This is a genomic window from Brevibacillus massiliensis (genome assembly GCF_000311785.1).
GTDB lineage: Bacteria > Bacillota > Bacilli > Brevibacillales > Brevibacillaceae > Brevibacillus_C > Brevibacillus_C massiliensis.
Genome location: NZ_HE978538.1, coordinates 18,474 through 64,427, shown reverse-complemented (window position 1 = coordinate 64,427; position 45,954 = coordinate 18,474). Strand labels below are relative to the sequence as shown.

Here is a 45,954-nt window from a genome sequence, read left to right as displayed (position 1 = left end):
CCCCCTTTCGCCTAGCTCTGGCTGAATTACTATCATAAGTTGTAAAATCTGCGGCTCTACTCATGACAGCTGCAATAAACGTGTTAGCTGCAGCGGAAATAATGTCGGATGCCTCACTGAAACGTCCTTCTTCTGCTAATTCATTATCTTGTTTCCTTACGGTAACAGCTTCATTGAAAACCTCTTCGGAATAATCCTGTCTGTATAGTTTTTTAATTAGGTCTTTGGTTAAAAACTCGTTGGTCAGAACTTGGAAAAGACAACACAGCGGTAAGTCTGCGTCACAATATACTCGATGCTTAAATAATTTCGGGTCAATATTGAGAAGACATCTTCCTCCTCCACCAGTTACCTCATAATAGGCTTTAAGGTCATACTGTTTCGCAGTCCATTCAATAAGCGGAACTAGTGAGGAAACAAGCCCTGCTTTACCTCCGGTATAAGGAATGATAGATAATGTCTTCCTGCTCATTTCATCCCATGAAGTTGGTTTAATCAGTTTTTCTATCGGGGATAAGGAGAGTAGATGCCTCTCCTTGTTCCCCCTCAAAAGGAAGGGGCTATACATCGTCAGCACCCCCAACACCATTAATAAGGGCATCATACACTTTAGGACACTCTATAATGTAGAAACGTTCAGATTTGAATTCCTTCTGAATGCCTTTAATTTTTTGACCCTTATGCGTTTCTCTCGTAAACTTCTTTAAATATCCGCAATCTTCCCAACCTTGAAGAATTTCATCCAACTTCATACATCTTGCGTTACTCTTGTATTTCCCACGTTTCGGTTTGTCCTCTACTTCGTCCCAAACGAACAATTCCATTAAAGTATATCTTGTGACAGCAATTAAACACTTTCCTGTGTATTCAATTGAGTCTAAGATAATACCCTTATGCATCAACGGGTTATAGTTGTTTTCAGAGAGTACAGCAAGATCATCAAAGTCAAACATTAGATCTTCTTGGAGCAAATCAAGATTTCGAACTGCATCAGATTGGCTTAAGACTCCACCACCAATCAAAGAATTCAGCTTGTCTGTGCTAACTTCTTCGGCAATATCTTGTTTTCTAAGCTCAATAGCGAAAATAATCATCTTTTCTAACAATGGTTTGTCAATGTAAAGTCCAAATGAGGCTAAATCGGCTAGAACCGAGGAAAAGAACTTGTTTTCATCCATCAACTCATGATGCAAATAGGATTTGCTCGTACGCTTTCTCCCTTTAGATGTAAACTCCACAACATATGTTCCATGAGGGAATTTTTGGTTTATACCCCAATAGAGTTTAACTTCCCAATATGGACTGAACGATGATTTTAATTCTTCTAGACACACTTGACCTTCGCTTTTGTCCTTCAGATTCTTTTGATTCTTGTAGTCTTTCATGTCTTGTCGTGTACTAACTGTTTTTTTGTTACCCATTATTACCACTCCAGGTATTCGAGCTAAAGGTCACAAACAATTAACCTTCGCAAGATTATCTGGAATCTCTTGAAAAAACTCTGGAAAAACAAAAAACTATTGAAATACTTTTCTCAGTACTCCCTAAGAAATGAAAACTGTTATCCATACCATGTAGTGTCCTGATGAAAAAAGAAGCCATTCAATATCTGTATCACTATAAAGTTTCCATTATCACAACGTATTCCTTAACCTCTTCTATTCGATTAATGAAACTCAAAAGCAGTAACCAATAGGCAAATAAATATATTAATCGATGCACTTGAACGGAATTGATATTGAACTAAGGGGAAACTGTGGAGTTGTGGAGGTTGTGGGATCTGTGGGTATAGTGGGTAGCCAAATCTTAAATGACGATCATTTCCCCTGAGCAGACTATTTTGGTGGAATGCTCATCTTGGAAACACCCTCTCCCATATGGAATCTGTGAGAGAACTTCTGATTTATTCCTTGCATGCATACCCAATTGCTCGATTGAGGTGATGTAACCGAAATCATTTATCACTTTGTGCTTATCCGATTTTGCTCATTTTTCTCCTACTAACTATGTTTATTATCTTAGTGCCACTCCATAAATATTTTGATTTCTTGTAGATTGGTTTATAATCACCCAAAATATCGAGACAATAGAAAAGGGGTAAGACTTTTTCAGCTCTATGTAGAGCTTTAGAAGTTTCTACCCCTCAAAGATATTTTCAGGACTCTCCGTCAAAACAAACGGTCACAGTAGCATGGCTCACATAATACCATTGGACCGCCCTTCATCATTCTAAGAATGCCTAAATCTCCACATTCAGAACACGTAACCTCACTTAATTTTTCATACCTCTCTTTGATAGCGTAAATATTTTGGTTCTCACTGAGTAATTCCACTCTCAAAAAACCACCTACATCCTTTACCTCATATACTGTTACGTCTGGATTTTTGTTGATAGACTTAAAATAATTGGACATATCCTGAAACATGTCATTTATTAGCTTCATTCTCCCATTACCAAACTGCCATTTTAGTAAGTCGTAGAAGTATCCTTCTTCATTATTCATTTCTTCTGCTAAATTTAGCTCTGCTGCCCAAGGGAATTTCTCAATAATTTCTTCTTGAGTGATACGAGTCAATTTGTTCATTTGCTCTTCCTCCCTTACTCGTTAATTCGTTGAGAATATAACTTGGAAGAGCAAAAAGATCAAAGATATTTTATCATTTACTGTCCTTGATTATTCCTTTAAATAAAGGTCCCCGAACTACGATCTGACCATTACCGACACTTAAATTACCCTGGTTATCGAAATAGTTAAATGTTAAAGCCGTTGGATAAAACTAACCATCATCTCGAAGCAAATTACCATTTGCATCAAAATACCTGAAAGTAGGTTTTCTCTCACTTTCGGTCTTGAAGCACGAGTCACAATACACAGTGAGCCATCCAAACATATCTCGAATGCTTCCTGAATCGCCGCACGATTCACAAACCTCTTCAGATAGCCTTTCATACTTTTCCGTAATAGCATGTATTTCTGGAATACCCCTACAAATAACAGTTTGCATGGACGCATACTTCTCTTTGATTTCCCAAATCACTACGTTAACAGGTATGTCCTTGGCTTTGTAAACATTCTCGATCTCTTCAAACATATTCCAGATCAATTGAAACCAACCATCTCCACACCAACACGGAGCTAAGTAACCTAAACCTTCGCCTGAATTCGGATCTTTTGCTTCCGCCCAAGGGAACCGTTCAAACAGCCTGTCTTGTAAGTCTGGATTCATCATTAGATGACACCTGCCTATTAAATTTTTCTCATCATGTACCTATAAACTAGGTGAGAAAACAGGTCTTAAATATTTCAAAATTTCTACACCTATATATTTTTCGTTAAGGAAATGTAGATAATAAAGAGAAAAAGTGTCCGAATATAATCTTTCATCTGGTTTACCCTAATCAATGATCACCCTAACACACCTTGTAATATAACTTTGAAGAACGTACTCTAATATAAGCTGTACAAAAAATAACACTTAGCTGAGGTTTGTAATCATGAACTTTAAAATTTACGTTATTGGTGACAAAATAGAAAAATTTTATCTAGAAGGTATCAAAGAATATGAGAAGCGTTTAAGTAGAAGCTGCAAAATACAACTACACCATTTTAAAAACCTAGAATCACTTTCAAAGAAGTTATCTGATAAGACATATAAGATAGTTATCTCCTCAAAAGGTAATACAATTAGTTCCGAAGAACTCGCAGATAAAATAAACCTTTTGGGTGTAACAGGGAAATCAGACGTATCTCTTCTAATAGGTGCTGATTCCATACCCCATGACGAGGTATTATCCATTAGCCCAATGGAGATGGACTTAGGATTAAAAACGACTATAATTTTTGAACAAATTTACCGAGCATACCGCATACTCAATAATGAACCATACCATAAATAATAGGTGACCATAACTGGTCACCTTCATTGTTTAAACTACCCGCTTTACTTGAATGATTTCACCTTTGAACATAAATAAAATAAATTCAATCGTATCTCTGAAATTGAAACTATACGGTTTAGGGTTTGGTGTGGTAAGCATCCCCCCTCCCAATCCGAAACCCCCGATACACCTGCTCCACCAACACCAACCTCATCAACTGATGCGGAAACGTCATCTTCGAAAACGACAGCCTCACATCCGCCCGCTTCAACACTTCCGCCGACAGCCCCAGCGAACCCCCGATGACAAAAGCCAGCTGGCTTTTCCCATGCAAAGCCAACCGGCCCATCTCAGCAGCCAGCTTTTCCGACGACCACATCTCCCCGTCGATGGCCAGAGCAATCACATACAGATCCGGCTTGAGCTGAGCGAGGATCCGCTCGCCCTCTTTTCGCTTTACCTGCTCCATCTCGGTGGGACTCAACTCTTCCGGAGCCTTCTCGTCACTTACCTCGATAAACTGCAGCTTGCAGTAGGCAGACAGGCGCTTGCTGTACTCCTGGATGCCATCCTTCAGATACTTTTCCTTCAACTTGCCGACAGCTACGATTGTAATTTGCACCTGCTACATTCCTTTCACGCGCAAAAGCACCGCTTGTCCCCCGGCCCCGCAGACCATGCATGTATCCGCAGCAGCAGGATCATCTACATCTCCGCGTCTAAATACATCAGGTGCCGTCTCATATTGGTTCACGTAGTCGTCAATCTCCCGCTCCAGGTGCTCCAGGCAGCTCACTCGAACCGGGAAATCGGCGTATATCTCGGTCTTCTCGCCTTTGATATGTATCGTTCGCACTTGTGCGTCATCATTTGCATCTTTCATGTTTTTGGTCATGTACATTCCGTCCCTTCCTTGCTGCTGCGCTTCCCTTATTTTATCCAATCCCGTCCACAAAAAGAAGGTGCGGATCTTTCACGTTTCACGTTTTAATACCGCTATCCAGCGGGAAAAGGTAATCAATCCTACCCGCTGCCCAACCATCCACAGTAGAAAGAGGGATTGCACCTTGGTTCAATACAAAAGTTCAAAAGGATCCATATTTCTATATGTCAAGCCGGACAAGAACGCCATGCTGGGACTGGGCTCGATCGTCGTCACCAGAAACAAAGCGGAGATTTTACTGTTTCCCGGCATATTCCTCAGACTGCACGCCGCTTATATCGGCTTTCGCCGCGGGCAAATCCCGCCGAATGACAAATTCAAAATTACCGAGGACGACATTCATCCCTCTACGATCTATGTAACCTTTTCCAACAGCAAAATTACCCTTCAACAAATCCCTAAAAACGGAAAATCAGCAACCGTTTCGTTGGAACTGATCGAGTTCTTTGAACTGCTGAAATTTGCCCTGGTGCTTGGTTACAAAAAACACCTGACAGGATTTCCGGAGACACATGTCGAGCTTCAGCGAATTCAGATTGTATTTCACAAGAAGACGATCTGGGACAAGTACCTGATTTTTTGGGTGGCCGTTTTCCTCTTGTCCTCAGCGGCATTTGTCTTCTTGCTGGCACAGCAAGCGGGCATGTTATAGACCAGAAAGACTTCATCCCACTATACATAAGCAAACGAGGGGCGCCGCATTTGGCACCCCTCTGCTTACCTGCTGATTTAGTTGGTAGGCGAATTGCCTAGCGTAAGTTGGACTGTCTTCTCTAAACCGTTCCGGTAGAACGTTACTTTCACCGTGTCCCCCGGCTTTTTGTTGATGGTCAGGTACTTGCGCAAATCGGCTGTCGAGTTGATCTCTTTGTCATCAAGCTTGACGATGACATCGTATTGTTTTAAACCTGCTTTTGCTGCCGGCGAGAAATCGGGGACGCCTCTGATGACGACACCTGCTTTTACATCTTGCGGCAGGTTCAGATCTTCTTTCCACGCAGAGCGCGGCACATTGGTCAGATCAAGCGGATTTTGAATGCCGATATAGGCCCGCTTCAATTTGCCATCCTGCATCAATTGCGACACGATATTCTTCACGTCGTTGATCGGGATGGCGAAGCCGAGTCCCTCTACGCCTTCCTTGGCGATCTTCATGCTGTTGATCCCGATTACCTGTCCGTAGATGTTGCACAGAGCGCCGCCGCTGTTGCCGGGGTTGATCGCCGCATCTGTTTGCAGGACATCCATGTCCCAGTCGGTCTGCCCGTCGTTGTCCACGTCGATCGGCATCGAGCGGTTAAGGGAACTGATAATGCCGGCCGTCACCGTCTGCGAGAATTGCAGGCCGAGCGGGTTCCCGATTGCGATCGCCGGTTCACCCACTTTTAGCGTGTCGGAATTCCCCAGCTCTGCCACGGTGGTTACCTTCGAACCGTCAATTTCCAGGACAGCCAGGTCGGTCAAGGCATCAGCCCCGAGAATGGTCGCCTCGACGCGATCCCCTTTGGGCAGGGACACCTCCACCTTTTGCGCCCCGTCAATGACGTGATAGTTGGTGATGATATGAGCTTTTCCGCCCTTTTTTTCAAAGATGACGCCGGAACCCTCGCCGCTTTCGACCGTACCGCTCTGCCGCGTCCAGGGATTGGTGACTTTTTGGATGTTAATAACCCCGACTACGGCATTTTCCACCTTTTGCACCGCCTGGACGATGCCGGTATTCACATCCAGCGACACAGGCTGTGACACCGATACAGGCGTCGCCCCTACGCTCTTGTCCATCGCCAGAGCGGTATTCGGTTGATTCAACGATACATACCCTGATTTAGTAAGTGCTGGCATCATTAATAAAACGACAAGTCCGCCGATTACTGCAGATGTAACAGAGGTAACGATAAAGCGGCCAACGCCCTGGTCACGCCGTTTTTTGCGCTCCGGTTCGTAGAAATCGTCGTAATACCCCATTTCCTATCTCTCCTTTCTTCTACTAGTAAGCTTAGCAGCCTTTCATAGAAGTTATACCATCCTTCACTCTCAGTATACGAATCCGTTACGGGAAAGTGGCGTGAGAAATATGGAAAGGTTGTGGAATCATACCTCTTCCAGTCTGGTGGGACGATGCGGATACGTCTCACGCAGATGGGTGTCATCGCCAACCTTTAACCCTTTTTCTTCGAGAATATTTTTCACGGTCAGACGGGCCAACTCTGCCATGTTGTTCTCCTTGCTCAGATGTGCCAGGTAGACCCGCTCCGCCCGTCCCTGCAGAATGTCGGTCAGCGCCTCTCCGGCGGTTTCATTGGACAGATGGCCGACATCGCTTAATATGCGCCGCTTGATGTTCCACGGATAATGCGACATCCGCAGCATCTCGACATCGTGATTGGCCTCAAAGATGTACGCGTCCGCCCCGCGAATCGTCTGCTTGATCCGCTCGCTGACATAGCCCAGGTCTGTGGCCAGACTCAACTTTTTCTTTCCGTGATAAAAGCAGAAGCCCATCGGTTCGGCAGCGTCATGCGAGATCCCGAATGATTCGACAGCCAGGTCTTCAAACTCTTTCGTTTCCCCAATCTCAAAAAAACGGCGCTGATCCTCTGTAATCGTGCCGATTTGCCCCTCCAGCTCTCCCCAGGTCTTCTGGTTGGTGTAGATCGGTATGTTGTACCGCCTGGCCAAGACACCCACGCCTTTTATGTGGTCGACGTGTTCATGGCTCACCAAAATAGCCTTTAGCTCCGCCGGATTTACTCCGATCTCCTGCAGGGCCGCATCGGCTTGTTTGCCTGTGATCCCCACGTCGATCAACAGTGAGGTTCGGTCTGTTTCGACATAGATGGCGTTTCCTGTACTGCCGCTTGCCAACACGCTAAATCTCAACCCTGTTCCCTTCTTCCTGCATCCTCGCTGTTTCTTGTACCTGTCTGCGCTTCCAGCGGTCTTTCCACGGCCCCCGTGAAGGCATTCACATAATGGATTTTCCCGTTGTGGATGATTCTCCATACGGGTGCCAAAACCTGCACGACGGCATCGTACTCGTGGCCGTAGTACCCCAGCGTGACATCCTCCACCTGTTCGTTCGCTGTGATAATCTCTTTTTCGACCAGCGAGCGAAGTGCCGTATAGGCGGAGATCACCTGCCGGTTGTCTCCCTGATTGTGGACGTGAAGATACGTCTGCTTGTATCCTGTCGCCATGCCTTTTTCCACTTTCACTTCCAATGGGGCAATGTAGATGGGCACACCGTCATGCGACTGCCAAAACATAATCTCCCCCTTCCCGAGCAAATAGTGATCAAGCCGGTACTGTTCGGCGTGAACGACTTTTTGGCTCATCTGCCTTAAAAAATCGTCGGGGTTCTTGGACAGATTAAGCTGGATGGGTTGGGCCAAGTGAGCCGTGATCGGATCCGCGTCCAAATACTCCACGTTTACGTAGTTCATCTCTGGCGTCTCCTGGGGGATGTCCACTTTCAGCGAGATATGATGCTGCGCCAGAAAAGCGGTGCTCTCCACCCCGTTTTTGACTGTATCCGAGTCTACCCACTGCTCCGTCCGCGACACGTAGACCTGATACCCCAAAAAAAGATCGAGGAAGAGAAAGGCGCAGATCAGGATGCTTTTGGCTCGGCTCCAGTCCACTGGCTCTCCTCCTCTTCCGGGTTTTTCGCACGAGCGTCTTGAATCAAGGTCGTCCCATCCTGCATTTCTACCGCCCAGACCGGAGTCAATTCCACGTACTCTGGAAATACCCGGCTTTGATATCCCAAATATACATTTTGAATCTGATCGGTATCCACCTTCTGCGCCCGCAAACGCTCGTACAAGGTTGGCCCCGAGATGATCGTCGACTCCTTGTAGTCAACGTAGTTTTCCAAATCGATGAGCGAGCGTTTCATCGTGACGATTTGCCCTTCTTCTGTCGTGACTGAGATCGTTTCCCTGCCGTCATTGCTAACGAGCGGATACGACCCGACGTACCGTCTGAAAGAGATCACGTCTCCCTCTCCCAATCGCTGTTCCAGCCGGTCAAAGTAATAGGTTCCCGTCCAGCCGAGGTGCTGATTGATGAACGAGATCGCTCCCAGCAATTTGTCCTCATCCGACAGCCCTTCTGTTTTTTGCGGCAGGGCAGGGTCGGTAAACGTCATCAACTGCTGCTCTTTGCGAAGCTGCAGCGACCTGCTTCCATCGGTGTATATCACGGTATTGTCCCGCTCGACGATCTTGCGGATTAGCGACGGGTCCAGGAAGAACGCGTCGATGATCGCCTTTTCATTGAGCAGCGAGTAGTGGAAGCGGAACTGACGGATTTTCTGCTGCTCTTTCGGAACGTAGTAAATCTGCCAGAATACCGTGTTCCTGGCCGGTTCCTCCGGCATGTACTTCAGGATTTGCTCCGGCATGAAACGGCCCATCGGCAGGTAGGATTCCGTCAAATCCTTGGGGCTCACGACTGTGCGGGCACGAACCACCTGTTTGTCGTCTTTTGAGATGAACAAGGCGTAAACCATATCCTCGCTCTCTTCGTAATACAGCCAGATCCGGTCGATGCCTTTCATCCGGTTGGACATTTCTCCGCGAAAGGCGAACATTTGCGAGATGATCGAGACCGGTATCCCGGAACGAAAATCAATTTCCAGGCCGGGCTTCACCTGCGCCAAGCTTTCCCACTTCTGCTTGGTCAAGGGGTAGGTGAGAAAGTCATAGAAGTACCATTTGCCAAGCTGTGATTGGATCGATGCATACGGCGCATCAGTCGGTCCTGCCTTGGTATGCCGGTTTTCTCCGTAGTGAAACACCACTGCGCTCGGAGTCACCAGATCCTCCATGTCCTTCGACTCGCCGATCAGCCCTGACTCCAGGTAGGTGGTAGGCGCGATAAATTCAAATTGCGGTTGTTTGTTCCACAATTGAAAAGTCAACAGGAAGCTGACAGCTACCAGGATGCACAGGATTACCGTCTTGCCAGATTCGGTCACCTGTCTCATGCAGTCTCACCCCCCTCAGCGAAGGGCACCCAGAAAGTGACTGTCGTTCCTTCATTCCATTCACTAGCGATTTCGATCTCCGCGCCATGCGCTTGAACCAGTTCCCTGGCGATGGAGAGTCCCAGCCCCGTCCCTCCCTGTCTGCGGGAGCGGGCTTTGTCCACCCGATAAAACCGTTCAAAGATGCGCCGGATATCTCGCCGCGGAATGCCGATGCCTGTATCCGTGATGGAGATGATGACCCTGCGCAGTTGTTTGTCGGAGCTGACGTGCAGCGTAACCGCTCCCCCTTCAGGGGTGAATTTGATTGCGTTGGACAACAGATTGTCCAGCACTTGATTAATCGCATCCGGATCGGCATAGACCTGCGGCAGCTCTCCCTGGATTTCAGGCACAAAGCGGATGCCCTGCTGCTCGCTCTGCAGGGAAAAGCGGTCCGCCGCATATTTGACTAACTGCGTAAAGTCGATCGCTCTGGGGTGAAGGATCACTCCCTGCGAGTCAAATCTCGACAACTGCAGCAGGTCGTTGACCAGCCGAATCATCCTCTCCGTCTCGGTCATCGTCACCCCTAAAAAGCGATTGGACAGCTCCGGCTCGTCCTTCGCGCCATCCAGCAGCGCCTCGACGTAGCTTTTGATTGTCGTCAGCGGTGTCCGCAGCTCATGCGAAACATTGGCGACGAATTCGCGGCGCTGTTGTTCCAGACGGGCCTGTTCGGTGACGTCCTGCAGAACGGCAAACATCCCGCCTTTTTTCCCGCTATCCTGCTGAAGTGCCGTAAAGGTCACCCGCAGCGTCAAGATTTCCTGCGGGGCCAGCTGCATCTCCAGGATGAGCGGCCCCGAATCGGAAGAAAGCGGCATCTCTTCTTCTGAAGGCAGCCGCAGCACATCGTGCAGCGTCATCCTCTTTGCCAGCACTTCCGTCTCTTTTGCTTGCAGCATCTCTTCCGCCGAACGATTCATCAAGATAATTCGTCCGTCCCGATCCGTCGCGATAACGCCGTCGCTCATGTTGGAGAGGATCTGCGACAGCTTTTCCCTCTCCTCTTCCTGCTGCTGGATCGCTTCCCGCAATCGGGCCGTCATGTAATTGAAGGCCATGCCAAGATGGCCGATCTCGTCGTCGCCGTAAATCCGAACATTGCGGTTGAAATTCCCGTCTGCCACGGCCTTCGCCTGATGTGTCATCTCCTTGACCGGTTTCGTGATCGTGCGGGCCAGCACGACGCCGAGTCCGACCGTCAAGAGCAGGGCGATCCCCGTTCCCGTAGCGAGAATGCTGGTAATGTTCCGGATAGTCGTGTACATCTTTTCCATCGAGGCCACCATGTAAACCGCGCCGTAAACCACGTTACCCCGCTTTACCGGCACAGCCAGCACCTTTACCCGGTTGCCTGTCCTCGGGTCGATCCGGATCGCTTCATTTCGCGTGCCCATCAAGGCGATGGCGATTTCCTTCTGGGCCGTACGCTGTCCGATGATTCCCTTATCATCCTCTGTGGTCGACACCACGGTACCCGTTTGGTCTACCACCTGAACTCTAGCGTCATTCACCGCTACGAGATTGTACACGAGGTTGTCGATGTCTCTCGTATCCACATCAGGGGCAGAATCCTTCTTGTTGTTGGCCGGTGAACTCAGATACCGCTCCGAATTGGCGGCCAACAGCGTCGCCTGGGCATTCAGGTTTTCCTCGAAGGAATTGGTGTAGTAACTCTCTACTTCCCTTGCGAAATAAGCCCCGATAAACTGCATCGCGATCAAAATCAACAACATGTAAATAACGACAATCTTCCATTGGACCGTTTTAAACAAACGAAGCCGCCACATCTACATGGGGCCTCCCAGGCCGGGATTGCGCAGGGCGTACCCCAGACCGCGCCGGGTAATGATGTATTTGGGCTGGCTTGGATCGTCCTCAATTTTTTCCCGCAGCCGCCTGATCGTCACGTCAACCGTACGAACATCGCCAAAGTAGTCAAAACCCCATACTTCCTGCAGCAAATGTTCCCGGGTGAGGACCTGCCCCTGGTGCCGCCCCAGGTATACGAGCAGCTCGAATTCCCGATGAGTCAAATCGAGTACTTCCCCTAGCTTTGTTACGGTATAGGAATACAAGTCAATGTCCAGGTCATGAATACGCAAAAAGTGCCCATCCTGCTCTTCCGCTTTTGGCCTCGACCGGCGAAGATGAGCTTTTACACGAGCTACCAGCTCACGCGCACTAAACGGCTTGGTAACGTAGTCGTCGGCTCCCAGCTCCAGTCCCAAAACCTTGTCCAGTTCCGAGTCCCGCGCCGTCAGCATGATGATCGGCATGTCAAAGGATTGCCGTACAGTGCGGCATACTTCCATGCCGTCTCTTCCGGGCAGCATCACGTCTAACAGGATCAGATCGGGCTTCTCCATTTGAACCGCCTGAAGCGCTTCCTCCCCGTCATATGCGCATACCACCTGGTACCCTTCTTTTTCCAAGGTAAATTTAAGTATGTCGGCAATCGGTCTTTCATCATCCACGACCAGGAGTTTGGCCATTTGCGCTCACCCCACTTACTATATGGATTCCACTTATAGAATATGTTTTCCTGCCTTTCAATCTTTGATAAGGGAAGCTTCCTCAGAAGAAGTCCAAAGAAAAAGCCGCCCCCTGTGTGAACTGGGAACGACCTTCTGTGTTTATTCTACTACTATCATCTCAAGTATGACAATGGATTCATCAATTTACCATCTTTGTGAACTTCAAAGTGGAGATGGACACCTGTAGAGTCGCCTGTTGAACCCATGACCCCGATTTTCTTGCCTTTGCTGACGACATCTCCCACTTTTACGCTGATGGACTTCATGTGGCCATAACGGGTCGTCATTCCGTTTCCGTGATCAATCACCACCGAATTTCCGTAATCGCCATCCCAGCCGGCCAAGATGACACGGCCGTTGTCTGCCGCAAGCACGGAGCCGGAGCCCGCTATATCAATCCCTTTGTGCATTCGGCCCCAGCGCATGCCAAAACCGCTGCTGATGTATCCCTTAGCCGGCCAACTCAAACGGCCTGTCCCACGGGAGGGAATGACTTTTGTACCTCTCTCGACGATTTTGGTCACGGGCTTCTCCAGAACCTTCTCGTCTAATACGGTTTTGGAGACTTCCTGCCCGTTCTCCGTCACGACCTGGTAGCGAACCAGTTTTTTGCCTTCCTTCCCCTGCTGGATGACTTTCGTATCACCCTTTGGAAGCTTGTCATTGTTCTTCGTTTCAGTCGTATAGTCTATTTTTTCGGTTTGCTCTTTTTCCTCTACTACTTGAACGGTGACCAGCGGTCTCGTCGCCGTCACGTTCAACTTCTGACCCAACTGCAAAAGTGTATTTTCGGTCACTCCCGGATTGTTTGCATATATGTCTTTGGAGGTGATACCGTATTCCTTGGCGATGCACGTGATGCAGTCGCCTTCTTTGACCGTATGTACTTCCTGCTTTAACGTTCCTTTGCCGAGCAGCTCGGTAAGCTTGTCCACTGTCAGAACTTGTGCTACCGGAACAGAACCCTCGTCGGTGGTGACGTTTTCCTTAAACTTGACCTGTTTCTTCGGGCTGTCCGCTGCCATTTTGACAGAAGCGGCGGAGACTGTGTAATTTTTTTCTTCAGGTACTTCGCCCGCATACTTTTTCTTGATGCGGTTGAGTGCTTCGTTTGCTTCCGCCTGATTGGCCGCGTATCCGATGACAGTGCCATCTACGCTAATTTTTACCGCGTCTACCCTGATCTCCGCTTCTTTGTCCAAAGCGGCCAATGTTGCTTCGTTATCGTATTTCCCCTTATATACCATTTCTTCCGTAAAGCTTATGTAATCAGACAACTTCAAAGGAGCGCCGTTTTTCTTAGATTCTTCCTTTTTTAACTGCTCCTCAGCCCACTTGTGGACGATTTCTGTATCATTGACGATCCCCACTTCCTTGCCGTTAACGATGACGTGGTAGATCGGTATAATATTGGATTCGTAATAGTATGTGGCGGAACCCCCGACAGCCAGGCAGACAACTGCCGCCGAACTGCTCCAGATAACCGCTTTTTTATGTTTTGATATGTATGTGCTGACCTGTTCTCCGATTTTCTTTGTTTTATCGCCTGTGTAAATTGGTTTCAAACGTTGTTTCAACCAGGCTTTCCACTCGGCTAGCCCCATCATCAACCCTCCTGAACAAAAAGTCACAAGTTAACAGAATGTTTCTAAAATAGCTAATTAACATTCTGTTCCTTCATCTATATTAGGTTATAATTGACAAAAATATCGAAAAATCAACTATTACGACTTTACCATAAGTAAGTTGCCGTCATCAAGTGTAAAATAGCGTCGAATAATCTCAATCTTTGTGTGGCACAATAGAAAAAACTTCGATTGAAAATATGGAGGTCACCCGTGAAAGAGCGTAATATTCTCGCTGGATTCCGGAATGAAGATGCCGCCAATGCAGCGGCCAAACAGCTTCAGAAAGCCGGCTTCGACACGGTGCAGGTAGAAGTCATTGGAAGATATCCGGGAGAAGGGATTCAAAAGGTAACGAATCCGATAACCGGGGAAATTCCCAACCTTGGCTCCTTGACCTTGGGCGCGGACTTTCCAACCGGCAGGGACGCCAGCATACTGGCTGCAGCAGATCCGGCGGCGAGTGGAATGTCTGACGGAGGCCAGGAAACAGTCGGGAGAAGCGTCTTGCTGACTGCTGTCGTTCCGGAAGACCGCGCTGACGAGGCGACAGCGATCATCACAGCTGCAGACGGCGAAGTGTAAAAAAGATTCTGCAAAATCCCCTTGCGATGGGAGATAGAAGCCACCCAACCGTTGTACGCGGATCGGGTGGCTTTTGTTTATCTATCATTAACGTTTGACCTCTATCATCGAGGTGACATCTCTTAGGGATAAGCGACGGAATGAAAATTGTTCCGTATCAGCCCGCTTAAAGGTAGTAATAAAGCAAACATACCCTTTGCTCACGTGAGACATCGTGCCTTTGATCACGCTGCCGTTAAACATCTTTACTTCTACCTTTTTTCCAACCAGTTTCAACGCCTTTTGGTCAAATCCCATCTCAAACACCTCGTTTTCGTTTGGTATGGGATACCATATGCCCAGACGTTCCCCAGTGGTGTCTGTCTCTCTTTAAAAATATTTAGGAGTATATTCCGCGAACCACGACCGTCTGTTCCCTGTCAGGACCAACGGAGAAGATGGATAACGGCACTCCGGTCAGCTGCGTAATCCGCTCGACGTAATGGCGGGCGTTTTCCGGCAAGTCGTTGATGTTTCGGATTCCGGTAATGTCTTCCTTCCAGCCAGGCAATTCTTCGTACACCGGTTCGCAATTGGCCAGGACGTTCAAGTTGGCCGGAAATTCCTCAATCACTTCGCCATTGTATTTGTATGCCGTACAAATGCGAAGCGTATCGATTCCCGTCAACGTATCCAGCTTGGTCACAGCCAACCCGGTAATCCCGCTGACACGGCGGGCATGGCGGACAACAACGCTGTCAAACCAGCCGACGCGGCGAGGACGGCCTGTCGTCGTGCCGTATTCAAAACCCACCTCGCGAATGTGATCGCCGATTGCATCCTGCAATTCAGTCGGAAACGGACCATCGCCGACACGGGTCGTGTACGCTTTGGCTACGCCGATTACCTGATGGATCTTGGTCGGCCCTACGCCGGAGCCGATGGTTACACCGCCGGCGATTGGATTGGAAGAAGTGACGTACGGGTACGTCCCTTGGTCGATGTCCAGCATGACGCCTTGTGCTCCCTCAAACAACACGCGATTTCCCTTATCGATTGCATCGTTGAGCACCACAGAAGTATCCGCCACGTACGGACGAATGATTTCCGCATAGCCCAGGTATTCCTCAAGCACTTCCTGAAGATCGAACCCGGACGTTTCGTACAGTTTTTCGAACAGACGGTTCTTTTCCGCCAGATTGCGGGACAGCTTCCGTTCAAATTCATCCCGATCCAGCAAATCCGCCACGCGGATGCCGATCCGAGCCGCTTTATCCATGTACGCAGGGCCAATCCCTTTGCGGGTCGTACCGATCTTGTTTGCCCCTTTGCTCTCTTCCTCCACACTGTCAAGTTTGATGTGGTAAGGCATGATCAAATGGGCGCGGTTGCTGATTTTCAATTGTTTCGTAGAGAACCCAAATCCGTGAAGATATTCCAATTCCGTCACCAGTGCTTTCGGATCGATGACCATTCCGTTCCCGATGACACAAACCTTGTCTTTATAGAAGATCCCTGATGGAATCAAGTGAAGCTTGTATTTGTTCCCATTAAAAATGATGGTATGACCCGCATTGTTTCCTCCCTGGTAACGGGCTACCACCTCTGCTGTCTCTGCCAAATAATCCGTAATCTTTCCTTTTCCTTCATCGCCCCATTGGCTTCCTACAACAACGACGGTAGACATCGCCAAGCACCTCCTGATCTTGTCAGAAACACTACCTAGTGTACTAAACGAGACCCTCCATGTCAATGAAAAAGCCGAACAATATTCAAAACTATAAATCTATATGTTCGGTTTCAGTGCAAACAAAAAAAGAAATGCCGAACGATTCGGCATTTGCTGTCAGCTTTATCCAGCCATGTCTCGATGGCGTTTATCCAGGCTGACGAATTTGTTGTACTCCTTTAAAAAGGCCAGCTCGACCGTACCCGTCGGACCGTTCCGCTGCTTGGCGATGATGATTTCAATGACGTTTTTATTTTCTGTCTCCCGGTCGTAATAATCGTCCCGATACAGGAAAGCGACGATATCGGCATCCTGCTCGATTGACCCGGATTCGCGAATGTCCGACATCATCGGCCGCTTGTCCTGCCGCTGCTCCACCGAACGGCTTAACTGGGACAAGGCGATCACTGGAACGTTTAACTCGCGGGCTATACCTTTCAGCGTACGGGAGATTTCCGAAACCTCCTGCTGCCGGTTTTCTCCTCTTCCCCGACCGTGAATCAACTGCAGGTAATCGATCAGGATCATCCCGAGTCCCCGTTCGGCTTGCAGACGCCGGCACTTGGCCCGGATGTCCTGTACGGTAACTCCCGGTGTATCGTCAATGTAGATGGGCGCCTTAGCCAATGTGCCGATGGCCATGGTGAGTTTTTGCCAATCATCTTCCTCGAGCCAGCCCGTCCGCATTTTGGAGGCGTCCAGGTTGCCTTCCGCGCATATCATCCGCTGAACCAATTGGGAAGCTGCCATCTCCAATGAAAAGATCGCCACGGTTTCCCCTGCCCTGGCCGCTACGTTCTGGGCCACGTTTAGCGCGAACGCCGTCTTTCCCACGGACGGGCGGGCAGCCAGGATAATCAGATCGGAACGCTGAAAACCCGAAGTCATTTTGTCGAGATCGGGGTAGCCCGAGGGAATTCCTGTCACTTCGCCGCGACGCTGGCTGAGCAGCTCGATTCGCTCGTAAGTCTCCATCAGCACGTCCCGAATGGAAGTAAAGCCGCCGCTGTTGCGGTTCTGTCCGAGCTCCAATATATACCGTTCCGCATCGGCTATGATCTCCCCGACTTCATCCTCGCGGGAATATCCGTCGTTGGCAATCTTGGTCGCGGTGCGGATCAAGCGGCGCAGCAGGGCTTTTTCTTCCACGATCCGCGCGTAGTACTCGATATTGGCTGCTGTCGGCACCGATCGGGCCAAATCGGTCAAATACGATACTCCGCCGATTTCCTCCAACAGCTTATGATCCTGGAGTTCAGCGGTAACGGTTACCAGGTCGACAGGCTCCCCTTTTTCGTAAAGGTCCAGCATCGTTTTAAAAATACGCTGGTGAGCTGTCTTGTAAAAGTCTTCCGGACGAAGGATCTCTACTGCCGTGATGAGAGCTTCCCTTGCTAGAAAAACGGCACCTAATACAGATTGTTCAGCTTCCAAGTTTTGCGGCGGCACTCGATCTAAAAACAGGTCGCTCACGTCACACCCCTCGCTCACTTGTGTTCGATTGATTATTCTTCCGTTACGTGCACCTTGAACACTGCTGTCACGTCGTGATGCAGCTTGGCTTTCACCTGGGTAACCCCGAGGGTCCGGATCGCATCCATCTCCAATTTGCGTTTATCCAGCTTAATGCCAGCTTGATCTTCCAGGGCTTGAACGACTTGCTTGCTGGAGATCGCTCCGAACAAACGTCCGCCTTCCCCTGCTTTTCCGGTAATTTTTACAGTCAGCTCGTTCAGTTTGACAGCCAGCTCCTCAGCTTCCTGTTTTTCCTGTTCCTTGCGTTTTTCTTCGCTGCGCTTTTGCGCCTCGAGCGTTTTTATATTTCCTTCGGTCGCTTCTTTCACCAACCCTCTGGGCAGCAAAAAATTCCTGACGTAGCCTTCAGACAAATCTTTTACTTCCCCTTTTTTTCCTTGTCCCTTTACATCCTTCAAAAAGATTACCTTCACGGCAATTCTCCCCCTTTACGACAAACTGTCAATAACTTCTTTGATGCGCTCAACCGCTTCTTCAACCGTGATGTCGTTTAGTTGGGCAGCCGCCCCAGTCAGATGGCCGCCGCCGCCCAACTGTTCCATGATCGTTTGAACGTTGATGTCTCCCAAGGAACGCGCACTGATCATTGTAGCTCCATCGGCACGGGTTCCAACCACAAAAGAGGCCTGAATCCCGGACAATGTCAACAGCAGTTCGGCTGCTTGCGCCATCTCCACCTGGGTGTATTCTTCATGAGGATTGCCCACAGCAATGGCGATATTATTGCGGTAAATCTCCGTATTCATAACCACCCGGGCGCGTCTGACAAACTGATTGAGGTCCTCTTTCAAGAACCGCTGGACAGAAGCCGTATCCGCGCCGTTGCGTCGCAAAAACGACGCTGCTTCAAAGGTGCGCGAACCGGTGCGGAAGGCAAAGCTTTTTGTGTCGACGACAATCCCCGCCAACAGCGCCGTCGCAATCAAGTTTTCGATATTGATTCGTTCGCTCTGATACTGCAGCAGTTCGGACACCAACTCACTGGTGGAAGATGCGTACGGCTCCAGATAAGTGAGAACGGGATCATGAATGAAATCTTCTGCTCGGCGGTGGTGGTCGATCACAACCACCCGGCTGGTCTCCTCCAACAGCTGCGGTTCAATCACAAGCGATGGACGGTGTGTATCTACCACGACGAGCAGTGTCCGTCCGGTGATGAGCTGCAGAGCCTGCTCCGGAGAGATAAATACTTCTGAAAGCTGCTCGTTGTTGTAGATCTCACGCATCAGCCGTTCAATGCCGGTAGTTACTTCATCCAAGACAATATATGCATTTTTTTGATGCACCTGGACCGCTTTCCACACGCCAAGCGACGCCCCGATAGAGTCCATATCCGCATTTTTATGTCCCATGACGATGACAAAATCCGCTTCGTGGATTAAATCCCGCAAGGCGTGGGCGATGACCCTGGCGCGTACCCGGGTGCGTTTTTCCACTGCGTTTGACTTGCCGCCGTAAAAGGTGAGCTTGCTGCCGACCCTGACCGCAGCCTGATCTCCGCCGCGCCCCAGTGCGATATCCAGGCTGGATTGGGCAATTTGTCCCAGTTCCACCAGGGATGCATCCCCGCCGCCTACGCCGATGCTCAGCGTAACGGGAATTTTATTGTCCGCCGTCATGTCCCGGACGACATCCAGGATGTCAAAACGGCTTTCCTCAAGCCGATCCAGCGTTTCGCGATGCATCACGGCGATAAACTTGTCGGAGGTATATCGGCGCAGGAAAATCTTGTGCTTTTGCGCCCATTCGCTGATGACTCCGTAGACACTGGTCGAGAGCAATGTGCGGCTCTGTTCGTCCATCACCTGTCCAACTTCGTCAAGATTGTCCAAATGAATAACCGCCACCACGGCCTTTTCGCGGCTGTAACGCATGGACAGCTCCTTGAACTCGCTGATGTCCTTAAAATAAAGCAAGCGGTCGCCCGGACGAATCAGAACCTCGTAGTACCGATCATTTATGATGAGTTCTGCCCGCTTCTGATCGGGCTTTATTTCAAAACCAGGAAAAACTTCAGAAAGATTTTTGCCGATGAGCGATTCATCCCTTAAAATGTCCTGCATGTACGGATTGGTCCACTCGATCACTTTATCTTCACTGTACAGCAGAATGCCCATCGGCATCTCCTGAATGACGCCTTCACCGGCTTTTTTTACCCGATGGGCTATTGTGGCCAAGTACACGCGCAAATCCCGCTGAAATCCCTTCTCCATTTGCAGCGAGAACAAAACAAGCCCGACAATGCATAAAATGCCTAGCGCTCCGTACATCCAGTGGTACCACGTCAATATTGCTAACAGCAATAAGCTGAAGCTGAGGGCCAACACCATGTGCAGCCCGTACCAACGCTTTAGAAGGAACTTGGGCATTTCCTCAGCTCCTCTTCACATTCTTGTTTCCAGTCTTTTGCGCAATCCGATTCCTAGATCAAAAATCCCTAATAAGCTTAGTATATTAGTTATAGGAGGAAAAATAAATAGAGAGACGATCAGCACAGGTGTAAGGTATTTCCATCTCTTTGCGTGAATGACGTACAGACAAAGGCCAAGGCCCTGAATAATAAAGGCGATGTCCAAGATGTAGCGGACGTTGAGAATCGCGCTCCCCCAATACCCCTGCATGAGAGAAGATTGAAAGATGAGTATGAGCAGGAGGGAGATAAAGTAGTAAATCAGAAAAGACCGGGGAAAGCTCCATTCCCGAAGCGGTTTTAGCACAGGGATAGGATGACCCGTCCGTTTTGCAACTATACTTGCCAACCAGTGATTCACCCCGCTGAAAAACAGGCTGAACACGACGAGAAAAGACGGCAGCAAGACAAACGACAAGCTGATCTGCTGTTCAATCAGCTCTTCACTGATCCCCAATCTTTGCGAAAGGTTAAGCGTTCCTTTGGTCACGGTTTGGGCCAACCGGTCATACTCTGCGCCGATGTTGATCCCCATAAAAAAGGTAGCGACCGCAAGCGAGACCAATATCAAGCCAAACAGCACCCCGGCACCGCCGAATACGGCTGGCAGAGCAGAGCTGCGCCCTTTGTACATCATCCCCATGACAGTGCCGACCAGGGCAAGACCTACACCAACAAGCATCCCAAAAATACCCGCTATCAGCAGCCCCAGAGTAGCATAAACGACGATGACCACCAACATGTCTCTTCCGCTTCGCTGTACGGCCAGCAGGATGAACGATACGGGAATGGCCATTAATACCAGTTCGCCGAAAAAAGTATATGTACCTAAAAACAGCAGGACCGTTGAAATCCCCAATAGCAAAGCGCTTTCAGCCACTTGTTTGGTCCGATTGGGCATATGGTGCGACTCCCCTTTGCATATGGAAAAAAAGAGGGTCACGAAATGTGTCCCCCCCTTTTTATCTCTCATTCCTATTATTCAGCCGTGTAAGGCAGCAGTGCTACTTGACGAGCACGTTTGATCGCTACTGTCAGCATCCGCTGATACTTGGCAGAAGTACCTGTTACACGACGCGGCAAGATTTTGCCACGCTCACTGATGAATTTCTTCAAAAGATCGGTGTCCTTGTAATCAATCTTTTTGATTTTATTCACAGTAAAGTAACATACTTTACGACGTTTGTTAGGACGTCCTTTGCGTGCCATGAAATTCCCTCCTTTTCAGGAATGCGAAAGTTTCTTAGAACGGTAAGTCATCATCCGAAATGTTAATGGGCTTACCTGCATCAGCGAAGGGGTCGTTAAACGTGTCGAAACCATTGCTCTTCGCGGCGGGCTTGGATCCGCTGAAGCCGGGATCGTAGCCACTTCCTTCGCCACCCGATCTTCCGCCCAGGAACTGGACGTTCTCTGCCACTACTTCCGTCACATATACCTTTTTGCCTTCTTTATTATCGTACGATCTCGTTTGGAGCCGGCCTTCGACAGCAGCTTGTCTGCCTTTTCGCAGATAGTTCGCACATAGATCGGCCAATTGGCGCCAAGCAACGACGTTGATAAAATCCGCTTCCCGCTCGCCGTTCTGGTTAGAGAACGGGCGATTGATCGCCAGCGTAAAGGTAGTGACTGCCACACCATTGGGCGTGTAGCGCAGTTCCGGATCTCTGGTAAGGTTGCCGATGAGAATGACACGATTAAGCATACAATACCCCTCTCCCGCAACGACAATTATTGTTCTTCTTTGACGAAGAGGAAACGAATAACGTCGTCGTTAATTTTCATTAAACGCTCTGCTTCCGCAACAGCGTCCGGATTCGCTTTGAAGTTCATCAAAACGTAGAAACCTTCACGAAACTTTTGAATTTCATACGCAAGACGACGTTTGCCCATCTCTTGAAGTTTGGTGATTTCGCCACCAAAGCTAGTCACGACATCGCTGTAACGAGCTACATTCGCTTTCACTTGTTCTTCTTCAAGGTCTGGACGCAATACGTACATAACTTCGTATTGACGCATACCTTTTTCACCTCCTTTTGGACTAGACGGCCCTGTAAGGGCAAGGAGCGAGTGCTATTGATCCGCATCTGCATGCACCCAATGAAATACTCGCATTTTGTTATTATAACAAACCACTATACGCCAAGCAAGGCCAGCACCTAAACATTAAACCGGAAATGCATGACATCTCCGTCCTGGACGACATACTCTTTGCCTTCCAGGCGATACTTTCCTTTTTCACGGGCAGCATTGATTGATCCCGCTTCGATCAAATCGTCGTAGGCCACGACTTCCGCCCGGATAAACCCCCGCTCAAAATCGGTGTGGATCACCCCGGCTGCCTGCGGTGCCTTCGTTCCACGGCGTATCGTCCAGGCGCGTACCTCTTGTACCCCTGCGGTAAAGTACGTAATCAACCCAAGCAGCCCGTATGCGGCGCGGATCAATCGGTCCAAACCCGATTCTTTCAGGCCCAGTTCTTCCAGGAATATCTGCTTGTCTTCACCTTCCAGCTCGGCAATCTCCGCTTCCACCTTGGCACTGATGACGACGACCTCGGCGCCTTCTGCTGCTGCGTGCTGCCGGACCGCTTGCACGTGCGGGTTGTCGTCTGCATTCAGAATGCCATCTTCGGCAACGTTGCACACGTAAAGCATCGGTTTGATCGTCAAGAGGTGCAGATCCCTGACCAGCTTCCGCTCGTCCTCATCCAGAACGACGCCGCGTGCCGGCTGGCCTTCCTCGAAAGCCGCCTTCAGCTTTTCCAGGACATCCAGCTCCTGCTTCGCTTCTTTATCGCCGGCTTTTACTTTGCGGGCGATCCGGTCAATCCGGCGATCAACCGAATCGAGATCGGCAAAGACGAGTTCCAGGTTGATCGTCTCGATGTCGCTCAGCGGGTCAACCTTGCCGGCGACGTGTGTGATATTCTCATCTTCAAAGCAGCGGACCACTTGTGCGATGGCATCCACTTCGCGGATATGGGACAAAAACTGGTTGCCGAGCCCCTCGCCCTTGCTCGCTCCCTTCACCAAACCGGCGATATCGACAAACTCAAAGGCTGTCGGGACGACCTTGTTCGGGACCACAATCTCCGTCAATTTGGTCAACCGCGGGTCGGGAACCTCTACAATGCCGACATTGGGATCTATCGTACAAAATGGATAATTTGCCGATTCAGCCCCAGCTTGGGTGATAGCATTAAACAGGGTGGACTTGCCGACATTGGGCAGGCCGACGATTCCTACACTGGAACCCATATGATTTCTCACTCCTCATTCTCTCGCTATTTTGGATGATACCGATTGTTAGAGATGATTGCAAGAAAAATACCGGGATGAAAAAGATGGCTCCTTCGCCTTTTCACGGCAGAAGAAGCCACCTTGCCAACGCTGCTTTTCTGTGAAAAACGTCTTGTCGTTTTTCATAAAACCTGGATACAACCGCCTGCGGTCATCAAAAACGGTCATGAACCGTCTTGATACATCGCACCCAACCGTCCTGCCGACTCGCATAACCGATAGTATTCGTTCAGCAGGTGATCCAGCTTTTTGCTTGTCTCCAATATCTCCGGTGATGTCAAACTTTTTTCTCTGGCCAAGGAGTTTAAAGCATACCGCAGTTCTTCAATTTTCAGCAAATGTTTTGCTTGTTGAAAATCCACCTTGATCCCTTCCCGTACCATTTTTTCCGAGACAAGCCACGTGTATCACCAGATGCTGCAAAAAACCACCATCATGTCGCGCGCGCCCAGATGGAAAGGGAAACCACATTACCCGGATTGATGTAGCGGTGTGGTGAAGTGCTGGGAAAACCGACGCTGTCACCTTCGTACAGGTGGTACTCCCGATCAGACAGCAGCACCCGCAGCTCCCCTTGCAGCACAAATCCGCACTCTTCGCCCGAATGGCTGACCAATTCTGAAACGACGCTCTCACCTGGCTCGATTTCTACCAACACAAATTCTATCTTCCCTTGTTGGATAGGGGTTAAAACGTGATATTTCACATTTGTGTTGCGAAGCTGGATCACTTTTCTCTGATCTTTGCGGATGACCGGGTCGCGGGCGTCGGACAAGCGGAAAAAATGGTTGATCGGCACGTCAAGGGCAGCGCAGATTTTCCAAAAGGTACCGATCGTCGGATCGACGAGACCTCGCTCGATTTGCGACAACAAGCTGGCGCTCAGACCGGTCTTGTCGGCAAGATTTTGCAGGGTAAGCAGCCTTTGTTTTCGAATTTCTCTTAATTCGCTGCCGTTAAACATGTGTATTGACCTTCCTTCCGGGATCGAGGCTGGGCAATGAAGAGATCAGCGCCTGTGTGTAGGCGTGGGTCGGATGATGGAAGATCTGTCGGGTCGATCCCTGTTCGACGATGTTCCCTTTTAACATGACGGCCATGCGGTCACACATGTAGCGGATGACCGACATATTATGAGAGATAAACAAGTACGTCAGGTTTCGCTCCCGTTTTAATTCTTTTAGCAGGTTGAGTACTTGTGCCTGCACGGACACATCCAGTGCCGATGTCGGTTCATCGAGAACGACAAACTGGGGATCCGTGATCAGGGAGCGCGCTATCGCAATGCGCTGGCGCTGCCCGCCGCTGAATTCGTGCGGATACCGCGACAGATGCTCCGCCTTTAAGCCGACTCTCTTGATCAATGCAAGAAGCCGATCGGGGCTGCCTTTACTCTTTCGCTCCCCGCCGGGCAGCGCCTGCAGCGGTTCTGTGATGATCTGCTTGACAGTCATCCGCGGATTAAGCGATGACTGAGGGTCCTGGAAGACGATTTGCGTTTCGCCGGGGTTTTGGCGCTGGTAGCGTCCCTTGACCCACAGCGGTTTCCCCCGATACCGAATCGTTCCGCCGCTCGGCGCCTCCAGGCCCATTATCATCTTTCCCAACGTGCTTTTGCCGGAACCGGATTCGCCGATCAGCCCGAATGTCTCCCCTTGCAAGATGGAAAAGCTGACTTGGTCCACAGCCTGAATCTGCTGCTTTCCGGTCCCGTAGACTTTGCTTACGACATCCAGTTCGATCAATGGTTTCATCTTGTATCACCTTACCCAGCAAGCTGCTTTATGGGATTTTGCCTGTCCCTCGCCCACCGGCTCCAATACGGGAGGTTCCTGGTGGCAGAGCGGTATGACCGACGAACAGCGGGATGCGAATATACAACCCTGCGGACGAGCGCGAAGGTTGGGAACCTCACCGGGTATTGCCTGCAGCGGTTCGGCAGGATCGGCCCGGTCGGGAAGCGCGCCGATTAAAGCCCGCGTATAAGGATGGGACGGGCTGTTGAGTACATGTGCCGTTTCTCCTGTCTCCACTACTTCCCCGGCATACATGACGACGATTCGCCTGCAAAGCTGGGCGACTACCCCCAGGTCGTGAGTGATCAGCATGATGGACGTACCGCGTTTTTCCGACAGTTCTTTCATCAGTTTCAAAATTTCATGCTGAATCGTCACGTCAAGGGCGGTCGTCGGTTCGTCGGCGATCAGCAAATCAGGCGGCGCAGCCATCGCCAGGGCAATCACGACCCGCTGGCGCATCCCCCCGCTCAGTTCAAACGGATACTTCCTCGCAACCAGCTCCGGATTCCGAATATGCACTTCGTCCAAGCTGGCGACGGCCAATTGATACGCCGCTTTTTTAGGGATACGGCGATGACGGCTGATTACCTCGGCCAACTGATTTCCTACCCTCATCGTCGGGTGCAGCGCAGTCATCGGCTCTTGAAATACCATGCCAATCTGCTTGCCGCGCAGGGCTTGCCGCCGTTTTTTATCAAATGTGAGGACATTCTCGCCTTGATAGAGAATCTGGCCGCTGGCCACTTTCGCATTCTTGTCAAGCAATCCCAGTATCGTCAAGGCGGTCACCGACTTGCCGGAGCCGGATTCTCCGACTACGCCGACGATTTCCCCCCTGTCAATCGAAAAGGAGATGTGACTGAGCGCTGTTATTTTGTCTTGCATCGAAGAAAATTCTACGGTCACGTCACGTATCTCAAGCAGCATAGCAGTTTTCCTCCTGTTATCGGTTGACCTTCGGGTCGAGGATATCCCGGATGCCGTCGCCGATCAGGTTGAATCCGCACGACGCCAGGAACAGGGCAAAGCCGGGAAAAGTCGGATACCACCAATAGTCAATCAAATACTTCCACCCGATGCTGATCATCGCTCCCCACTCCGGTGTCGGCGGCTGGGCGCCCAAGCCGAGAAAGCCCAATGTCGCGACTAATAACACGGCATCGCCGATATCCAGGGTGACCTGGATGACAACCGGTGAGATCGCATTGGGGATGATGTGCCGGGCAATGATTCGCCACGGCGGGATGCCGAAGGTAAGCGCTGCTTTGACGTACAGTTTCTCGCGCAAAGCCAGCGTCTCCGCCCGGGCCAGCCGGACATAAACCGGAATCTTTACGATCGCAATGGCAATCATCGCATTTTGCAAATTGGGCCCCAATGTGGCAGCCAGGGCCATCGCCAGCACCAGTGAGGGAAACGCGAGAATAATATCCATCAAGCGCATGATCACTTGATCGATTTTTCCGCCGAAATACCCGGAAATCGCGCCGACGACGCTGCCGATCAAACCGGCCGACAAGACGACGGCAACCCCGACGCCAAGAGAAAGCCGGGCACCGTAGATGATGCGGGTAAATATGTCCCTCCCGACTTCATCGGTTCCAAACCAGTGCTTGGCCGACGGCGGCGAGAAGCGCTCTGTGATGTTGATCTTCGTCGGGTCATAACTGGTGATCAACGGTGCCAGGACAGATACCAATAGGAAGAAAAGCAGGATGCAGAGTCCAAAGATGGTCAGCGGATTTTTATGAAACTTATACCATAAGGGGTTGACGGTCCGCTCGGTCGGGATGTCCGTTTGCGCTTTCGCTTGTATCGACATGTGCTCTTCCCCCTATTCCTTAATCTGCGGGTCCAGGACGTAATAGGTCAGGTCGACCAGCAGGTTGATGAGCACATACCCAACGGCAATCACGAACGTAAAGCCCATGATGGAGGGAAAATCGAGATAAGCGATCGAATCCACCACGTATTTTCCCATTCCCGGCCAGCCGAATATCGTCTCTGTCACGATCGCCCCGCCAAGCAGCGCGCCAAAGGAAAGCCCGACAACCGTAATGGTCGGGATCAGCGCATTCCGCAGCGCGTATCGGAACAGCAATACCGCCCCGCTGATTCCGTTTGCCATGGCGGTGCGAATGTACTCTTGCCCCAATACCTCCAGCATGCTCGCTCTCACTTGTCTCGTGACCATCGCCAGTTGGGCGAAGGAAAGGACGAATGCCGGCAGGATCAGGTGCCACAAGCTGTTTTTAAAAGCAGCCCAGTTCCCGGTAAACAAGCTGTCGAGCAGGTAGAGCCCGGTGATTCTCGTCGGCGGAGGAATGTGCAAATCGATCCTGCCGCCCGATGGCAGCCAGCCGAGCAGCTTGTAAAAGACCAGAATGCCGATCAAGCCGCTCCAAAAAACAGGTGTTGATACCCCGGCAATGGAGAACAGCCGCCCGCCGTGGTCCACCATTGTGTCTTTTTTCACCGCAGCCAACACCCCGATGGGTATCCCGATCGCCAAGGCAATCACGAAGGCAGACAAAGCCAGTTCCAACGTAGCGGGGAAAAATGCAACCAGATCATCCATTACAGGTTTTTGTGTGCGGATGGACTTGCCAAAGTCACCTGCAAAAAGCCCTTTCATATAGGTGAAATATTGGACCCAGACCGGTTGGTCCAGGCCCAGTTGACGGCGAACTTCTTGCAGTGTTTCCTCATCGGCCCGCTGGCCGACCATCATTCGCGCCGGATCGCCGGGAATAACATGAGACATGAAAAACGTCAACAGTGTTACCCCAAATAGAACAAACACGAGCAGCGAGAGGCGTTTTACGATGATTTGCTTCATGAGGGAAACACTCCTCTATCAGTCTTATTTCGACATCTCGGCCAGGTTGTAAATTCCCTCCAGCATCGGGTTGTAGACAAAGCCTTTTACATTTTTGCTCACGGGCAGCAAGAAATCTTTCTGATACAGGTAGATGTACGGCGCCTCTTCGATGACGATCTTTTGCGCTTCTTGATACAGCTTGGTGCGTTCTTGCTGATCGTTAATTGACGTTGCCTTGCGGATCATTTGATCTACCTGGTCATTTTTATAGAAGGCGCGGTTGCCGGCCAATCCGAAGTTATTCGAGTCAAACCAGTAGTTCATAAACATGTACGGATCGCCAAAGTCCGGACTCCAGACCCCCAGACACAGATCGAACTCGCCTTTGTCGATCATCTCACGCATGGTGGCATACGCTACCTTTTGCAAGTTAAGCTTAACGCCAATGTCCGCCATGAAAGCCTGCAGGGTCAGCGCCTCTGTCTCCCACCACGGCTTGTTGTCGGAGTAGAGCAGGTTTAGCGTCAGATTGGCTGCTCCTGCCTCGCCGAGCAGGGATTTTGCCTTGTCGACGTCATGCCTGTATTGGAAAGCTGTTTCATCGTGTCCCCAAAGTCCCTTCGGAATCGGCCCTTGCATTTGTGTTGCATAGCCCTCTTGCACGGCTTGGGTCAACGCCTCGTAATCGACAGCGTAGCTGAGCGCCTGGCGAACCTTTGGATCTTTCAGGGCGGGATTGCCTTTGGACGAATTGATGTACACGTAGTCGACGAACAGGCTCGGCTCTTGCAGAACGTCTATATTTGCAGAATCTTTCAACGCTTTCAACTGCTCTACCGGGATTCCTTCCGCGATGTCGATGTCGCCCTTTTCCAATTCAAGCCGCTGTGCCGTAGGATCGGGAATAATCTTGAAGTAGACCGTTTTGATCGCAGGCTGGACGGGTGAGTTGGGATTGACAGTCAATTTGATGTACTCGCCTTTCTTCCATTCATCCAGTTGATACGGCCCGCTTCCCATCGTATGGTCGGCCAGGAATGCTTGTCCCAGATCTCCGCCCTGCTCCTTTTCCATCACTTTCGGATTGACGATGCCCCCGTAGTTGGCGGCCAGGGTTGAGAGAAACGGCGGGAAGTTTTCAGATAGGACGAAGGTGACCGTGTAGGGATCCTCCGCTTTGACCTCCTTGATGACGCTGTACGTTTCAGCCGGCCCGTTCTTGATTTTCAGCGTGCGTTCAAAGGTAAACTTCACTGCCTCTGCTGTCACTTCTGTTCCATCGGCAAACTTGTTCCCCTCTTGCAAGTGGAAGGTCCAGGTCAAACCGTCGTCGCTGAGCTTCCATTCCTTGGCCAATCCGGGTTTAACCACTGTTGTTGCGCCGTCGTATTCCACCAAGCGCTGATAGGCGGGATAGGTGATTTTCCATGCGCTGTTATCCATCGTGACAGCAGGATCAAGCGTGCCTTGGTCGGCGCTGATCGCCACCATAAGCGTATCGCTTGGCGTTTTCTGTGTCGTTTGCTCGGCTGGTTGTTCAGTCGGACTCGGCTCTGGCGCAGGTTGACTTGTCGTGGAACTGCTGCAAGCAGCCAGTACAAAAGATGAAACCATGCATACAACAAACAGCAAGCTGTACCATCTTCTCTTCATCATGCAACCCCCCCGTTTTAAATATTTTTTATATTATTTAATATATTGCAATAATATGAATTATTCAACTCATTGATTTTATGAAGAGAGAGTTAATACTCCTTGATAGATGGCTGTCTGCTGCTTTATCTTCGCCCACGGGGGGTTTCCGTAATCAAAATGCCACCATTCTTTGTGGTAATTGGTAAATCCGACTCCTGTCAGCAGATGATAGAGCCAGCGGCGGTTTTTTCGGATCGCTTCACCTTGTTCGTCGATATCTACAGCTTCTTCGTAATACCGGGTCATGGCTTTTGAAGTAAAGTCGTCAAACGATGTTCCCATCTCAATCCAGCCATCCGGCCCGGATATCGTCAAATCTACCGCCCCGCCTGTCAGATGCGGTGAAGGCTTCTTCGGGTCTTCCGAAGGCAAAGCCACGAATTTCGTCAATTCTTCTTTCAGTTCGATTCCTTCGGTCCATCCCTTTCTCATTAATTCATGCTTAAAACGGTTGTAGATGGATGTTTGCAGCTTGTAGGATCTCCAGCCGTCAAGGACGACAAAACAGTAGCCATCCGGCAGCTGTTCTGCCGCTTTCAGGAGCAGTCCTGCTGCGCCCTCGCGAAGGAAACAATCAGGCAAAGCCCCTTCATATCCGTGATGGTAATAGTACGGATAAACCTTGATTTTTTCCGACAGGCACGAAAGTGATACAATCTTTTCTCCGCATTCGACAATAGGCGGCGTCACTATCGCATCTGTTGTCGGTTCCAATGGTATAGCGTAATCCAACACGATCCGTCATCTCCAATTGCAGATTTATCCTTTATGCTTACTTGAAAGGTTTGTTTTTAGTAAACTCCAATTATTTTTAATTTACTGTATTTTCATATTAGATTCAAGAGAGCAGTGTCCCTAAAATGGAAGGGATCTGCTCTCGCTTCCCTACTTTTCGTTTAACAGCCGCTCCCACTCATCCAAGGTTTCGGCAAATACCTGGATCGCCTGCTCTAGCGGTTTGGACGTTGACATATCGACGCCGGCTGCTTTTAGCACATCCAGCGGCGCAGCCGAATTTCCCGCCTCCAATAACGAGTGACGAATGCGTTGGACAGCCGGGTCCCCCTCGGTGAGAATTTGCTTGGCCAAAGCGGTTGAGGCGGCAAAGCTGGTCGCGTATTGATAGACGTAAAATCCCTTGTAAAAATGCGGGATGCGCGCCCACTCCATGGCGATTTCCTCGTCTGAGACAGTCCCTTTCCCGTAATACTTCTTGTTTAACTCCAGGTACAGCGACTTGAGTGACTCGGCCGTGAGGGGCTCACCTGCTGCTTCTTTTTCGTGGATCAGTTTCTCAAATTCGGCAAATTGCGTTTGGCGAAACAGTGTGGTCCGAAAATTTTCGAGGTATTGGCTTAGCAGATACATTTTTTCCTGTTTCGTCTTGGCATTTGCATACATGCTTTTAAACAACAGCGTTTCATTTAACGTAGATGCGACTTCTGCAGTAAAAATGGGGTACCCGGATGAAATATACGGCTGCTTTTTATTCGTGTAGTAGGATTGCATGGCGTGCCCCAATTCGTGTGCAATCGTCGATACATCGTTGCGCGTTCCTTGATAATTGAGCAGAACATAAGGATGGGTATCATACCCCCCCCATTGGTAGGCCCCGGAGTGTTTGTCAGGCGTCGAGTAAACATCGATCCAGCCGTTTTGAAAGCCTTCTGCCAGGATTTTGACGTATTCACCCCCCCACGGTTTTAAACCGGCCAATACCATTTCCTTTGCCTGATCATAGGGAATATAGCGATTCTCGTTTTCCACAGCCGGTGTATAGATGTCGTACATATGCAGTTCTTTGACACCCAATGCCCGCTTCTTCAGCTCGAGATAACGATGCAGCAGCGGAAGGTTTTGATTTACCGTTTGGATTAACTGATCGTACACCTTTACCGGAATGTTGTTGGCCGTAAGACTAGCCACCAGCGCTGTTGGGTAGTGCCTGGCATCGGCATAAAAATGATGGGCCTTCACTTCCCCAACCAGAGTTTGGGCAAATGTATCGCGGAAGTGATCCAATGTGTGGTAATAAGCCTGAAAGGCAGCCTTGCGCACAGTCCGGTTTTTGCTTTCCATAAACCGAATGAAATTTGCTGGAGTCAGCTGAACTTCTTTTCCGTTCTCGTCGGTTATTTTGGGCAGTTTCACGTCTTTTGACAGCATCGCATATACGTTTTCCGAGGTTTCGGACACGGGAGATAATCTTGCCAGCATCTGTTCCATCTCTTTTGACAGCGTATGAGACTTTGTCCGTAAAATATCCGCGAGAAAAAAACTTGAACTGTGCAAATTCGTTCATCCCCAGTATTTTTTTCATCTCGGTTTCAGGAATGGCTACAATCTCCGGCACAAGCCAAGACGTACGCTCTGCCAAACCGACGTTGACCTTCTCCGCCTGATCCAACTGTTCCTGACGTTTATCGTTTGCCATATTCACATCAAGCGCCAGCTTGGCATATACGTACGCCTTGTCGTTTTTCCTCAAGAGGTTGCTGTAATCATTCAAAGCCTGCAGCAGGAGCTGCGGCGAACTTGCCAGCTTTCCTTGGTACTTGCTTTGAAATTGCCTTGCTTCCCGCTCTACTGTTTTTAAATCCTGTTCCCATGCTGATTTGTTTGGGTAAATGTCACGCAGATTCCATTTGTATTTGTCGGGAATTTCCGCTCTTGATCCATATGAAACGGCCAGCGCGTTAAACGGGATACATACAGTCATGGCCAGCACAGCCGCGGCAACGGCCGGGATTATTTTTTTGATCATCTTCTCACTCCCTTCGCTTCCTATATTTCGCCATTACAGCACAGCTTATACCAACATGATCCATCGACGAGTAGCTTCGGTCCGCCGCCCGCGTCAAAGCATACCCCTGTTGATTCCCACAAAGGATACGAATTGTGGATAAAATTGTGGATTGTCTTTTTTTATTCGATTCTGAAATCAATCGAAAGCTGAACAGATCAAGCTTTTTCACCAAAAAAGTTATCCACAACAAGAAGGCACATCTTGTGAATAACCCTTTCTGTTTGCTATCAACATGTCTATATCTCACCCTGTTCTTGCTGATCTATCCACAGAAAAAAGGATGCCGCCAAATAGCTGCATCCTCTTGTGAATAAACGTAAATTGCCTGCTTATCCATCTGGTTGGTTGTTCTTCTGGTGTTGTCTGTTTTGTTTTGATGTCTCCGGATTTGAATTTGCAGGAATCAATACTTTTTTCATCTTCCGCTCAAATTCTAATCGTGGGATCATTACGCTGTGCTGGCATCCTGTACACTTGATCCGGATGTCCATCCCCATTCGGATTATCTTCCAGGCATTCGTCCCGCACGGGTGCGGTTTCTTCATTTGAACGACGTCTCCCAACTCAAACTGTTTTCGTTCCACCAACACGTCCCCCCTGCTACATCTTTTCCTTTTCTGAAGCCACATAAGTCACTTTTGGGTAAGGTATTTTGATCCCTCTCGCAATAAATTCGGTTTTTACCATCGCCCGAATCATACGAGCGACCGCGTACTGAGTAGTTGGTTTACATTCAGCCGTTATGCGGATGACTACATTTGAAGGACCCAGATCCTGGACGCCCAAAATTTGCGGTTCTTGCACAATATTTTCGTTTTCCTCGGCCGCTTTTTTTAGAACGTCCGCCAGCACCTTCTGCACTTCGTCGATATTCTCCTCATAAGTAACTGATACATCGACTACTGCCACAGAATTTTGCAAAGAAAAATTGGTTACTTCCTGGATCGAGCCGTTTGTAATAATATGGACTTCCCCAGTCCAGCTTTTGATTTTTGTAGTACGCAAGCCAATCTCTTGAACGGTTCCCGTATACGTATTGACAGTGACGTAATCTCCAACGGCAAATTGGTCTTCAAAAATGATAAAAAAGCCGGAAATGACGTCTTTCACCAAGCTTTGGGCCCCAAATCCAACCGCCAATCCCAGTACTCCTGCACTGACCAGCACCGGTCCCAAATCAATTCCCAATTGATCCAAAATCAACAACATCGCCAGGAAATAAATCAAATACCTCGTCGCATTGCTGGTCAACACCCGCAGCGTATCCAAACGTCTTTGCTCGAACTGCAGCTTTCCGTTCTCACGCCTGACAAATATTTTGTTAACCGCTGCTTGCGCTATCACCGCAACTATTTTTGTGACAATGACGATCAAAATGATCAAGACCAACCGTGTGGCGAGATTAATCCAAAGTTCCGGGTTTGCCAAATAATCGTAGGTGCGCTCAAACATCGACTCAAGCCATTTTGCTTTTTCCACAGGTTGCTCTCCTTTCCAACCAAATCCCCTCTCTTGTCTAGCGACAGTTGACACGACTCAGTTTTTCCAGATACGTACTGCCCTCGACAGTGCATGGCAGCGATCAATCCTAACCGTATGATAAAGTACATGCTTTCTTGCTGCCGCTGCCCTCATCATCATACGAATTCCCTATGAGTTCGTATCGGTCTCGATCTCCGGCAGATGCTTCCTCCAAAGAAAAGCTCCTCTCATCTGTGAAGGCCCCAATCAAGCAGGAGAAATGATTCGCCCTGTCTTCTGTCCAATAACCTTATTTTACTCATTTACCAGTAATGGCGCTAGTTGACGCTGCTCCACTAGTATAAGATTTCATTTTTGGTCATATACTATGAATACTTTACTTTGTGGAGGTTCCCATGAATCTTTTTGATGATTCTCCCCACTCTGCTTCCGTTTTTAAAATTGAATATAAGGACGAAAAAGCGGGCGAACGGTTATCTCACCACCTCATGCAGCGTTTTCTCAGCAAGCCGCTCAATCAAGAAATTGTCATTCTTTGCATTGGAACTGATCGTTCAACGGGTGATTCCCTTGGACCAATCGTTGGGACCAAACTTCAGTCATACAGTCCGAAATATTTACACATTTACGGTACGTTGGAAGACCCGGTCCATGCTGTCAATCTTGCCGACAAAATCGAGCATATTTCCCGGATCCACAAAGATTCATTGATCATAGCTGTTGATGCTTGTCTTGGCCAATTTAGCAATGTTGGCTCGATTCAAGTTGTCGATGGCCCGCTAAAGCCAGGAGCAGGTGTTAAAAAAGACTTGCCTGCCGTCGGAACCTTCCATATTACCGGCATTGTAAATGTAGGCGGTTTTATGGAGTACTTTGTCCTCCAAAATACGCGCCTGTATGTCGTTATGCAAATGGCAGAAGTGATCGCCTCAGGGCTTCATCACGCCAGTCATCAACTTCACCACAGGAATACTGCCGCGAGTCCCTATCCTTCTTTTTCTACTGAAATGCCTAGTGTGTAAGCCAATCTGCAATCGGAACACTGACCGCCGCAATAATCAGTGAAGGGAGCATATTCGCCACATTTATTTTCTTCATTTCTAAGATGTTGATTCCAATTCCTACGATTAACAACCCGCCAACGGCTGTAACTTCAGCCAGTATGGAATTCAACATATCACTGCCAATGAAATTGTAGATCTGCGTAGACAGAAGGGCAATTGCTCCCTGATACAAAAGAACAGGTATGGCAGCGAAAGCAACACCAATACCCATGGTTGAAGTAAAAATAACAGATGAAAATCCATCTAGCATCGCTTTCGTATATAAGATGTCATGATTGCCGCGCAGGCCGCTGTCCATCGCTCCTAGTACCGACATTGCTCCAATACAATAGACTAGCGTAGCATTGACAAATCCTGTGGCAATACTTCTCTCTCTATTTAGGTTTCCTGCCTTACGTTCCAGCCATAGGCCCGCCAAATTCAGGTAATGCTCGATTCGCATCATTTCCCCTAAAATGGAGCCAATAACCAGGCTAATAATGAGCAATAAAAAATTCTCCGTCTTGAAACTCATTTGCAAACCAAGAAAAACGACGGCTAATCCCAACCCCTGCATCACTGTCTTTCGAATCCCATCAGGAATTCTAGGGAGAAATTTTCCTAATAAGGCTCCTGCGATAATTGCGGCAGCGTTTACGAAAGTTCCTATTAGAATCAAGCTTTACCCTCCGCTCTGCTCGAAAAAAAAGCTTCACAATGGAAGCCCTTTTGTAGATGTTGTCGAGTCCATCTTTACATACAGGCAGCTGTCCATCCAAGCTCAGGTTGCCGCCCTGGAAGTTATCTTGTCTTATCAGGTAAAAAAGCTCCAATTTTGGATTCATCGAAGGAAATGTCCAGATAATCTCCCGCCAACCAAAGCCATATCTTACGCTTCCCCTGCTGCATAAGCTGCAGATATCTCCTCGATAGCCTGGATTAATTTTTGAGCATCTTCCTCCGTATTAAACATTCCAAAACTTGCGCGAATAGCCCCCCTTTTTTCCGTCCCGACAGCTTGGTGCCCTAATGGTGAGCAGTGATATCCTGATCGGGTCGCGATGCCGTATTCTTGATCGAGAATGAATGAAACCTCTGTAGCGTCTACTCCCTTGATATTAAATGACACAACTCCCACGCGCTCTACGTCTATATCAGGGCCGTAGATTTCCACTCCACTTATCTCTTTTAGACCATCCATTGTTCTTTTTGCCAGTTTCCACTCATGCTGAAAAATTTGTTCCGTGCCTTTTTCCAAAACAAATGTAACCCCAGCTAACAAACCTGCCAATCCTACTGTATTTACTGTACCGCTTTCATATCGATCTGGTCTCGCTACAGGCTGGTCCACCGATTCTGACTGACTTCCTGTCCCGCCATGGATGAGCGGCTCTAGGTCAATCGTGTTTCGAACGTATAAACCGCCTGTTCCCTGAGGTCCATACAGTCCTTTATGACCTGGAAAAGCAAGCATATCTATTCCCATCTTTTCTACATCAATCGGCACCACACCTGCTGTTTGCGATGCGTCTACTAAAAATGAAATGTTTCGTTTACCAGCTTCCGAACCAATCTCCTCTATCGGTAAAATGACGCCTGTGACATTTGAAGCATGGCTGACAACAATCAATTTTGTTGAGGGGCGAATTTCTTTTACAAAATCCGCAGTGTAGAATAATTGATCCTCTCTTGGCTGCACATAGGATATTTGAACCCCTTTTGTCCGTCGTAAATACTCCAGCGGCCTACGTACAGAGTTGTGTTCGATAAATGACGTGACAACGTGATCACCTGGCTGCAGAAACCCTTTAATAGCCTGATTTAAGGCTTGAGTAGCATTCATGTAAAAAAAGAGGTCATTCGGGTTCGTAATCCCAAATAACCGTGACAGCTGCGCACGGGTTTGGAACAGTACTTTTCCGGCTCTCATCGCCAAAGTATGCCCCCCCCTGCCAGGGTTAGCAGCATAGTCTTCAATTACCTCCGCCATAGCCAACTTTACTTCAGGTGGTTTTGGCCAAGATGATGCAGCGTTATCCAGATAAGTGATAGGCATGCTTTTTCCCCCACCTCTTTATTTTACTTATCAAGCAACTCTAAAATCCGTTCTAAATCATCATTCGAATAGAATTCAATTTCAATCCGCCCTTTTTTGCTTCCCGTTTTAATTTGAACAGAAGTGCCAAATCTCGACCGCAGCCTCTCTTCCATTTGAACGATAATCGGCTCTCTTTTCGGTACCTTTTTTACTTTTGTTTCACGTGAAACAGTAAGCTGTTTTACAAGCCCTTCCAACTGCCGAACACTTAGATCGTTTTTAACCACTTCATTTGCCAACTGCAATTGCAGCTTGTCATTTTCAACGGCTAATAGGGCTCGAGCATGCCCCATCGTAAGGGCGGATGAAGATACCAACGCTCTGATTCCATCCGGGAGTTGCAGCAGACGCAGGATGTTAGCGACATGTGGCCGACTTTTCCCTACCTTTTGTGCTAGTGCCTCTTGGGTTAATGAACAATGATCAATTAACTTTTGGTACGCTTCCGCTTCTTCCAGCGGATTGAGGTTATCACGCTGAAGATTCTCTATCAAAGCAATTTCCATTAGTTGCAAATCGGTATAAACTTTCTCAACTACCGGTACCTTTTTTAAACCGGCATCCTTTGCCGCCCGCAGCCGCCGCTCCCCGGCAACTAATTCAAATCCTTTGATACTTTTGCGCACCACGAGCGGTTGTATAATGCCATGCTCTTTGATTGATTCCGTCAATTCTTTTAACGTATGCGGATCAAATTCCTTTCGCGGCTGATACGGATTCGGACGAATCTGATTGACGGCTACTTCTTTAATTTGCTCGCTTTCTTCCATATGATTGTCGCTGAATAAAGCCTCTAATCCTTTACCCAATCGTTTACTCATATTCCGACCACTTCCTTCGCGAGGTCAGTGTATACTTCGGCTCCTCTTGAACGTGGATCGTAACTAATGATAGCTTGTCCGTGGGATGGTGCTTCACTTAAACGGACATTACGGGGAATAATGGTCCGGTATACCTTGTCCTGAAAGTACTTTTTCACCTCTTCGATAACTTGAATTCCCAGATTGGTTCTGGCATCCAGCATGGTCAATAGGACACCTTCTATAGCCAGTTGATTATTCAAGTGCTTTTGGACAAGGCGAATTGTATTTAACAATTGACTTAACCCCTCCAAAGCATAATATTCACATTGAATAGGTATCAACACCGAATCTGAAGCAGTTAGAGAGTTGACAGTGAGAATCCCCAATGAAGGCGGACAATCGATAATCACATAATCGTATTTATCTTTTATAACCTCTAAAGCCCTTTTTAGTCGAACCTCACGAGAAATCGTAGGAACCAACTCAATTTCGGCACCCGCCAATTGAATTGTTGCCGGAATAATTTGTAAACCTTCTATCTCTGTAGGTAACGTCGCATCTATCGGACTAATATCATTAATTAACACATCGTAAATACAATATCGCACATCTGCCTTGTTGATGCCCAGTCCGCTTGTTGCATTCCCTTGCGGATCAATATCAACTATCAGTACCTGTTTACCCAAAGCGGCCAAGCATGCACTCAAATTAACGGCTGTTGTAGTCTTGCCTACTCCGCCCTTTTGATTGGCCACCGTAATTACCTTTCCCAACATCTCACCCCATTTTACAATCCTGCTTATCCTCGAGGGTATTCGTAGGATTTTCTTAGAATGAACTTCGTTTATTTTTGCGTATCACAATAAACCTTATCGATTTTTACTGGATTGGAAAAGTCCTCTAGTGAAGGATGGACTGCAGCTACTTCGAATTTTTTGTGGACATGATCCGCTTTCCAGTATTGTTTATGACAATGAAGTTGGTTCTGGGTCAGAACAACTATGCAGAACCCTGGATCAATCACAAACTCTTTCTGCTCACCCTCCATTCAATCTCTGGTTTCCTCTCACGCTACTTTCATCTTACCCCAATTATTTTTAAAAAAGTAGATTGAAATTACGGGAACTCTCTTTCAGAATACCAAATCATAGCGGTATGTAAAAAATTTTCTTTTGACCTCGTTCTAACGATCCTTAAAGCTGCTTTTTAGCGACACTTCCCGGTGTCTTAGGAATTGATTGTCATTGGTGTATAAGCAAATATAGAGAGAAAATTGTGGTGTAATCAGATATTTTCGCTAAGGAGATCCAATTCTTTTAGATGTATGCCAACCTTTGCTGACAGTTCGTTGAAACGCTTCTCGTCAGTTACAGGTGGGTTACTTATGGATGTATCCATTGGATACACTGAACCCAAAATGTCCTCATAAAGAAGTCTGAGGACATTTTCATTAGACTTTTTCCGATTAGCTTTCTCAGAAGTTATTACGCAATCAAATTACCGAATGCTTCCACCTATGGACAAAAAGAAAACGGCTGTCAGCGCCGCTGGTATATAGAAAAATATCACAATTAAAACCAATTATTGCTCCCGCTTTTTGGGAATACGTATGGTAAATTGATAAAACTCTTCGTGATCCTCTTCATCTGTCTCCACAGATAAACCCGTCTCGAGCACCATGTTAATTGACTGTCGAACCGTATTTATGGCAATTCTGGTGTCGCGTGAAAAAGCCTTCCACTTTGGCTTTTTCTCTTTTTCCACTTGCGGTTCCTGGGCTGCTTCCAACAGCTGTTTGACGCGAGCCTCTGTCTGTTTTACGTTCCAATCCCGGTTAAGGATTTCATGAAGTGTCTTTACCTGTAATTCAGAATCTTTTAAAGGTATGAGTGCACGGGCATGACGTTCCGTAATTTTTCTTGACAAGAGCGCATCTTGAATCTCCCGGGGTAAATGCAGCAGCCTTAATTTATTGGCTATCGTTGACTGACCTTTTCCCAGTCGTTGTGCCAAGCTTTCTTGTGTCAAATTGTGAATATCGATTAATTTTTGATAGGCAACTGCTTCTTCAATGGCAGTAAGACCTTCCCGCTGAAGATTTTCGATCAAAGCGATAGAAGCTGTTTGGGCATCATTGAATTCTTTGACGATCGCCGGAATCCGTTCCATGCCCAACTTTTTTGACGCTCGGAGTCTTCGTTCTCCGGCAATTAATTCAAATCGTTCATCGCGTATACGAACAACGATTGGCTGGATAAGCCCATGAGTACGGATGGTTTGGCACAACTCGTCAATTTTGTCATCGTCAAAAACCGTTCGGGGCTGATACGGGTTCGGGACGATCTCGTCAACCGGTATCTGACGTATCTCCTCGTTCTCCGTCTTGTCCGAAAATCCGAACAACCGTGAAAACTGATCCTTTACTGCCATGCCGAATCCCCCACTTTTCTAACAATACCTTATAAGAAAAGCTTCTATTGAAGCCCTTTCGATGATGTTGGTTAATCCTTCTTTAGAGGAAGTTTTCATTCTGGATAAGGAAGCCATCTTTGGACGTGTCCCCTTCTTATCCTGTAGAAAAGCCTTTATTGCACCTATTAGAAGATTTCATCCTCTTCTACGTAAGCAGCTTAAAACAAAGGGAAGCTCCTCCATAATAGTCAAATCAAGCAAGCCGTTTTCCCTGTATTTTCGGTTACCAACGCTTTGCTCTAAATTATAAGCTTTGCCATGTGTGCCATTCCAAAAGCTGCTCTCTCCAGCACGTCATATTACAAGCAAACGGCACCTGATTCAACTTAATCGCTTTTCACTGACGCGATCATGCGCAAGCCCTCTATCCTTCGGCAGAAAGTTTCCAGCCCAAAAATCGTCAGTAACTTCATAAAAGCTTACTAATTGCCTTGCTGTCTCGACTCCTCTTCCAGCCAGTTGAAGGCGTACTTCCCGCGACCAAATCAATTTCATTGTTAGCTTTGCCGTACAACATAAACTTGCCTGGATAAAATGACAATACGCATCGTTTCCATCAGGCCATTGCAGTTTTTAAAACGCTTCAGCACCTATTAGACCAAGCCCCCGACGGGGTACTTTCGCTGACCTGGTTACCTGCACAACACTACGGGTCCTGCCATAAGCATTCTCCGTAAGGTAACCGATACTGACTAAAATCTGTCGGGTTCTCTCCGTTAAAACAGCCGATATTTTATGAACATTCGCTCCGAAACATCCTATTTTTACATGAGTTATTTCCTAAAATATTCTTCACTCCATCGAGCAAATCCTGCTTTTAACGGGAAGATTGTTCACACCAGCTTCGACGTTTCACGTGAAACAAATAATAAGAAAAGCTTCTAAAGAAGCCCTTTCGAAGAAGCTGGTTCTTCCTTAGCAGATGCTTTTCTTGCTGTATCAGGATGCTGGTTCACGGAAGTTTATACTTTCTGATACAGTCAAATAGAAGGACTGCTCCACATGGAACAGCCTCGCAGCAAATCAAACTACAAAATGGGTTTTTTTACTGGAGTTCCTGCTTTTCGCGGGTACGTTTTCGGTGTGGGGTCAATCTTATCGATTACAATGATGTTTCGTTCACCCGCCTCATCAGGTAAATGTAATGTCTCCACTTTTTTGGTTTTTCCCCCTAAAGCCTTTATCGCTTTTTTAGCCTCTTGAAGCTCAAATGAAATATCCGGGCCTTTCATAGCGATAAAGTGACCGCCAACCTTCACAAAAGGCAAGCAGAATTCAGCTAGAACGTTGAGTCGGGCAACAGCACGAGCGGTTGCCAAGTCGTATGACTCACGAAATGCTTTGTCCTGACCGAAATCTTCTGCTCTTCCATGTAGTGGCTGAACATGTGTAAGTCCTAACTCCCGGGAGAGGTTTTCCAAAAATGAAATTCTCTTCTGCAAGGAATCAACGATCGTCACCTGTAAATGAGGAAAACAAATTTTTAATGGAATACTGGGGAATCCTGCCCCAGCGCCAATATCAACCACTGTGTTTATCTCTGCAAACGGAAAGGAGAATGCGGCCGATACCGAATCATAAAAATGCTTGGTATACACCGCATTTTCCTCCGTAATGGCGGTAAGATTCATCTTTTCATTCCACTCGACCAGCAAGCGGTAGTACAAGTCGAATTGAGCCAATTGTTCAGCCGTTAACACGATCCCGTTTTCCGACAGGCGTTCTGCAAATTGTTCCTTTCCCATGCCTGCCCCCTCTTTACTCAGCTGTTTTCACAGGTACTCGATTGTAATGTTCAAGATAGATCATCAGGACGGAAATGTCAGCTGGATTTACACCAGGGATCCGCGAAGCTTGACCGATGTTTAACGGACGCACCTTGCTCATGTTTTCCCGAGCTTCTTTTGACATACCCGTGATGTCGTTAAAATTAATCTCCTCAGGAATCCGCTTCTCTTCTACCTTCTTCATTCTTTCCACTTGTTGCAGCGATTTTCGGATGTACCCGTCGTATTTTATTTGAATTTCTACTTGTTCTGCTACATCCGCAGGTACAGGTTCAGCCGGCGGGGCCATTTGGGCAATGTGCGCATAAAGAACCTCTGGTCTCCGCAGAAGCTGAGCCAATTCCATCACTTCTGTCAATTCCGGTGAACCGATTTGTCTTAAAACAGCCTGAACTTTTTCGTTGTCAGGACGCACCCGCGTGTTGAAAATCCGCTGCTTCTCCTGTTCGATCATCTCCCGCTTCTGCACAAAAGCCTTGTAGCGTTTTTCACTGATCAAGCCAATCTCGTAACCAATGTCAGTCAACCGGAGGTCGGCATTATCGTGACGCAATAAAAGGCGATACTCCGCCCGGGAGGTGAGCAAACGATAAGGCTCATTCACTCCCTTTGTCACCAGGTCATCAATTAAAACTCCAATGTAGGAGATATCCCGACTGAGAATAACTGGCTCTTTACCCTGGATTTTGCGGGCCGCATTGATCCCGGCCATCAACCCTTGAGCGGCTGCTTCCTCATAGCCCGAAGTTCCATTGATTTGTCCAGCGGTAAATAATCCAGGAATCCGTTTGGTCTCCAAAGTGGGCCAAAGCTGTGTCGGCTGGATCGCGTCATATTCAATCGCATAACCCGGACGCATCATCTCTACCTTTTCCATCCCTGCCAATGTTCGCAGCATGGAAAGCTGCACATCTTCCGGAAGGCTGGTAGACATTCCTTGCACGTACATCTCTTCCGTATGACGTCCCTCCGGCTCCAGGAACACCTGGTGACGCGGTTTGTCGTTAAAACGGACCACCTTGTCCTCTATGGAAGGGCAATACCTGGGTCCCGCCCCTTCAATAATCCCGGAAAACATCGGTGCGCGATGCAAGTTGTCGTTGATGATCCCATGTGTTTCACTGCTGGTATAAGTCAACCAGCAGGGGAGTTGATCCGTGATAAATTCAGTCGTTTCGTATGAAAATGCTCGCGGCTCCGCATCCCCTGGCTGAATCTCCATTTTGTCGAAATCAATGCTTCCCTTTAGCACCCGTGGCGGTGTGCCTGTTTTAAACCGGACGATGTCAAACCCTAATTCCTTTAAATTCTGCGCAAGACGGATGGACGGGCGCATGTTGTTCGGACCGCTTTCATACTGCAAATCGCCGAGGATGATTTTCCCCCGCAGATAGGTCCCGGTAGTCAGTACAACCGCCTTCGCCTTATAGCGTGCTCCTGTCTGAGTCATGACCCCTTCACATACTCCGTTGTTCACAATCAGTTCGTCAACCATCGCTTGCCGCAGGATCAAGTTAGGGGTATTTTCTATGGTCCGCTTCATCTCTTGCTGGTATAAGACCTTGTCAGCCTGTGCCCGCAGAGCATGAACAGCCGGTCCTTTACCCGTGTTCAACATCCGCATTTGAATATGGGTTTTATCAATGTTTTTGGCCATTTCACCGCCCAAGGCATCGATTTCCCGAACAACGTGCCCTTTTGCCGGTCCGCCAATTGAAGGGTTGCAAGGCATAAACGCCACCGCATCCAGGTTAATGGTCAAAAGCAGCGTGCTGCACCCCATTCTCGCCGCGGCTAACGCTGCCTCACATCCGGCATGTCCGGCGCCGATGACGATGACATCGTACTCTCCAGCTTCATACGTAACACTCATGTTGTTTCCTCCTATTTGCCCAGACAAAACTGGGAGAATATCTGATCGAGCAAATCCTCTCCAGCGCTTTCTCCAATTACCTCGCCAAGCAGCTCCCATGCGCGCTTGATGTCAATCTGAACCATATCGATCGGCATCTGTTCTTCGATTCCCCTAATGGCGTCCTGGACCGTTTGCTCTGCTTGCCGAAGTAAATGAATGTGGCGGGCATTGCTTACATAGGTAAGGTCTTCCTGCCCGGCGCGGCCGGTAAAGAATATATGGGCAATCGCTTCCTCCAGTTGATCGATGCCCGTCTCTTGTTTGGCGGATGTCATCACCAGCGGCTGCTGCGGAAAATGTTTCTTTACCTCATCCAGGTCCAAGTGTTGGGGCAGATCTGTTTTATTGACAATAACGATTACGTTCAAGCCCTGCACCGCTTCAAAAATAGCGTAATCTTCCGAAGTCAGCGGCTCGTTGTAGTTTAGCACGAGCAGCACAAGATCAGCTTGCTGCAAAATCCGCCGGGATTTTTCCACTCCGATCTTTTCGACAATATCTTCCGTCTCCCGAATTCCGGCTGTATCGATTAAATGGAGCGGAACACCGCGAACATTTACATACTCCTCTATCACATCCCGGGTTGTACCGGCAACGTCTGTTACGATCGCCTTTTCCTCCTGCACCAGGCTGTTCAACAACGACGATTTCCCGACATTAGGCTTCCCTACGATCGCGGTAGACAAGCCCTCGCGGAGAATCTTCCCTTGTTTTGCTGTTTGCAGTAAACGGTGAATTTCTGACTGCACTTCCTCGCATTTGCCGAGCAGAAAGTTGTGTGTCACAGCTTCCACATCGTGTTCCGGATAATCCAGGGTCACTTCGATATGAGCCATCGCCTCCAGCAAATGCTGCCTGAGGGCCCGGATCAATCTTGACAGCTTTCCTTCCACTTGTGAAAAAGCTACCTTCATCGCCCGATCTGTCTTTGAACGGATAAAATCCATAACAGCCTCTGCTTGAGCCAGATCAATCCGACCGTTGAGAAACGCCCGCTTGGTAAACTCACCTGGTTCCGCCAAACGTGCACCGGCATTCAATATCAGCTCCAATACCCGTTGAACCGACATCAGGCCGCCATGGCAGCTCACCTCGACTACATCCTCTCGGGTGAAGGTCTTCGGTGCCTTCATCACCGATACCAATACTTCTTCGATGACCTCGTCGGTTTCCGGATCGATTATCTTGCCATAATGGATCGTATGCGTATCCACAGTGGATAACTTATGTTTTCCTCTATATATTTTGTCCACAATCTCTATGGATTGCGAACCGCTGACGCGTATAACAGCAATACTGCCCTCTCCCATTGGGGTAGCAATTGCTGCGATGGTATCCATCTCCACTCTTTTTTCACCTCAAAATAAGAAAAGCTTCAATTGAAGCCTTCTCGAAGAAGTAGTCAAGTCCTTCTTTAGAGAATGCCGCCTCAGGGAAGGGATCCTTTCTTATCCTGTAAGAAAAACTTCTTCCCGCTGCACTTCCTAAATAATTAGGATATCACAGTTATCTCACAAAAAACAGGGAAGAGAACAGCTTCCTGCACCTTCAAGATTCGCTCCCCGCTGTTATCCACAGTATGTTCGTATTCCTTATCAGCAAAACCTATCTACAGCATAGAATCTGCAAACCCCATTCACGCTTCCGGCCACCGAACATAAGCAAAAAAAAA

Annotated in this window: 46 protein-coding genes; 4 read left to right on the top strand and 42 right to left on the bottom strand. The window is 48.5% G+C overall.

Features of this window, described 5'->3' with window-relative positions:
• The 4 genes from HGBM_RS30740 to HGBM_RS09555 form a co-directional block, all read right to left on the bottom strand.
• On the bottom strand, positions 1-568 hold a 568-nt coding region (locus HGBM_RS30740), incomplete at its 3' end, for a DNA adenine methylase (RefSeq protein WP_035286785.1).
• Positions 561-1,421, bottom strand: coding sequence for a hypothetical protein (locus tag HGBM_RS09565; protein ID WP_019120881.1), 861 nt, complete (start codon positions 1,419-1,421; stop codon positions 561-563). The genes HGBM_RS09565 and HGBM_RS30740, both read right to left, overlap by 8 nt.
• A 747-nt stretch (positions 1,422-2,168) precedes the next feature.
• Complete coding sequence (locus HGBM_RS09560; RefSeq protein ID WP_019120880.1) at positions 2,169-2,585, bottom strand: hypothetical protein; 417 nt, start codon at positions 2,583-2,585, stop codon at positions 2,169-2,171.
• Between the two features lie 193 nt (positions 2,586-2,778).
• The gene (locus HGBM_RS09555) at positions 2,779-3,228 is read right to left on the bottom strand and encodes a hypothetical protein (protein ID WP_147512843.1); all 450 of its coding nucleotides are present in this window, start codon (positions 3,226-3,228) and stop codon (positions 2,779-2,781) included.
• Positions 3,229-3,496: 268 nt separating this feature from the next.
• Here HGBM_RS09555 and HGBM_RS09550 point away from each other — a divergent pair, with 268 nt between their 5' ends.
• Complete coding sequence (locus HGBM_RS09550; protein ID WP_019120878.1) at positions 3,497-3,898, top strand: 23S rRNA (pseudouridine(1915)-N(3))-methyltransferase RlmH; 402 nt, start codon at positions 3,497-3,499, stop codon at positions 3,896-3,898.
• Positions 3,899-4,016: 118 nt separating this feature from the next.
• On the opposite strand, the gene rlmH is transcribed toward HGBM_RS09550, so the two are convergent.
• Together rlmH and HGBM_RS09540 are read right to left on the bottom strand one after the other, a co-directional pair.
• Positions 4,017-4,502: a 23S rRNA (pseudouridine(1915)-N(3))-methyltransferase RlmH gene (gene rlmH / locus HGBM_RS09545; RefSeq protein ID WP_019120877.1), complete on the bottom strand. Its 486-nt coding sequence runs from the start codon at positions 4,500-4,502 to the stop codon at positions 4,017-4,019.
• A gap of 3 nt (positions 4,503-4,505) precedes the next feature.
• Complete coding sequence (locus tag HGBM_RS09540; RefSeq protein ID WP_019120876.1) at positions 4,506-4,781, bottom strand: CxxH/CxxC protein; 276 nt, start codon at positions 4,779-4,781, stop codon at positions 4,506-4,508.
• A 166-nt stretch (positions 4,782-4,947) separates the two neighbouring features.
• Here HGBM_RS09540 and HGBM_RS09535 point away from each other — a divergent pair, with 166 nt between their 5' ends.
• Positions 4,948-5,475: a hypothetical protein gene (locus tag HGBM_RS09535; RefSeq protein WP_019120875.1), complete on the top strand. Its 528-nt coding sequence runs from the start codon at positions 4,948-4,950 to the stop codon at positions 5,473-5,475.
• Positions 5,476-5,552: 77 nt separating this feature from the next.
• Here HGBM_RS09535 and HGBM_RS09530 read toward each other — a convergent pair whose 3' ends face one another.
• The 7 genes from HGBM_RS09530 to HGBM_RS09500 all read right to left on the bottom strand — a co-directional run bounded on the left by HGBM_RS09530 (position 5,553) and on the right by HGBM_RS09500 (position 13,999).
• Complete coding sequence (locus HGBM_RS09530; protein WP_019120874.1) at positions 5,553-6,788, bottom strand: S1C family serine protease; 1,236 nt, start codon at positions 6,786-6,788, stop codon at positions 5,553-5,555.
• Between the two features lie 126 nt (positions 6,789-6,914).
• Positions 6,915-7,703: an MBL fold metallo-hydrolase gene (locus tag HGBM_RS09525; protein WP_019120873.1), complete on the bottom strand. Its 789-nt coding sequence runs from the start codon at positions 7,701-7,703 to the stop codon at positions 6,915-6,917.
• Entirely contained in the window at positions 7,700-8,464 is a 765-nt protein-coding gene (locus HGBM_RS27120) for a two-component system regulatory protein YycI (RefSeq protein WP_019120872.1), read from the bottom strand. The genes HGBM_RS09525 and HGBM_RS27120 overlap by 4 nt, the downstream gene beginning before the upstream one ends.
• Positions 8,434-9,813, bottom strand: a complete 1,380-nt coding sequence (locus HGBM_RS09515; protein ID WP_019120871.1) for a YycH family regulatory protein — start codon at positions 9,811-9,813, stop codon at positions 8,434-8,436. The genes HGBM_RS27120 and HGBM_RS09515 overlap by 31 nt, the downstream gene beginning before the upstream one ends.
• Positions 9,810-11,648, bottom strand: a complete 1,839-nt coding sequence (gene walK / locus HGBM_RS09510; RefSeq protein WP_019120870.1) for a cell wall metabolism sensor histidine kinase WalK — start codon at positions 11,646-11,648, stop codon at positions 9,810-9,812. Before walK ends, HGBM_RS09515 begins: the two co-directional genes overlap by 4 nt.
• A complete protein-coding gene (gene yycF, locus HGBM_RS09505; protein ID WP_019120869.1) occupies positions 11,649-12,353 on the bottom strand; it encodes a response regulator YycF in 705 nt (234 codons plus the stop codon).
• A 155-nt stretch (positions 12,354-12,508) separates the two neighbouring features.
• A complete protein-coding gene (locus tag HGBM_RS09500; protein WP_019120868.1) occupies positions 12,509-13,999 on the bottom strand; it encodes a LysM peptidoglycan-binding domain-containing M23 family metallopeptidase in 1,491 nt (496 codons plus the stop codon).
• Between the two features lie 234 nt (positions 14,000-14,233).
• Between HGBM_RS09500 and HGBM_RS09495 the strand changes: the two genes are divergently transcribed.
• Complete coding sequence (locus tag HGBM_RS09495; protein WP_019120867.1) at positions 14,234-14,605, top strand: hypothetical protein; 372 nt, start codon at positions 14,234-14,236, stop codon at positions 14,603-14,605.
• Positions 14,606-14,692: 87 nt separating this feature from the next.
• Here HGBM_RS09495 and HGBM_RS09490 read toward each other — a convergent pair whose 3' ends face one another.
• From HGBM_RS09490 to HGBM_RS09390, 21 genes are all read right to left on the bottom strand, one after another.
• A complete protein-coding gene (locus HGBM_RS09490) occupies positions 14,693-14,902 on the bottom strand; it encodes a hypothetical protein (RefSeq protein ID WP_019120866.1) in 210 nt (69 codons plus the stop codon).
• A gap of 82 nt (positions 14,903-14,984) precedes the next feature.
• Positions 14,985-16,271, bottom strand: coding sequence for an adenylosuccinate synthase (locus tag HGBM_RS09485; RefSeq protein ID WP_019120865.1), 1,287 nt, complete (start codon positions 16,269-16,271; stop codon positions 14,985-14,987).
• Positions 16,272-16,436: 165 nt separating this feature from the next.
• Complete coding sequence (dnaB, locus tag HGBM_RS09480; RefSeq protein WP_019120864.1) at positions 16,437-17,786, bottom strand: replicative DNA helicase; 1,350 nt, start codon at positions 17,784-17,786, stop codon at positions 16,437-16,439.
• Positions 17,787-17,818: 32 nt separating this feature from the next.
• Positions 17,819-18,262 (bottom strand): 50S ribosomal protein L9, encoded by a 444-nt coding sequence (rplI, locus tag HGBM_RS09475; RefSeq protein WP_019120863.1) that lies wholly within the window; start codon positions 18,260-18,262, stop codon positions 17,819-17,821.
• 15 nt (positions 18,263-18,277) lie between these two features.
• Positions 18,278-20,218, bottom strand: a complete 1,941-nt coding sequence (locus HGBM_RS09470) for a DHH family phosphoesterase (RefSeq protein ID WP_019120862.1) — start codon at positions 20,216-20,218, stop codon at positions 18,278-18,280.
• A 15-nt stretch (positions 20,219-20,233) separates the two neighbouring features.
• A complete protein-coding gene (locus HGBM_RS09465) occupies positions 20,234-21,160 on the bottom strand; it encodes a YybS family protein (protein ID WP_019120861.1) in 927 nt (308 codons plus the stop codon).
• A 77-nt stretch (positions 21,161-21,237) separates the two neighbouring features.
• Positions 21,238-21,468, bottom strand: a complete 231-nt coding sequence (rpsR, locus tag HGBM_RS09460) for a 30S ribosomal protein S18 (protein WP_019120860.1) — start codon at positions 21,466-21,468, stop codon at positions 21,238-21,240.
• 34 nt (positions 21,469-21,502) lie between these two features.
• A complete protein-coding gene (gene ssb / locus HGBM_RS09455; RefSeq protein ID WP_019120859.1) occupies positions 21,503-21,964 on the bottom strand; it encodes a single-stranded DNA-binding protein in 462 nt (153 codons plus the stop codon).
• Between the two features lie 26 nt (positions 21,965-21,990).
• Positions 21,991-22,278, bottom strand: a complete 288-nt coding sequence (rpsF, locus tag HGBM_RS09450) for a 30S ribosomal protein S6 (protein ID WP_019120858.1) — start codon at positions 22,276-22,278, stop codon at positions 21,991-21,993.
• 140 nt (positions 22,279-22,418) lie between these two features.
• Complete coding sequence (gene ychF / locus HGBM_RS09445) at positions 22,419-23,519, bottom strand: redox-regulated ATPase YchF (RefSeq protein WP_019120857.1); 1,101 nt, start codon at positions 23,517-23,519, stop codon at positions 22,419-22,421.
• A gap of 206 nt (positions 23,520-23,725) precedes the next feature.
• Positions 23,726-23,923: an aspartyl-phosphate phosphatase Spo0E family protein gene (locus HGBM_RS09440; protein WP_245552927.1), complete on the bottom strand. Its 198-nt coding sequence runs from the start codon at positions 23,921-23,923 to the stop codon at positions 23,726-23,728.
• 71 nt (positions 23,924-23,994) lie between these two features.
• Positions 23,995-24,525, bottom strand: coding sequence for a cupin domain-containing protein (locus HGBM_RS09435; protein ID WP_019120855.1), 531 nt, complete (start codon positions 24,523-24,525; stop codon positions 23,995-23,997).
• On the bottom strand, positions 24,518-25,315 hold the full coding sequence (locus HGBM_RS09430) for an ATP-binding cassette domain-containing protein (RefSeq protein WP_019120854.1): 798 nt from the start codon (positions 25,313-25,315) through the stop codon (positions 24,518-24,520). Before HGBM_RS09430 ends, HGBM_RS09435 begins: the two co-directional genes overlap by 8 nt.
• Before the next feature lie 6 nt (positions 25,316-25,321).
• On the bottom strand, positions 25,322-26,287 hold the full coding sequence (locus HGBM_RS09425; RefSeq protein ID WP_019120853.1) for an ABC transporter ATP-binding protein: 966 nt from the start codon (positions 26,285-26,287) through the stop codon (positions 25,322-25,324).
• A gap of 16 nt (positions 26,288-26,303) precedes the next feature.
• Positions 26,304-27,182 (bottom strand): ABC transporter permease subunit, encoded by an 879-nt coding sequence (locus HGBM_RS09420; protein ID WP_019120852.1) that lies wholly within the window; start codon positions 27,180-27,182, stop codon positions 26,304-26,306.
• 12 nt (positions 27,183-27,194) lie between these two features.
• Entirely contained in the window at positions 27,195-28,199 is a 1,005-nt protein-coding gene (locus HGBM_RS09415; RefSeq protein ID WP_019120851.1) for an ABC transporter permease, read from the bottom strand.
• 24 nt (positions 28,200-28,223) lie between these two features.
• On the bottom strand, positions 28,224-29,834 hold the full coding sequence (locus tag HGBM_RS09410; protein WP_019120850.1) for an ABC transporter substrate-binding protein: 1,611 nt from the start codon (positions 29,832-29,834) through the stop codon (positions 28,224-28,226).
• Between the two features lie 78 nt (positions 29,835-29,912).
• The gene (locus HGBM_RS09405) at positions 29,913-30,611 is read right to left on the bottom strand and encodes a M15 family metallopeptidase (RefSeq protein WP_019120849.1); all 699 of its coding nucleotides are present in this window, start codon (positions 30,609-30,611) and stop codon (positions 29,913-29,915) included.
• Between the two features lie 150 nt (positions 30,612-30,761).
• The gene (pepF, locus tag HGBM_RS27115) at positions 30,762-32,102 is read right to left on the bottom strand and encodes an oligoendopeptidase F (protein ID WP_245552936.1); all 1,341 of its coding nucleotides are present in this window, start codon (positions 32,100-32,102) and stop codon (positions 30,762-30,764) included.
• Between the two features lie 909 nt (positions 32,103-33,011).
• Entirely contained in the window at positions 33,012-33,266 is a 255-nt protein-coding gene (locus HGBM_RS27110) for a DUF951 domain-containing protein (RefSeq protein WP_051029643.1), read from the bottom strand.
• A gap of 16 nt (positions 33,267-33,282) precedes the next feature.
• A complete protein-coding gene (locus HGBM_RS09390) occupies positions 33,283-34,161 on the bottom strand; it encodes a mechanosensitive ion channel family protein (protein WP_019120846.1) in 879 nt (292 codons plus the stop codon).
• 398 nt (positions 34,162-34,559) lie between these two features.
• On the opposite strand from HGBM_RS09390, the gene yyaC reads away from it, so the two are divergent.
• A complete protein-coding gene (yyaC, locus tag HGBM_RS09385; protein ID WP_019120845.1) occupies positions 34,560-35,186 on the top strand; it encodes a spore protease YyaC in 627 nt (208 codons plus the stop codon).
• Here yyaC and HGBM_RS09380 read toward each other — a convergent pair.
• The 8 genes from HGBM_RS09380 to mnmE form a co-directional block, all read right to left on the bottom strand.
• Positions 35,176-35,886, bottom strand: a complete 711-nt coding sequence (locus tag HGBM_RS09380; RefSeq protein ID WP_019120844.1) for a DUF554 domain-containing protein — start codon at positions 35,884-35,886, stop codon at positions 35,176-35,178. The two genes, yyaC and HGBM_RS09380, sit on opposite strands and share 11 nt — an antisense overlap.
• A gap of 210 nt (positions 35,887-36,096) precedes the next feature.
• The gene (locus HGBM_RS09370) at positions 36,097-37,263 is read right to left on the bottom strand and encodes an aminotransferase class V-fold PLP-dependent enzyme (RefSeq protein WP_019120842.1); all 1,167 of its coding nucleotides are present in this window, start codon (positions 37,261-37,263) and stop codon (positions 36,097-36,099) included.
• 23 nt (positions 37,264-37,286) lie between these two features.
• A complete protein-coding gene (locus HGBM_RS09365) occupies positions 37,287-38,126 on the bottom strand; it encodes a ParB/RepB/Spo0J family partition protein (RefSeq protein ID WP_019120841.1) in 840 nt (279 codons plus the stop codon).
• Entirely contained in the window at positions 38,123-38,881 is a 759-nt protein-coding gene (locus HGBM_RS09360; RefSeq protein ID WP_026074294.1) for a ParA family protein, read from the bottom strand. The genes HGBM_RS09365 and HGBM_RS09360 overlap by 4 nt, the downstream gene beginning before the upstream one ends.
• An 808-nt stretch (positions 38,882-39,689) precedes the next feature.
• The gene (gene noc, locus HGBM_RS09350) at positions 39,690-40,538 is read right to left on the bottom strand and encodes a nucleoid occlusion protein (protein ID WP_019120838.1); all 849 of its coding nucleotides are present in this window, start codon (positions 40,536-40,538) and stop codon (positions 39,690-39,692) included.
• 1,070 nt (positions 40,539-41,608) lie between these two features.
• Entirely contained in the window at positions 41,609-42,325 is a 717-nt protein-coding gene (rsmG, locus tag HGBM_RS09345) for a 16S rRNA (guanine(527)-N(7))-methyltransferase RsmG (protein ID WP_019120837.1), read from the bottom strand.
• 13 nt (positions 42,326-42,338) lie between these two features.
• Positions 42,339-44,240: a tRNA uridine-5-carboxymethylaminomethyl(34) synthesis enzyme MnmG gene (gene mnmG, locus HGBM_RS09340; RefSeq protein WP_019120836.1), complete on the bottom strand. Its 1,902-nt coding sequence runs from the start codon at positions 44,238-44,240 to the stop codon at positions 42,339-42,341.
• Between the two features lie 11 nt (positions 44,241-44,251).
• Positions 44,252-45,628, bottom strand: coding sequence for a tRNA uridine-5-carboxymethylaminomethyl(34) synthesis GTPase MnmE (gene mnmE / locus HGBM_RS09335; protein ID WP_019120835.1), 1,377 nt, complete (start codon positions 45,626-45,628; stop codon positions 44,252-44,254).
• Positions 45,629-45,954 lie beyond the last annotated feature (326 nt).

Excerpts from the sequence above, each read along its gene's own strand:
- HGBM_RS09500 (WP_019120868.1), bottom strand. The coding sequence starts at position 13,999 with ATGGGGCTAGCCGAGTGGAAAGCCTGGTTGAAACAACGTTTGAAACCA.
- ychF (WP_019120857.1), bottom strand. The coding sequence starts at position 23,519 with ATGGGTTCCAGTGTAGGAATCGTCGGCCTGCCCAATGTCGGCAAGTCC.
- HGBM_RS09415 (WP_019120851.1), bottom strand. The coding sequence starts at position 28,199 with ATGAAGCAAATCATCGTAAAACGCCTCTCGCTGCTCGTGTTTGTTCTA.
- HGBM_RS09370 (WP_019120842.1), bottom strand. The coding sequence starts at position 37,263 with ATGCCTATCACTTATCTGGATAACGCTGCATCATCTTGGCCAAAACCA.
- HGBM_RS09410 (WP_019120850.1), bottom strand. The coding sequence starts at position 29,834 with ATGAAGAGAAGATGGTACAGCTTGCTGTTTGTTGTATGCATGGTTTCA.
- rsmG (WP_019120837.1), bottom strand. The coding sequence starts at position 42,325 with ATGGGAAAGGAACAATTTGCAGAACGCCTGTCGGAAAACGGGATCGTG.
- yyaC (WP_019120845.1), top strand. The coding sequence starts at position 34,560 with ATGAATCTTTTTGATGATTCTCCCCACTCTGCTTCCGTTTTTAAAATT.
- HGBM_RS09420 (WP_019120852.1), bottom strand. The coding sequence starts at position 27,182 with ATGTCGATACAAGCGAAAGCGCAAACGGACATCCCGACCGAGCGGACC.
- walK (WP_019120870.1), bottom strand. The coding sequence starts at position 11,648 with ATGTGGCGGCTTCGTTTGTTTAAAACGGTCCAATGGAAGATTGTCGTT.
- HGBM_RS09530 (WP_019120874.1), bottom strand. The coding sequence starts at position 6,788 with ATGGGGTATTACGACGATTTCTACGAACCGGAGCGCAAAAAACGGCGT.
- HGBM_RS09485 (WP_019120865.1), bottom strand. The coding sequence starts at position 16,271 with ATGTCTACCGTCGTTGTTGTAGGAAGCCAATGGGGCGATGAAGGAAAA.
- HGBM_RS09560 (WP_019120880.1), bottom strand. The coding sequence starts at position 2,585 with ATGAACAAATTGACTCGTATCACTCAAGAAGAAATTATTGAGAAATTC.
- HGBM_RS09430 (WP_019120854.1), bottom strand. The coding sequence starts at position 25,315 with ATGAAACCATTGATCGAACTGGATGTCGTAAGCAAAGTCTACGGGACC.
- HGBM_RS09550 (WP_019120878.1), top strand. The coding sequence starts at position 3,497 with ATGAACTTTAAAATTTACGTTATTGGTGACAAAATAGAAAAATTTTAT.
- mnmG (WP_019120836.1), bottom strand. The coding sequence starts at position 44,240 with ATGAGTGTTACGTATGAAGCTGGAGAGTACGATGTCATCGTCATCGGC.
- rpsF (WP_019120858.1), bottom strand. The coding sequence starts at position 22,278 with ATGCGTCAATACGAAGTTATGTACGTATTGCGTCCAGACCTTGAAGAA.
- HGBM_RS09435 (WP_019120855.1), bottom strand. The coding sequence starts at position 24,525 with ATGTTTAACGGCAGCGAATTAAGAGAAATTCGAAAACAAAGGCTGCTT.
- yycF (WP_019120869.1), bottom strand. The coding sequence starts at position 12,353 with ATGGCCAAACTCCTGGTCGTGGATGATGAAAGACCGATTGCCGACATA.
- HGBM_RS09565 (WP_019120881.1), bottom strand. The coding sequence starts at position 1,421 with ATGGGTAACAAAAAAACAGTTAGTACACGACAAGACATGAAAGACTAC.
- HGBM_RS09365 (WP_019120841.1), bottom strand. The coding sequence starts at position 38,126 with ATGAGTAAACGATTGGGTAAAGGATTAGAGGCTTTATTCAGCGACAAT.
- HGBM_RS09490 (WP_019120866.1), bottom strand. The coding sequence starts at position 14,902 with ATGGGATTTGACCAAAAGGCGTTGAAACTGGTTGGAAAAAAGGTAGAA.
- HGBM_RS09470 (WP_019120862.1), bottom strand. The coding sequence starts at position 20,218 with ATGCCCAAGTTCCTTCTAAAGCGTTGGTACGGGCTGCACATGGTGTTG.
- HGBM_RS09515 (WP_019120871.1), bottom strand. The coding sequence starts at position 9,813 with ATGAGACAGGTGACCGAATCTGGCAAGACGGTAATCCTGTGCATCCTG.
- rpsR (WP_019120860.1), bottom strand. The coding sequence starts at position 21,468 with ATGGCACGCAAAGGACGTCCTAACAAACGTCGTAAAGTATGTTACTTT.
- noc (WP_019120838.1), bottom strand. The coding sequence starts at position 40,538 with ATGGCAGTAAAGGATCAGTTTTCACGGTTGTTCGGATTTTCGGACAAG.
- HGBM_RS09540 (WP_019120876.1), bottom strand. The coding sequence starts at position 4,781 with ATGTACATGACCAAAAACATGAAAGATGCAAATGATGACGCACAAGTG.
- pepF (WP_245552936.1), bottom strand. The coding sequence starts at position 32,102 with ATGGAACAGATGCTGGCAAGATTATCTCCCGTGTCCGAAACCTCGGAA.
- HGBM_RS09465 (WP_019120861.1), bottom strand. The coding sequence starts at position 21,160 with ATGCCCAATCGGACCAAACAAGTGGCTGAAAGCGCTTTGCTATTGGGG.
- ssb (WP_019120859.1), bottom strand. The coding sequence starts at position 21,964 with ATGCTTAATCGTGTCATTCTCATCGGCAACCTTACCAGAGATCCGGAA.
- HGBM_RS09555 (WP_147512843.1), bottom strand. The coding sequence starts at position 3,228 with ATGAATCCAGACTTACAAGACAGGCTGTTTGAACGGTTCCCTTGGGCG.
- HGBM_RS09425 (WP_019120853.1), bottom strand. The coding sequence starts at position 26,287 with ATGCTGCTTGAGATACGTGACGTGACCGTAGAATTTTCTTCGATGCAA.